This window comes from Blautia sp. HCP3S3_C4 (assembly GCF_052064095.1).
GTDB lineage: Bacteria > Bacillota > Clostridia > Lachnospirales > Lachnospiraceae > Blautia_A.
In genome coordinates this window covers 1-57,671 of the sequence record NZ_JBQHWF010000009.1, presented here as the reverse complement: position 1 = coordinate 57,671, position 57,671 = coordinate 1, and the positions used below count along the sequence as shown (strand labels likewise).

The 57,671-nt window shown below is 42.7% G+C and carries 53 protein-coding genes, 1 tRNA gene and 1 other RNA gene (1 of these 55 running past the window's edge); 45 read left to right on the top strand and 10 right to left on the bottom strand.

Annotated features, from left to right (window positions below; translation table 11 throughout):
- The 14 genes from yicI to ACTNC6_RS09570 form a co-directional block, all read left to right on the top strand.
- Positions 1 to 1,089: the 3' portion of an alpha-xylosidase gene (gene yicI / locus ACTNC6_RS09635; protein WP_441043957.1), read on the top strand. It extends 1,266 nt beyond the left edge of the window; the window shows 1,089 of its 2,355 coding nt (coding positions 1,267-2,355); its start codon lies beyond the left edge, outside the window; the stop codon is at positions 1,087 to 1,089.
- 2 nt (positions 1,090 to 1,091) lie between these two features.
- Positions 1,092 to 3,056 (top strand): glycoside hydrolase family 127 protein, encoded by a 1,965-nt coding sequence (locus tag ACTNC6_RS09630; protein WP_173742655.1) that lies wholly within the window; start codon positions 1,092 to 1,094, stop codon positions 3,054 to 3,056.
- Between the two features lie 215 nt (positions 3,057 to 3,271).
- Entirely contained in the window at positions 3,272 to 3,787 is a 516-nt protein-coding gene (locus ACTNC6_RS09625) for a prepilin peptidase (protein WP_441043956.1), read from the top strand.
- A complete protein-coding gene (locus ACTNC6_RS09620) occupies positions 3,784 to 4,794 on the top strand; it encodes a hypothetical protein (RefSeq protein ID WP_173742653.1) in 1,011 nt (336 codons plus the stop codon). The genes ACTNC6_RS09625 and ACTNC6_RS09620 overlap by 4 nt, the downstream gene beginning before the upstream one ends.
- Positions 4,791 to 5,981, top strand: a complete 1,191-nt coding sequence (locus ACTNC6_RS09615) for a CpaF family protein (RefSeq protein ID WP_441043955.1) — start codon at positions 4,791 to 4,793, stop codon at positions 5,979 to 5,981. The genes ACTNC6_RS09620 and ACTNC6_RS09615 overlap by 4 nt, the downstream gene beginning before the upstream one ends.
- The gene (locus ACTNC6_RS09610; protein ID WP_173742651.1) at positions 5,978 to 6,751 is read left to right on the top strand and encodes a type II secretion system F family protein; all 774 of its coding nucleotides are present in this window, start codon (positions 5,978 to 5,980) and stop codon (positions 6,749 to 6,751) included. The genes ACTNC6_RS09615 and ACTNC6_RS09610 overlap by 4 nt, the downstream gene beginning before the upstream one ends.
- The gene (locus ACTNC6_RS09605) at positions 6,751 to 7,791 is read left to right on the top strand and encodes a type II secretion system F family protein (protein ID WP_441043954.1); all 1,041 of its coding nucleotides are present in this window, start codon (positions 6,751 to 6,753) and stop codon (positions 7,789 to 7,791) included. The genes ACTNC6_RS09610 and ACTNC6_RS09605 overlap by 1 nt, the downstream gene beginning before the upstream one ends.
- Positions 7,792 to 7,838: 47 nt before the next feature.
- Positions 7,839 to 8,018, top strand: coding sequence for a Flp1 family type IVb pilin (locus ACTNC6_RS09600; protein WP_019160529.1), 180 nt, complete (start codon positions 7,839 to 7,841; stop codon positions 8,016 to 8,018).
- Positions 8,019 to 8,048: 30 nt separating this feature from the next.
- Positions 8,049 to 9,530, top strand: a complete 1,482-nt coding sequence (locus tag ACTNC6_RS09595) for a DUF5702 domain-containing protein (RefSeq protein ID WP_441043953.1) — start codon at positions 8,049 to 8,051, stop codon at positions 9,528 to 9,530.
- A gap of 268 nt (positions 9,531 to 9,798) precedes the next feature.
- Complete coding sequence (locus tag ACTNC6_RS09590) at positions 9,799 to 10,362, top strand: hypothetical protein (protein WP_441043952.1); 564 nt, start codon at positions 9,799 to 9,801, stop codon at positions 10,360 to 10,362.
- A gap of 87 nt (positions 10,363 to 10,449) precedes the next feature.
- Positions 10,450 to 10,866, top strand: coding sequence for a prepilin peptidase (locus ACTNC6_RS09585; protein WP_173742647.1), 417 nt, complete (start codon positions 10,450 to 10,452; stop codon positions 10,864 to 10,866).
- A 4-nt stretch (positions 10,867 to 10,870) separates the two neighbouring features.
- Positions 10,871 to 11,305: a TadE family protein gene (locus ACTNC6_RS09580; protein ID WP_441035876.1), complete on the top strand. Its 435-nt coding sequence runs from the start codon at positions 10,871 to 10,873 to the stop codon at positions 11,303 to 11,305.
- A gap of 1 nt (position 11,306) precedes the next feature.
- Positions 11,307 to 12,668, top strand: a complete 1,362-nt coding sequence (locus ACTNC6_RS09575; RefSeq protein WP_441035878.1) for a DUF6382 domain-containing protein — start codon at positions 11,307 to 11,309, stop codon at positions 12,666 to 12,668.
- A gap of 81 nt (positions 12,669 to 12,749) precedes the next feature.
- On the top strand, positions 12,750 to 13,406 hold the full coding sequence (locus ACTNC6_RS09570) for a rhomboid family intramembrane serine protease (protein WP_441043951.1): 657 nt from the start codon (positions 12,750 to 12,752) through the stop codon (positions 13,404 to 13,406).
- On the opposite strand, the gene ACTNC6_RS09565 is transcribed toward ACTNC6_RS09570, so the two are convergent.
- On the bottom strand, positions 13,398 to 14,078 hold the full coding sequence (locus ACTNC6_RS09565; protein ID WP_441035879.1) for a sensor histidine kinase: 681 nt from the start codon (positions 14,076 to 14,078) through the stop codon (positions 13,398 to 13,400). The genes ACTNC6_RS09570 and ACTNC6_RS09565 overlap by 9 nt on opposite strands.
- 113 nt (positions 14,079 to 14,191) lie before the next feature.
- Between ACTNC6_RS09565 and ACTNC6_RS09560 the strand changes: the two genes are divergently transcribed.
- Both ACTNC6_RS09560 and ACTNC6_RS09555 read left to right on the top strand, forming a co-directional pair.
- Complete coding sequence (locus ACTNC6_RS09560; RefSeq protein ID WP_441043950.1) at positions 14,192 to 14,605, top strand: HIT family protein; 414 nt, start codon at positions 14,192 to 14,194, stop codon at positions 14,603 to 14,605.
- Position 14,606: 1 nt separating this feature from the next.
- Entirely contained in the window at positions 14,607 to 15,122 is a 516-nt protein-coding gene (locus tag ACTNC6_RS09555; protein ID WP_441035882.1) for an RNA polymerase sigma factor, read from the top strand.
- Positions 15,123 to 15,142: 20 nt separating this feature from the next.
- Here ACTNC6_RS09555 and ACTNC6_RS09550 read toward each other — a convergent pair whose 3' ends face one another.
- Positions 15,143 to 16,204, bottom strand: a complete 1,062-nt coding sequence (locus ACTNC6_RS09550; RefSeq protein WP_441043949.1) for an undecaprenyldiphospho-muramoylpentapeptide beta-N-acetylglucosaminyltransferase — start codon at positions 16,202 to 16,204, stop codon at positions 15,143 to 15,145.
- Positions 16,205 to 16,330: 126 nt separating this feature from the next.
- Here ACTNC6_RS09550 and ACTNC6_RS09545 point away from each other — a divergent pair, with 126 nt between their 5' ends.
- Positions 16,331 to 16,732, top strand: coding sequence for a hypothetical protein (locus ACTNC6_RS09545; protein ID WP_019160540.1), 402 nt, complete (start codon positions 16,331 to 16,333; stop codon positions 16,730 to 16,732).
- A gap of 372 nt (positions 16,733 to 17,104) precedes the next feature.
- Positions 17,105 to 18,712: an MBL fold metallo-hydrolase RNA specificity domain-containing protein gene (locus ACTNC6_RS09540; RefSeq protein WP_441036731.1), complete on the top strand. Its 1,608-nt coding sequence runs from the start codon at positions 17,105 to 17,107 to the stop codon at positions 18,710 to 18,712.
- Positions 18,713 to 18,766: 54 nt separating this feature from the next.
- Here the strand turns inward: ACTNC6_RS09540 and ACTNC6_RS09535 are convergent, their stop codons facing one another.
- Positions 18,767 to 19,012, bottom strand: a complete 246-nt coding sequence (locus ACTNC6_RS09535) for a TIGR03905 family TSCPD domain-containing protein (protein ID WP_173742638.1) — start codon at positions 19,010 to 19,012, stop codon at positions 18,767 to 18,769.
- A 222-nt stretch (positions 19,013 to 19,234) separates the two neighbouring features.
- Between ACTNC6_RS09535 and ACTNC6_RS09530 the strand changes: the two genes are divergently transcribed.
- The 8 genes from ACTNC6_RS09530 (at position 19,235) to ACTNC6_RS09495 (ending at position 31,457) form a co-directional block, all read left to right on the top strand.
- Complete coding sequence (locus tag ACTNC6_RS09530; protein WP_173742637.1) at positions 19,235 to 19,933, top strand: 5'-methylthioadenosine/adenosylhomocysteine nucleosidase; 699 nt, start codon at positions 19,235 to 19,237, stop codon at positions 19,931 to 19,933.
- Between the two features lie 66 nt (positions 19,934 to 19,999).
- A complete protein-coding gene (locus ACTNC6_RS09525) occupies positions 20,000 to 20,377 on the top strand; it encodes a hypothetical protein (RefSeq protein ID WP_441043948.1) in 378 nt (125 codons plus the stop codon).
- Positions 20,378 to 20,446: 69 nt separating this feature from the next.
- Positions 20,447 to 21,625, top strand: coding sequence for a class I SAM-dependent methyltransferase (locus ACTNC6_RS09520; RefSeq protein ID WP_441043994.1), 1,179 nt, complete (start codon positions 20,447 to 20,449; stop codon positions 21,623 to 21,625).
- A complete protein-coding gene (locus ACTNC6_RS09515; RefSeq protein WP_441043947.1) occupies positions 21,622 to 24,081 on the top strand; it encodes a hypothetical protein in 2,460 nt (819 codons plus the stop codon). Before ACTNC6_RS09520 ends, ACTNC6_RS09515 begins: the two co-directional genes overlap by 4 nt.
- 41 nt (positions 24,082 to 24,122) lie before the next feature.
- The gene (galT, locus tag ACTNC6_RS09510; protein ID WP_173742634.1) at positions 24,123 to 25,613 is read left to right on the top strand and encodes a UDP-glucose--hexose-1-phosphate uridylyltransferase; all 1,491 of its coding nucleotides are present in this window, start codon (positions 24,123 to 24,125) and stop codon (positions 25,611 to 25,613) included.
- A 62-nt stretch (positions 25,614 to 25,675) separates the two neighbouring features.
- Complete coding sequence (locus tag ACTNC6_RS09505; protein WP_441043946.1) at positions 25,676 to 28,120, top strand: InlB B-repeat-containing protein; 2,445 nt, start codon at positions 25,676 to 25,678, stop codon at positions 28,118 to 28,120.
- A 143-nt stretch (positions 28,121 to 28,263) separates the two neighbouring features.
- Positions 28,264 to 29,655 (top strand): asparagine--tRNA ligase, encoded by a 1,392-nt coding sequence (gene asnS / locus ACTNC6_RS09500; RefSeq protein WP_441036728.1) that lies wholly within the window; start codon positions 28,264 to 28,266, stop codon positions 29,653 to 29,655.
- Positions 29,656 to 29,702: 47 nt separating this feature from the next.
- Entirely contained in the window at positions 29,703 to 31,457 is a 1,755-nt protein-coding gene (locus ACTNC6_RS09495) for a metallophosphoesterase family protein (protein WP_441036727.1), read from the top strand.
- 200 nt (positions 31,458 to 31,657) lie between these two features.
- Here the strand turns inward: ACTNC6_RS09495 and ACTNC6_RS09490 are convergent, their stop codons facing one another.
- From ACTNC6_RS09490 to murC, 4 genes are all read right to left on the bottom strand, one after another.
- On the bottom strand, positions 31,658 to 32,842 hold the full coding sequence (locus tag ACTNC6_RS09490; protein WP_441036726.1) for a ribose-phosphate pyrophosphokinase: 1,185 nt from the start codon (positions 32,840 to 32,842) through the stop codon (positions 31,658 to 31,660).
- A 4-nt stretch (positions 32,843 to 32,846) separates the two neighbouring features.
- Complete coding sequence (locus ACTNC6_RS09485; RefSeq protein WP_441036725.1) at positions 32,847 to 33,830, bottom strand: ATP-binding protein; 984 nt, start codon at positions 33,828 to 33,830, stop codon at positions 32,847 to 32,849.
- Between the two features lie 42 nt (positions 33,831 to 33,872).
- Positions 33,873 to 34,922, bottom strand: coding sequence for a DnaD domain protein (locus ACTNC6_RS09480; RefSeq protein ID WP_173742628.1), 1,050 nt, complete (start codon positions 34,920 to 34,922; stop codon positions 33,873 to 33,875).
- 473 nt (positions 34,923 to 35,395) lie between these two features.
- On the bottom strand, positions 35,396 to 36,775 hold the full coding sequence (gene murC / locus ACTNC6_RS09475; RefSeq protein ID WP_173742627.1) for a UDP-N-acetylmuramate--L-alanine ligase: 1,380 nt from the start codon (positions 36,773 to 36,775) through the stop codon (positions 35,396 to 35,398).
- A 297-nt stretch (positions 36,776 to 37,072) separates the two neighbouring features.
- Here murC and ACTNC6_RS09470 point away from each other — a divergent pair, with 297 nt between their 5' ends.
- From ACTNC6_RS09470 to ACTNC6_RS09450, 5 genes are all read left to right on the top strand, one after another.
- Positions 37,073 to 38,350, top strand: coding sequence for a glucose-1-phosphate adenylyltransferase (locus ACTNC6_RS09470; RefSeq protein WP_173742626.1), 1,278 nt, complete (start codon positions 37,073 to 37,075; stop codon positions 38,348 to 38,350).
- On the top strand, positions 38,347 to 39,465 hold the full coding sequence (gene glgD / locus ACTNC6_RS09465; RefSeq protein WP_173742625.1) for a glucose-1-phosphate adenylyltransferase subunit GlgD: 1,119 nt from the start codon (positions 38,347 to 38,349) through the stop codon (positions 39,463 to 39,465). The genes ACTNC6_RS09470 and glgD overlap by 4 nt, the downstream gene beginning before the upstream one ends.
- Before the next feature lie 108 nt (positions 39,466 to 39,573).
- Entirely contained in the window at positions 39,574 to 39,867 is a 294-nt protein-coding gene (spoVG, locus tag ACTNC6_RS09460; protein ID WP_019160558.1) for a septation regulator SpoVG, read from the top strand.
- A gap of 173 nt (positions 39,868 to 40,040) precedes the next feature.
- Positions 40,041 to 41,321 (top strand): PcsB-like coiled-coil domain-containing protein, encoded by a 1,281-nt coding sequence (locus ACTNC6_RS09455; RefSeq protein WP_441036723.1) that lies wholly within the window; start codon positions 40,041 to 40,043, stop codon positions 41,319 to 41,321.
- Between the two features lie 13 nt (positions 41,322 to 41,334).
- On the top strand, positions 41,335 to 42,030 hold the full coding sequence (locus ACTNC6_RS09450; protein WP_173742622.1) for an anaerobic ribonucleoside-triphosphate reductase activating protein: 696 nt from the start codon (positions 41,335 to 41,337) through the stop codon (positions 42,028 to 42,030).
- On the opposite strand, the gene ACTNC6_RS09445 is transcribed toward ACTNC6_RS09450, so the two are convergent.
- Positions 42,004 to 42,894, bottom strand: coding sequence for a DUF6128 domain-containing protein (locus tag ACTNC6_RS09445; RefSeq protein WP_441043945.1), 891 nt, complete (start codon positions 42,892 to 42,894; stop codon positions 42,004 to 42,006). The genes ACTNC6_RS09450 and ACTNC6_RS09445 overlap by 27 nt on opposite strands.
- A 139-nt stretch (positions 42,895 to 43,033) precedes the next feature.
- Here ACTNC6_RS09445 and ACTNC6_RS09440 point away from each other — a divergent pair.
- The 3 genes from ACTNC6_RS09440 (at position 43,034) to ACTNC6_RS09430 (ending at position 45,041) form a co-directional block, all read left to right on the top strand.
- Positions 43,034 to 43,107: transfer RNA gene (locus ACTNC6_RS09440), tRNA-Pro, on the top strand.
- A gap of 82 nt (positions 43,108 to 43,189) precedes the next feature.
- Entirely contained in the window at positions 43,190 to 43,696 is a 507-nt protein-coding gene (gene tadA, locus ACTNC6_RS09435) for a tRNA adenosine(34) deaminase TadA (protein WP_441036721.1), read from the top strand.
- Positions 43,677 to 45,041: an MATE family efflux transporter gene (locus tag ACTNC6_RS09430; protein ID WP_441036720.1), complete on the top strand. Its 1,365-nt coding sequence runs from the start codon at positions 43,677 to 43,679 to the stop codon at positions 45,039 to 45,041. The genes tadA and ACTNC6_RS09430 overlap by 20 nt, the downstream gene beginning before the upstream one ends.
- Before the next feature lie 81 nt (positions 45,042 to 45,122).
- Here the strand turns inward: ACTNC6_RS09430 and ffs are convergent.
- Positions 45,123 to 45,377: signal recognition particle sRNA large type (ffs, locus tag ACTNC6_RS09425), an RNA gene on the bottom strand.
- A gap of 251 nt (positions 45,378 to 45,628) precedes the next feature.
- Here ffs and ACTNC6_RS09420 point away from each other — a divergent pair.
- The 8 genes from ACTNC6_RS09420 (at position 45,629) to ACTNC6_RS09385 (ending at position 53,227) form a co-directional block, all read left to right on the top strand.
- Positions 45,629 to 46,711, top strand: a complete 1,083-nt coding sequence (locus tag ACTNC6_RS09420; RefSeq protein WP_441043944.1) for a 6-phosphofructokinase — start codon at positions 45,629 to 45,631, stop codon at positions 46,709 to 46,711.
- A 48-nt stretch (positions 46,712 to 46,759) separates the two neighbouring features.
- The gene (dnaX, locus tag ACTNC6_RS09415) at positions 46,760 to 48,370 is read left to right on the top strand and encodes a DNA polymerase III subunit gamma/tau (protein WP_441043943.1); all 1,611 of its coding nucleotides are present in this window, start codon (positions 46,760 to 46,762) and stop codon (positions 48,368 to 48,370) included.
- Between the two features lie 35 nt (positions 48,371 to 48,405).
- A complete protein-coding gene (locus ACTNC6_RS09410; RefSeq protein ID WP_026076869.1) occupies positions 48,406 to 48,762 on the top strand; it encodes a YbaB/EbfC family nucleoid-associated protein in 357 nt (118 codons plus the stop codon).
- Positions 48,762 to 49,361 (top strand): recombination mediator RecR, encoded by a 600-nt coding sequence (gene recR, locus ACTNC6_RS09405; RefSeq protein ID WP_173742617.1) that lies wholly within the window; start codon positions 48,762 to 48,764, stop codon positions 49,359 to 49,361. Before ACTNC6_RS09410 ends, recR begins: the two co-directional genes overlap by 1 nt.
- Positions 49,362 to 49,379: 18 nt before the next feature.
- Positions 49,380 to 50,492: a LacI family DNA-binding transcriptional regulator gene (locus ACTNC6_RS09400; protein ID WP_173742616.1), complete on the top strand. Its 1,113-nt coding sequence runs from the start codon at positions 49,380 to 49,382 to the stop codon at positions 50,490 to 50,492.
- 300 nt (positions 50,493 to 50,792) lie between these two features.
- Complete coding sequence (gene fsa / locus ACTNC6_RS09395) at positions 50,793 to 51,446, top strand: fructose-6-phosphate aldolase (protein WP_019160569.1); 654 nt, start codon at positions 50,793 to 50,795, stop codon at positions 51,444 to 51,446.
- Positions 51,447 to 51,461: 15 nt separating this feature from the next.
- Positions 51,462 to 52,301, top strand: a complete 840-nt coding sequence (locus tag ACTNC6_RS09390; RefSeq protein WP_019160570.1) for a transketolase — start codon at positions 51,462 to 51,464, stop codon at positions 52,299 to 52,301.
- The gene (locus ACTNC6_RS09385) at positions 52,289 to 53,227 is read left to right on the top strand and encodes a transketolase family protein (RefSeq protein ID WP_019160571.1); all 939 of its coding nucleotides are present in this window, start codon (positions 52,289 to 52,291) and stop codon (positions 53,225 to 53,227) included. The genes ACTNC6_RS09390 and ACTNC6_RS09385 overlap by 13 nt, the downstream gene beginning before the upstream one ends.
- Here the strand turns inward: ACTNC6_RS09385 and yyaC are convergent.
- Entirely contained in the window at positions 53,200 to 53,745 is a 546-nt protein-coding gene (gene yyaC / locus ACTNC6_RS09380; RefSeq protein ID WP_173742615.1) for a spore protease YyaC, read from the bottom strand. The two genes, ACTNC6_RS09385 and yyaC, sit on opposite strands and share 28 nt — an antisense overlap.
- 220 nt (positions 53,746 to 53,965) lie before the next feature.
- On the opposite strand from yyaC, the gene ACTNC6_RS09375 reads away from it, so the two are divergent.
- From ACTNC6_RS09375 to ACTNC6_RS09365, 3 genes are all read left to right on the top strand, one after another.
- Positions 53,966 to 55,222, top strand: coding sequence for a LysM peptidoglycan-binding domain-containing protein (locus tag ACTNC6_RS09375; RefSeq protein ID WP_441043942.1), 1,257 nt, complete (start codon positions 53,966 to 53,968; stop codon positions 55,220 to 55,222).
- A 118-nt stretch (positions 55,223 to 55,340) separates the two neighbouring features.
- The gene (locus ACTNC6_RS09370) at positions 55,341 to 56,579 is read left to right on the top strand and encodes a DUF5711 family protein (protein ID WP_433845593.1); all 1,239 of its coding nucleotides are present in this window, start codon (positions 55,341 to 55,343) and stop codon (positions 56,577 to 56,579) included.
- A 10-nt stretch (positions 56,580 to 56,589) separates the two neighbouring features.
- Positions 56,590 to 57,297 carry a CvpA family protein gene (locus ACTNC6_RS09365; RefSeq protein WP_441043941.1) on the top strand — a complete coding sequence of 236 codons (708 nt, stop codon included), beginning with the start codon at positions 56,590 to 56,592 and terminating at the stop codon, positions 57,295 to 57,297.
- The last annotated feature ends 374 nt before the right edge of the window (positions 57,298 to 57,671 follow it).

Here is a 57,671-nt window from a genome sequence, read left to right as displayed (position 1 = left end):
GTTGACTGCTTCAAGACAGACTTTGGTGAGAGAATCCCTGTAGATGTGAAATATTATGATGGATCTGACCCTGTTTCCATGCATAACTATTATACATACCTTTATAATAAGGCTGTATTCAGTCTTCTGAAAGAAGTAAAGGGAGAAGGAGAAGCTATCCTTTTTGCAAGAAGTGCTACAGCAGGCGGACAGCAGTTCCCGGTTCACTGGGGCGGTGACTGCTCTGCAACCTATGCTTCCATGGCTGAGAGCTTAAGAGGCGGTTTGTCCTTTACCTTATCAGGATTCTCTTTCTGGAGTCATGATATGGGCGGATTTGAAATGACAGCGGCCCCGGATGTGTACAAACGCTGGCTGCAGTTTGGTCTCCTTTCCACACACAGCCGTCTCCACGGATCCAAGAGCTATCGTGTACCGTGGCTGTTTGATGAGGAAGCTGTAGATGTTTGCCGTAAGTTTACCAAACTGAAATTGAGATTACTTCCATATCTGTATTCTATGGCTGTGAAATCACACAGAACCGGTATTCCGTCCATGAGAGCAATGATCATGGAGTTCACAGATGATCCTGCTGTGAAATATCTGGATATGCAGTATATGTTAGGTGACAGTATTCTGGTAGCTCCGATCTTCAATAAAGAGAGCCATGTAGAATATTATCTGCCTAAGGGAAAATGGACTCATCTGTTAAGCGGAGAAGTAAAGGAAGGAGGCAGATGGTATGAAGAAACTTATGACTTCTTCTCACTGCCTGTATTCGTAAGAGAGAACACTCTGCTTTCTATAGGTGCAGTAGACACTACTGTTGATTATGAACTGGAAAAAGATGTACAGATTCAGGTTTACGAACTGAACGGAACTGGTTCCTGTGAAGTAGTAACAAATAAAGGTGAGACAGCATTTGTGGTAAATGCAGCAAGAGAAGAAAACAAACTGATTCTGGAAACAACCAAAGAGAATCCGGGAATGACATATCTTCTCAGAAATATTCATGATGTTTCTGCAGTTACAGGTGGCAGTGTAGTGAAGGATACAGAAGATGGAATGATTCTGGCACCGGAAGGATGCAAGATGGAGGTTACAATCTAGGCATGAATAAAAACAGATTGCTTCAGAAGGAGGAGTGCGTAATCCGCAACTCCTTCTGGAACCGTTATATTGATTTGGTAAAAAATATGGTAATTCCCTATCAGTGGGATATTTTAAATGACCGAAGAGAGGATGCTGAGCCCAGCCATGCCATTGACAATCTGAGAATTGCCGGTGGCAAAATGAAAGGGCATTTTTATGGACAGGTATTTCAGGACAGTGATGTATATAAATGGCTGGAAGCAGTAGGCAATATCCTGATGCTGGAGAGGGATCCTGAGCTGGAGGAAAAAGCAGACGCTGTCATTGATCTGATCGCAGAAGCCCAGGAAGAGGACGGTTATCTGGATACTTATTTTTCCATTGAGGAACCGGATAAAAAATGGACGAATGTACTGGAATGCCATGAGCTCTATTGTGCCGGACATTTTATTGAAAGTGCAGTATCCTATTACAGGGCAACAGGAAAGGAGAAAATCCTTCAGATTGCTTATAAACTGGCGGATTATCTGGACAGAGTTTTTGGCCCTGAGGAAGGTAAGCTTCATGGCTATCCGGGACATCAGGAAATAGAGATTGCCTTGTTAAAGCTCTATGATCTGTCCGGGAATGAGAAATATTTAAATCTGGCAGGATATTTTATCAATACCAGAGGAACCAATCACTTCTTTGAGGAAGAATTTGAAAAGAGAGACCATGTCAGCTTCTGGGAGAAAGCCAGAACACCGGAACCAAACAGGTATTATAATCAGTATCCGTATAATTATTACAATCAGTTCCAGAGTCCGGTACGTCTGCAGAAAAAGGCAGTGGGACATGCAGTACGCGCTGTGTATATGTATACTGCCATGGCAGATCTGGCCGGAAAGACAGGAGATAAAGAACTGTTTGCAGCCTGCCGGACAATCTGGGATAATATTGTGAAAAAGCAGATGTATATCACGGGAGGAATTGGTGCCACTAATTCAGGAGAAGCCTTTACCAATGATTATGATCTTCCTAATGACACTAATTATTCAGAAACCTGTGCTTCTATTGGCCTGATCTTTTTTGCTCAGAGAATGCTGATGTCAGAGACTGACTCTGTTTATGGAGATGTGATAGAACAGGCACTTTACAATACAGTGCTTGGGGGAATGAATTATGAGGGCAATCGTTTCTTTTATGTAAATCCGCTGGAATCTGTGCCTGAGGTATGCAGAGACAATACCCAGCGCCATCATGTGAAGCCGGAACGGCAGAAATGGTTTGCATGTGCATGCTGTCCTCCTAATATTGCACGCCTTATCGGAGGATTATGGGATTATATTTATACAGCTTCAGAAGATCGGGTGAATGTACATCTTTATATAGCAGGAGATGGGAAAATCCAGGTTGGCGAAAGTATACTGAACATTACTCAGAATACTTCTTATCCGGAAAACGGAAAGATTAATTTCACAGTACAAAGTGATTCAGACCGTGAAATCGGACTGGCATTCCGTATTCCGGGATGGGCAGAACATTATACTCTGCGGCTGGATGGCAAAGAGATTACTCCGGATCAGGTGGAAAATGGGTATGCATTGATTTCACGCTGCTGGAAAAAAGCTGCTTATATTGAATTGGAATTTGACATGCAGCCACGTTTCATCTGTGCAAACAGAAGAATTCATTATGATCTGGGCAGAGCTGCGATCATGCGGGGACCTTTAGTCTACTGTCTGGAAGAGGCAGACAACGGAAAATATCTGGCAGAGCTGACAGTGGATACAGACGCAGGACTTACAGAAGAGAAAAAATCTGAGTTGGGAGGCTATGTGGCATTGAAGGCCAGAGGCAGCAGAACACAGGTACCTGATACGGATAAGCTTTACACTACCTACTGTGCTTCCAGAGAAAGTACAGAGCTTGTTGCAGTGCCTTATTATCTCTGGAATAACAGAGGAACAGGGGAGATGCAGGTCTGGATAAAAACAGGTTTATAATTTTTTAATTATTTTTATGAAAAAAGGGCTGGACAAATCAAAAGTCCGGCCCTATAATAAAACTCACCAGAGATCTTCTGGTAATCATATCCGCCGGTTCGGCGGGAAATTCCTATTTTTAATTTAAAATACAAAAGAGAAAACGGGCATAGATCATCTTATGTCTTTAAAGGGAAAATAGCGCATATTTACAGGATATGTGAAAAAGTGAGGTGATGCTGAATGATTTTAGTTACCTTTTTCCCGTAGTGATTGCCGGTACCGCAATGATCATGGATTTTCGGACGGCAAAGGTTGATAATGGATGGATCCTGTTCTCTATGTTTGTGGGATTTGTTCTTTGCATCCGGGAAAGAGGAGTTTCGGGAATCCGTTTTTTCCTTATGGGAAGCGGAGCTCCGTTGTTTCTGGCCGTTCTGTTTGTTTTTGGAATGCTGGGAGCTGGTGATATCAAACTTTTCTGTGCGCTGGGAAGCGTGATGGGTTTTTCTGAAATTCTGAAGTGTATCTGTATTTCTTTTATGATCGGAGCCTGCATTTCATTGGCTATTCTGATTTCTGAGCACAATTTCTGTGAAAGAATCCGATATTTTATAAGCTATCTTGAGAATACTGTAAAAAATAAGCAAATTCTTTCCTATGGAAAAAAAGATATTTCACTTCCTGAGAATTTTCATTTTACGGTTCCCATATTTCTAAGTGTTTTGTTGTATGCAGGAGGAATCTATTGAAGAAGAATATATTCGCAGTCTGTGACCTGGAGGTAGACTATGCCCTGAATTTCATGGACTATCTGAATCAGAAGAAGAATATTCCTTTTGAGATTCAGGCTTTTACAGCAGTAGAGAACCTGATCTCCTATGGAAAAAAAACACATATAGAGTTGCTGTTGATTTCCGGACGGGCTATGTGCCGGGAGGTTCGGGAATTAGATATCGGGAAAATCATTATACTTTCGGAGGGAGTACATCCTCCGGAGCTTGATCAATATCCCAGTGTATATAAATATCAGTCTTCTTCAGATGTGATACGTGAAGTGATGGAATGCTATGGAGCAGAAAAGAAAACAACACCTCAGTATAGGGTTTTAAAAAAGACCACAGAAATACTGGGAGTGTTTTCACCTCTGGGACGCTGCCTGAAAACCTCCTTTGCACTGACGCTTGGACAGATACTGGCAAAAGATAAGGCAGTTCTATATCTGAATATGGAAGAATATTCAGGGTTTGAAGAGCTGCTGGGAAAAGGATTTGCTCATAATCTGAGCGATCTTCTTTATTATGTCAGACAGGATAATCAGAATCTGCTTCACAAGATGAACAGTATGGTACAGACCATAGGCAATCTGGATTACATTCCCCCTGTGCAGATGCCGGCAGACATCAGGGGAACAGCCTGGCAGGACTGGGAGCAGCTGATTCAGATGATCACCACGGAAAGCTCTTACGAGGTGGTCGTACTGGATATGGGAAGTGGAATTGATGATAATTTTCAGCTTCTTGACCTGTGTAGAAGGATTTATATGCCTGTACTGTCTGATGCTGTCTCAATGTGCAAGATCGCGCAGTTTGAGAATCTGGTACGTATCTGGGACTTTCCGCAGATCCTGGAAAAGACAGTGAAAATAAAACCGCCCTTTCATATGGCTACAGCACCCTCTCCCAACTATATTGAACAGCTGATGTGGAGTGAGCTGGGAGATTATGTCAGGGAGATATTGAGAAAGGAAAGAGAATGAGCAGAGAAATATTTGGAAGGCTGCGGCAGATGCTGATGGAGCAGCTGGATCTTTCCAGAGAACTGTCAGATAAGGAAATCCTGGATGTGATCGATGAACTGATCCTGAATCAGACAGAAGGCATGAGGCTTGCATTAAAGGAGAAGGTGCGGCTGCGGCAGGAGCTGTTTTATTCTGTCCGCAAGCTGGATGTATTGCAGGAACTGGTGGAAGATGAAACTGTGACAGAGATTATGGTAAACGGCCCGGATACGATTTTTGTGGAGCGGGCAGGAAAACTGATGAAATGGCACAAAAGTTTTACTTCTAGAGAAAAACTGGAGGATGTAATCCAACAGATTGTTGGTAAGTGTAACAGAGTAGTAAATGAATCCATGCCTATTGTGGATGCCAGACTGGAGAATGGTTCCAGAGTTAATGCGGTCATCTATCCGGTGGCATTAGACGGACCAATTCTGACAATCCGGCGTTTTCCGGAGCATCCTATTACCATGGAGAAGCTGACCAGTCTGGGCAGTATTACTCCGGAATGTGCCGGATTTCTGCAAAAGCTGGTGCAGGCAAGATATTCCATGGTTATCGGCGGAGGTACAGGAAGCGGTAAAACTACTTTTCTGGCAGCTTTGTCGGAATATATTCCCCGAGATGAAAGAATCATTACCATAGAAGATAATGCAGAGCTTCGTATCAGGGGAATTGACAATCTGGTGCGTCTGGAAGCCAAAATGGCCAATATGGCAGGGGCAGCGTCCGTAACTATCCGTGATCTGATCCGGTCGGCATTGAGAATGCGCCCGGACAGGATCATTGTGGGCGAGGTGAGGGGAGGAGAGGCAATGGATATGCTTCAGGCTCTGAATACAGGGCATGAGGGCTCCCTTTCTACTGCCCATGCCAATAGCAGCCGCGATATGCTTTCAAGGCTGGAGACAATGGTTCTGATGGGTGTGGATCTTCCTCTGGAGGCAATTCGCAGACAAATTGCCTCAGGGGTAGATATCCTTATACATCTGGGAAGAATGCGGGATAGATCGAGAAAGCTGCTGGAAGTAACAGAGGTATGTGGCTTTGAAAAAGGAGAAATCCAGACAAGGCCGTTGTACCAGTGGCAGGAGGGAAAAGGGCTGGTAAAAACAGCAGATCTTCTGCATATGGAAAAATTGGAAAGAGCGGGGATTGAACTATGAAAGGGAAAAGAAAAGAACAAAGCTATGCAAAGAAGGATTATGATCATTACCATTTTTCATTGAAAGAGAGTGTGAAATATCTGGGACAGGCAGCTGCTTTATGTATGGCAGTAGATTATCTGTTTTACAGAAATGTATGGTTGCTTGTACTTATGGTACCAGTGAGTCTGTTTTATCTGAAATGGCAGCAGAGCCGATTGATCCGGGAGAGACGGAAAAGGCTGAATTATCAGTTTAAAGATGCACTGACATCTTTAAGTGTGGCAGTTCATGCCGGATATTCTGTGGAAAGTGCGGTGAAAGCCTGTACCCGTGATCTGGAACGGCTTTATGGAAGAGGTGCAGATGTGGTAGAAGAGTTTCGCTATATTGAAAGCCAGCAGCATGTCAGTGTACCTCTGGAGGAATTGTTTCTGGATTTTGGAGAGCGGAGCCAGGTAGAAGATATTGAGAATTTTGCATCTGTTTTTTACACAGCCAAGCGCACAGGCGGAGATATGAATCAGGTACTGCAAAAGGTGTCCAGGATGCTGGGAGATAAGATTGATGTAAAAAAAGAAATAGAAGCTACGCTGGCTGCAAAGAAATCGGAACAGATGATTATGAGCCTGATGCCTGCGGGAATCATTGTATATCTTCAGATGACTTCCCCTGGTTTTTTAAGTGTTCTTTATGGAAATCCCTTTGGAATTGCCGCTATGAGTATCTGCCTTGCTATTTATGCTGCTGCATATTGGATGGGCAGAAAAATCGTGGATATTGAGGTGTAATGACAGAGATGTGGGTACATATTGTTATATTTGTTATTATTCTGCTTCTGCTGCTGGGGTGGAGAATGAAGTGGATTCCTTCTTCCGGAATTGGCGGAAAAGAAGGAATCAGGCTATTCGCAATGGTAGCCGTTACAGGCAATCTTCTGGGGATGATGCTTACAGCCGGAAGCGGTGAACAGGTGTATTCACGGGGATATCGACTGGAAAAGGAGGATACGGGTTCATATGAGAAGAAGTTTGTGGTATCCGTGGATGGAGAAAAGACAGATACCCTGTATGTACAGATACCGGAGAAAGAGGTACAGGAACAGGAAGAACAGGAACAGACTCAGAAGCTGACGGCAAAGGAGCAGGAACAGAAGGACATCATGGAAGAAATTGCCCGTTATAATGAAGAAAAGGGAGATCCTGATTATTATTACCTGCCAGAGCAGTGGAACGGGAAAAAGCTTCAGTGGATAAGCCCTGCTGATACGTCCGGAAAAATGCTGACAGGAATATTTCTGATCGCTGCTATGATAGTGCTTGTAATGAAAGGCAGAGAAGAACAGGTTCAGCTCCAGAAAAGACAGGAAGAGCTTCTGATGGATTATCCGGGGCTGATCATGAAATTTACATTGCTGGTACAGGCGGGAATGACGGTCAGAAAAGCATTTCAGAAAATCGCCCTGGATTACGGAAGAAAGAAAAAATCTATAAAAAGGGCAGCTTATGAGGAAATCTGTGTAGTCTGTTATGAGATGGAAAGCGGTGTCTCCGAAGGAGAAGCTTATCGAAGATTTGGAGAAAGATGTGGACAGGTAAAATATAAAACTCTGGCTACGCTGCTGATCCAGAATCTGCAGAAAGGAAGCCGTCAGATGGCAGATATGCTGGAACGGGAGTCTGTGGAAGCCTGGGAGGAACGTAAACGAAAGGCCAGGGTGCTGGGAGAGGCAGCTGCAACTAAGCTGTTGTTTCCTATGATGCTGATGTTGATTGTAGTAATGGCAATCGTGATGATTCCGGCATTTCTTTCTTTTTATGGAGGTGCGTAGGAATCAGAGGGTGATGCCTGCAGAAAAGACGGAGGAAGAGTAGAGAAATGAAGAAACTGAAAGAATGGGTATGGGATTTTGTTAAGGAAGAGGATGCTGTGGGTGTAGTAGAGATTATACTCATACTGGTGGTGCTGATCGGCCTTGTAATTATATTTAAAGAGCAGATCACAAATTTGGTGAATAGTCTTCTTTCCAAGATAGCGAAACAAAGTAATTCTATCTGATGTACAGCAAGGAGGAGGTGCATTTTCTGTATGAGAAAAAAAGGAAGCGTTACCGTTTTTCTGACATTGATCCTCAGTCTGTTGTTGTCACTGATATGTGCAAGTATTGAGTCAGTACGCATGGCATCAGCCAGAACCCAGATCCTTAATGGTATGGATATTGGATTATATTCATTGTTTGGACAATATGATAAAGAGCTGCTGACAGATTATGATCTGTTTGCCCTGGATGGTTCCAGAGGAGGTGGGCAGCTGGATCTGGCTGCTGTCTGCGATGAACTGGAAGCTTATATGAATCCTGTATTGAAGCAGAACAGTCAGAAGCTTACGCTATGTCAAAGCGGATTGACAGGATATCGGCTGCTGACAGATCAGAAGGGAGAAGCATTTTATCAGCAGATTGTAGGGTATATGCAGGAAACACTGGGAAGTCAGGGGATACAGCTCCTCCTTGGCAGAATGTCAGAAAGACAGGAAAAAACAGCTCAGGCAGATCAGTCTGCAAATCAGGCACAATCAAAAGGGTCTATTGATCGATATGATTCAGAGATGAATCAGGCATCTGAAAAAAGTCAGCAGGCGGCTGAAGAAGCAGCCAGAAATCAGGAGCAGGGAGGGGAAGAGTTTGGAAGCGGAGATACACAGATCGTTCCACAGGCTCCACCTGCAAAAAATCCCATCACTATTATGAAAAGAATTATGAAAAGGGGAGTACTGGAATTAGTACTGCCAGGTGGAAATGGGCTGTCAACAAAGGAGATTGAGAAAGGAACTCTTGTTTCCGGGCGAGGTCTGCAGCAGGGTATGGAGATGCCGGATGGAATGACGGTTGAAAACAGTTATACTTCAGAAGTCCTTTTTCAGCAGTATCTTATGGAGCATCTGGGAAGCTATGCAGAGCCTTCTTCAGCCGGACTGGCATATCAGATGGAATATGTTTTCGGAGGGAAAGACAGTGACGAGGACAATCTGAAAGCAGTAGCATCTAAATTATTATTTATCCGGGAAGGAGTGAATTTTGCATGTTTAATGGCGGATAATGTGAAAAGATCAGAGGCTCAGGCGCTGGCAACAGCCATTGCGTCAGGATTTCTGGTTCCGCCGGCAGCTGTAATTATTGAGGCAGCTCTGATTTTGTGCTGGGCTTTTGCGGAAAGCGTACTAGATGTCAGGGAATTGTTTGCAGGGGGGAGGATCCCGCTGGTAAAATCCTCTGGGGACTGGCAGATTTCATTGGAAAACCTTCCTGATCTTATGGAAGGACTGGATTCTATGCGGAGAAATGACGAGAAGGGAATGTCTTATAAAGATTATCTGCAGGTGCTGGTTTTGACAGTATCCAAAGAAAAAAAGGTAATGCGTGCTATGGATATGATCGAGAATACAATCCGGGAGAAAGGAAGAAAGAATTTCTGTATGGATTCCTGCATTGTGGCACTGGAAGCGTTTGCTGATGTGAAGGAAAATAAAAAGAAAGATTTTCAGGTGATACGTCAATATTGCTATGAATAGTGAAAAGAGGTGCAAAAAGGTGCTTTTACAGAAAGAAAAGAAGAAAAGAAGAAATAAACTAAGTATAAGAAATGTTCTGAAAAAAGAAATAATCTATGAAAGGAGAAACCGCTCTCTAAGTTTTCGTACAAATCTGTTCTTTTTCCCCCCGAAAAAAAGATGTGAGCTTTCTGTAAAGGCATCTTTTTGCATCTCTGGCTGGCGTAGGGCCAGTCTGGCAGTTGAGACTGCATTTGTATTACCGTTGTTTTTTATGGGAATATTGACCATGATCTGCTTTATGGATATTTATAAGGTACAGACGGAGCATCTTAGTCAGTTATGTACAAAGGCGAAACAGGCCGGAATGTATGCGTACCTTACAGGAGAAAGCAGCGCGGAGGATATTACTCTGCCGGATATTTACAGCTATGAGCCTTTTGGCGGTCTGGTTCCCCTGCCAAAAGTTGTGATTTACAATCATGTAAAAGTGCATGCCTGGACAGGGAGAACTTTTGAAGGGGACAGTGGAAATGAAAGTACACCGGAAAAGATGGTTTATATTACAGAATCCGGAAGTGTATATCATAAGGATCCCGGTTGTAGTTATCTGAATGTTTCGTTAAAACAGATTCCCGGTACTTCTGTTTTGGCTGCAAATAATCAGTATGGAGAACACTATACTGCCTGTGAGACCTGCAGTAGAAACCAAAAGCCTGCAGGTGTGGTTTTTGTTACAGAGCAGGGAAATCATTATCATAACCTGGAGACATGCAGTGGCTTAAAACGCACAGTCAGGATGGTGAAGGAAACGGAAACTTCAGGGATGAAATGCTGCAGCAGATGCGGATGAAACTGACAGACTGCAGAGACAGAGTTGAGGAAGACATAAGTCATATCTAAGAGAATAGTTATAAATGATGGGAGATGAGGCGTAATTGTGAGAGAGTTTTGCGTGCTGGTCTTTTTGGGCCTGAATTCCTGGCTGGATATTAAAAAAAGAGAAATATCACTGGTACTGGCTGCCATGTTGGCGACAGCGGGAATGATTTGGACTGTGTACAGGGGAATTGTTTCTATAGAACGGCTTCTGCCCATAATGACAGGTGTTTCTTTTCTTGGAATAAGTGTCATTACCAGAGGGTCTATGGGAATGGGGGACGGATGGATCTTGCTTGCTCTGGGCACAGTCCTGATGCCAGAAGAATTTTTTTCCATGCTGTTTGCAGCTATGTTGATCAGCGCGGCATGGGCAGGTATTCTGCTGTGGTTATTTCGTAAAAAAGGAAATACGGAAATTCCGTTTGTACCTTTTCTGATGCTGGGATATCTGGGAAAATTGTTTTTGTGGAGGTAGGAATATGGTGGAAAAGATAAAAAAGGGAAGTTTTACAGTGGAAACTGCATGCGTTATGCCCTTAATTCTGCTGGTACTTTTTGGTACGATTTATCTGAGTTTTTTTGTCCATAACAGAGCATGGCTTACAGCGGCTGCCTATGAATCTGCATTGAGCGGGAGCATGGAAGGAAATAAGAAAAACGGACAGGTATATGAGACTGCCAAAATGTGTAGCGAGAAATTGGGAAGTACCGGATTTTTCGGAGCGGAAAACCTGACAACTCAGACCAATGTGGGAAAGGAAGTACAGGTTACCTATGATCTGGATACAATATCTGTTTATGGAGGACTGAACTGGCATATGAGAACAGAGGGCAAAGCCGAAATCATAGATCCTGTAAGTCATATCCGTAAGATCAGAGCTGCAAAAGCAGTACTTGAAGGAACGGGGGAGTAGGGTGAAAGCAGAATATAAAAGAGATATGAATCATAACTATCTGATTCTATATGGTGAGAAAGATATTAATACGGATTCTTATCAGGTTCGTATGCTGGTGGGGAACATTATACCTTCTCTTCTGAAATGCAGGATTCAGGGGGTGGATGGGAAATTTATGATGTATTTTGATATTACCTCAAAACAGGCGGTCAGCACCTTATATGAAGAGAAAAAAATGGGAATTGAAGATCTTCGGCTGATTTTTGGAGGCTTTGTCAAAGTTATGGAGGAAGCTGCGGAGTACCTGATCAATCCTGCACAGCTGGTTCTGAAGCCGCAGTATATTTTTGCAGACTATGAAAAAAAGGAACTTTTTTTCTGTCTGATGCCGGGATACGACAAAGATATTAAGGAACAGTTTCAGCTGTTGATTGAATATATACTGCCGAAGATTGACCATGAAGATGGTGAGGCTGTGGTCCTTGGGTATGGTGTTTACAGAAGAACTATGGAAAACAGTTTTCATTTGGAGCATATTAAAGAAGAATTATATCGTAAACAGAATAATAAAGAAGAAATAAAGACAGAAACAGAAAAAGATTCCCGGGAAATATCTGTACAGGAAACCGGGGAAGAAAACCTTATGCAGTCATCTGGAATGTCGGAGAATTTCTGGCGGGAAGACAAGGCAGAAAAAACAGACAGCCATAAATTATTTGGAAAAAAAGTGGCAGTATTTGTTTTGATATTGCTGGCTCTGGCAGGTGTTACCATGGCGATTTCCGGGGGATATCTTCCTCATCAGGATATAAGTGTTCTTTTGGGTATTGTGCTGGCAGGAATGGGTGGGATTATGCTGGCTGTAGTGATAATCCGAAAGGCAAAAGATGTTTATAAACAACCACAGAAGGAGAGCAGGGAAAAGTCACAGTTATCGGAAAAGTTTGTTCGGCCGCCGGTAAACGAAATATTGCAGGAGGGTTCAGATGATACTATAAAAATGATGATGGAGAAAAAAAGTCTACACAAGGAAAAGGAGGAGGATTTTGGTGAGACGGTGGTACTGTCTGCAGGAGTTGTTTCGGGACCGGCAAGTCTGGTGAGCAGAGAACCCGGAGAACTGGCTCCTATCTATCTGCAGGAGGAACTGACAGTGATAGGAAAACTGGAAAACGCCTGTGATGCAGTGATCGATCTGCCTACAGTAAGCCGGATTCATGCCAAAATAAGGAAAAGAGAGGAAGAATATTATTTATCTGACATGAACTCCAGAAACGGGACGATTGTGAACGGAAGACTTCTGCTTCCTGAGGAAGAATATCGGCTGCAGGAAGAGGATGAGGTAGATTTTGCCCAGGCAAGATATATATTTTTGAAATAAGATTGAAAAATCAGGATTTTTTGATACAATTTATATGATGAGGGAAGGGATGTAAGATATCTAATCCCTGATCTGATATTTATGAATTGCTGTGACAGCAGGATAAAACAGGATGAAAAGAGGTCAGGTGTGGAAGAATTAAAAAAAGAACCGGTGACAGTATTTCTGATCCTTGTTAATGTACTGGTTTTTCTGGTTGTAGAATTTACTGGTGGAACAGAAAACACCGGACATATGCTTCAGTGTGGGGCTGCGTATACACCTGCAGTGATTAATGGAGAATTCTACAGATTGTTTACCAGTATGTTTCTTCATTTTGGACCGAGACATCTGGGGAATAATATGCTGGTATTATTTGTACTGGGTGGGCGTATGGAGCGTACGGCCGGTGGGATTAAATATCTGTTGATCTATCTTCTGGGTGGAATCGGAGGGAATATCCTTAGTATGTTCCTGGAAATGGGTACCGGAGAGTTTGGTATTTCGGCAGGAGCTTCCGGCGCTGTTTTTGCAGTGATGGGAGCCATGGTCTATGTGGTGATCCGAGGCAGAGGAAGGCTAGAGGATCTTTCCCTCAGGCAGATCCTTATTATGACTGGATTCTCTCTTTACTTTGGATTTGCCAGTGAGGGAGTGGATAATGCGGCTCATGTGGGTGGTATGATCTGTGGCTTTCTCTTATGCATGCTTTTGTATCATCCGGGAAAAAATCTTCGGAATAGTGAGGATTTATTTTAGAAAAATCCTAAAGACAGAGCCCTGGCCTGGGGCGCTGTCTACGGTCAGACTTCCGTGATGTGCAGTGATGATTTCCTTTGTTACTGCCAGGCCGAGACCAGTGCCGGATGGCTTGTAGGTGACAAAGGGTGTAAAGATTTTCTGTATCTGTTCCCTGGTCATCCCGCATCCGTTATCTGCCACAGAGATACAGATACAATCATCAACTCTTGTCAGGCGGACAGTAATTCTGCCCCTTGGTGCTGCTATGGCTTCGCAGGCATTCCGGAAGAGATTCAGCAGAGCCTGACGCATTTTTATACGATCAATCAGTACAGGGGAGGAGATGGGCTCCAGATGAGTTTCCAGAGTGATACCCAGATAATCCAGTGTATGTTTTTCACAGGCGATGATTGTACTGAGGAATTCTGTGATATTTACCGGGGTAAGGGAGACCGTTCCTGAATGACTGAAATCTGACAGCTCATTTAATAGCTCTTTTATGTAATCCAGATTGTCCATGAGATCATCCCATTGTTCAAACCGGCATACTTCCGGATGGGAAGAGGCCATGAGCTGAAGTTCACTGCTTATGAGGGCTATGGGATTACGGATTTCATGTCCAAGCCTGGAAAGTGTGAACTGAAAATTCTGCTTTAATTTTGCTGACTCTTGTATAGTTTCTGTCTGCATATATGATCACCTCAGAAAAAAGTGTATCATTGCAGACCAAAGCTTCGCAATCTGTTTCGCAGTGGAAAATTCGTACAAAATCGACACAGAAAAATAGAAAGAAGGAATTAAAAATGGATAATTGTATTTTCTGTAAAATCGCCGGTGGAGAAATTCCGGCAGCAACTCTTTATGAGGATGAGAATTTCAGAGTGATTCTGGATCTGGGCCCTGCAAGCAAGGGACATGCACTGATCCTGCCAAAGGCTCATGCCGCAAATATTTATGAGATTTCAGACGAACTGGCAGCAAAAGCAATGATCCTGGCAAAAAAAATGGCACGTGTCATAACTGGTGCATTACATTGTGATGGCTTTAATATTGTGCAGAATAATGGAGAATGTGCAGGACAGACAGTGTTCCATTTTCATATGCATCTGATTCCGAGATATAATGGAGATTCTGTAGGAATTACATGGACACCGGGAACTCTTACTGATGAGGCAAAAGAGGAAATTCTGGAGAAGGTAAAGGCACAGTTCAGCTGATATGGATGACGCGGAATTTTGGGAATTTTATGCCAGATACCGTGGTATTGCATTGCGTGCGGCGAAGACGATCTTGAAAAACGAAGCTGAGGCAGAGGATGTCTGTCAGGATATATTTGAAACCTTATACCACATGGAGCAAGATAAAGTTAACAGGCAAACCATGGGTGCGATGATCAGGGAAATGTCTGTAAACAGAGCTAAAGATTATTGTAAAAAAGGATACAGGCAGCATGAGTATGCCAGTTCTGAGCTGCTGGAAAATAACGAAGCGATATCAGGCTGTGATAATGTGGAAGAGAGCATAGAGGCTTTAAGTACAAAAGACGGTTTACATTTTATTTTCCGGAAGCTTCGAAAGAAAAATAAACGAAATTATGAAATATATGTAAGGGTGAAAATCTATCATATTCCATCACGCATCGTCGCAGAGCAGTTTCACACTACTGAAAATAATGTGAATAATATTGTTCTGCGAACGAAGCGATGGCTGTTAAAAGAATATCAGAAGTTATAGTATTGCTGTGAACTGCAGTCTTATGATAATTCCTGGATCAGATTAGTGATTTTTTCAATAGAATCAATGGTGTTGCTGCCGGACATTGCGTCAATATAAGACTGGCGGTTATGGTAAAGCTCTCTGATTGCGTTGAGAAGAGATTTGTCTGTAATTTCTTCTTCTTCCAGAACCATGCTGAAGCCCTGACGCTGGAAGGAACGGGCATTGAGAATCTGGTCTCCGCGGCTTGCCTTTGCAGAGAGCGGGATCAGAAGATTAGGTTTATTCAGGGCTTTGATTTCACAGATGGCATTGGCACCGGCACGGGAGATGACAACATCGGCCAGAGCAAACAGATCAGCCAGTTCCTGCCTGATATATTCATATTGTACATAACCTTCTGTATTGACAAGACTTTCGTCCAGTTTGCCCTTGCCGCACAAATGGATTACCTGGAAATCCTTCAAAAGTTCAGGAAGGATAAGACGGATGTTCTGGTTAACGGATGCTGCACCCAGACTGCCGCCGATAACCATCAGAACTGGTTTATCGGAACTGAAACCGCAGAATTTTCGTCCGGCCTCTTTGTCGCCGTTTAACAGTTCTGCGCGGATAGGAGTACCTGTGAGGACTGCCTTGTCAGCAGGGAGGCTTTGCACGGTTTCAGGGAAGTTACAGCATACTTTTGCGGCAGAAGGAATACATATTTTATTTGCCAGTCCGGGTGTCATGTCTGATTCGTGGATAATGGCCGGAATATGGCATTTGCGGGCTGCAATTACAACCGGTACGGTTACGAATCCTCCCTTGGAAAAAACCACATCCGGTTTTAACTGTTTTAATAATTTTTTGGCCTCACCAAATCCTTTTATAACGCGGAAAGGATCAGTAAAATTTTTAACATCAAAGTAACGTCTTAATTTGCCGGAAGAGATTCCGTAATATGGAATGTGCATGTCTTCAATCAGCTTTTTCTCGATACCTTCATAGGAACCGATATAGGAAATTTCATATCCCAGTTCTTTCAGTCGTGGAATGAGTGCAATATTTGGAGTAACATGTCCGGCAGTGCCACCGCCGGTGAGTACGATATGTTTCATAAAAAGCCTCCTGATAATTTCTGAATACAATAGTCAGCCTGAAGGCAGGCTGTATCTCTCTTACTAATATGAACCTATGGGGAGAAAATGTCAAGAAAAAGCACAGAAGGGATAAGGGAGTATAAAATGAGAAAAAAAATAAGTGATGAAGAAGCAGACAAACTGTTGGAAGAGCAATATATCCGGGAAGCGAAAGAGATGGAAGCAGGATTATTACGGTCTGCTGGTATAGACCCTGAGGAGGAATCAGAACCGGAAGCTGAGGAGAAAATCAAGGCCGGATATGATCACCTGATGGCAAGCCTGAAGAGAAAAGGTCAGTACAGAGAAAGATATTCTGAAGATGCGATCATAAATTTTGAAGATTGGAACAGGAAAATGGAAGCCCTGCGTTTGGAGACAGAAAAACGAAAAAGAACCCATTTGCTGGTAAAAAGAGGTGGGGTTCTGGCAGCAGGGTTTATGATGGCTTTTCTTACAGGAATGACTTTACTGGCAAATATAAAAAATTTTTTTACGATTGTGTGATATTTAGGTGGTTTGATTCGTATAATATATGTAGTGGCATTTTACAGTGGTAAAGTTCCGGCTTGTTTTTATGAAAAACTTTGTTTTATGCGGAAACGTCACTTAGAGAAAACGTTTGCAGGCAGAATGAAATCAATGGCCGGATATCTGCAAAAATCTATTACCGTTCTGTCCCAAAGTGTCTGCTGCGTGAGAATTTATTAAAATACCAGCAATGTTTTATAAAAATCCGCGGCAGACATAGAAAATCGGGAACTGATATTTTCAGTTCCCATTTTTTATGTTGAAAATATTCAGAAAAAATCTGTTAATCATTTTTGTTGTAGTGTATAATATATCAATAAAGAAGAAAAGTCCGAAAGGAGGGTTTTTATGAAGATTACTTTTATTGGTGCAACCCATGAAGTAACAGGCTCCTGCTATTATCTGGAGGCTGCGGGGCGGAAATTTCTGGTAGATTGTGGAATGGAACAGGGAGAGGATTATTATGAAAATGTTCCTGTTCCCGTAGCACCTGGAGAACTGGATTTTGTTCTTCTTACTCATGCGCATATGGATCATTCGGGAAATTTGCCGGCCCTTTATGCAAAAGGGTTTCAGGGACCTGTATATGCTACGGAAGCTACCAGCCATCTGTGTGATATTATGCTTCGTGACAGTGCCCATATTCAGATGTTTGAGGCAGAGTGGAGAAACCGAAAGGGAAAAAGACAGGGGAAACCGGAATATATACCTGCGTATACCATGGAAGATGCAATGGGAGTGATCCGGAATTTTGTAGGACGTCCCTACAACAAGGCTTTCAGTCCGGCAGAGGGAATTTCTGTACGTTTTATTGATGCAGGACATTTACTGGGTTCTGCCAGTATTGAGCTGACAGTGACAGAGAATGGAAAGGAAGAAAAAATAGTTTTTTCCGGAGATATCGGAAATATAAACCAGCCGTTGATTAAGGATCCGGAGTATCTGGATATGGCAGATTACGTAGTTATGGAGTCTACTTATGGAGACAGAAGCCACGGAGAGAAACCGGACTATGTAGGGCTTCTTGCGAAAGTGATCCAGGAAACCTTTGACAGAGGTGGAAATCTGGTGATTCCTTCTTTTGCAGTGGGGCGAACACAGGAAATGCTGTATTTTATCCGTCAGATCAAGGCTGAAGGAAGGATACATGGTCACGATGGTTTTGAGGTATATGTGGACAGTCCTCTGGCAAATGAAGCCACAACCATTTTCTCAGAGCATAAGTATGATTGTTTTGATGAAGAGGCAATGGAGCTGATCAATAAAGGAATTAATCCTATCAGCTTCCCGGGATTGAAAATTTCTGTGACAAGTGATGATTCCCGAGCAATCAATTTTGATGATGAACCTAAGGTGATCATTTCAGCCAGCGGCATGTGTGATGCCGGCCGCATTAAGCATCATTTGAAACATAATCTGTGGAATGAAAAATGTACAGTGATGTTTGTTGGGTATCAGGCCATAGGAACACTGGGAAGAGCCCTGCTTGAAGGAGCAAAGGATGTAAAGCTTTTTGGAGAGTCTATCCATGTGGCGGCACGCATCTGTAATATGCCGGGAATCAGCGGACATGCGGATGTGAATGGCCTGATGGAATGGGCAAAGGCATTTAAGGAAAAACCAAAGAAGGTATTTGTTACTCATGGAAATGATGAAGTGACAGAAATTTTTGCAAAACGTCTGCATGAAGAATTGGGTTATGATACGATGGCACCTTTTAGCGGAACCATCTATGACCTGACAGAGAATACCTGTGTTTATGAGGCCACAGGTGTGAAGATAGAAAAGGTTTCTGCTTCCCCGAAAGCATCCAAGGCTGCCCGTGCCTTTGAAAAGCTTCTTTCTCTTGGCTATCGGCTCCTGGCTGTTATTAAGAAAAATGAGGGAATTCCCAATAAGGACCTGGAACGTTTTTCCAGAGATATCCAGTCGTTGTGTGACAAATGGGACAGATGAAAAGCAGGCAGGAAAGAGAGAATTCTCCGACCTGCCTGTGTTTTATTCCTTGAGTTACTGGTTTAAAGCTTGTTTTAATGCCTGGGAAAGCTGATCCGGGCAGGAAGTGTTTTTAAAACCGCATTGGATTCCTTCCAGACGGTTGATTACTTCGTTGGCATCCATGCCCTCTACTAAAGCGGCAATTCCTTTGGTATTACCGTTACATCCACCTTCGAACTGAACGTTGTGAACCTTATGATCTTCATCTACATCAAAATAAATTGCCTGTGAACAGACACCCTTAGTTTTGTATGTCATGATTTTTCCTCCTGTGAAAAATAGTGCTTTCTGCTGTCCTTTATCTGCCTGGCAGAAAAAGTTATATTTATAACCTTGAATATTATAGCAGAATATAAAAAAAGTTTCCATATAAATTAAACTTTTGTTATAATAGGAAATGCAATGTGTAAACAGGTACTTTATATTTGTTTGTCCTGAACCGGACAGGCGTAAAAATAAAAAAGAAGAGGTGTTTTGATTATGAAATGTATCGGTATTATAGGCGCAATGGAGCAGGAAGTATCAAGAATCAAGGAAATGATGAAAGAGGTAAAAATTACAACAAAGGCATCCATGGATTTTTATGAGGGAATTCTGGAAGGAAAGAAAGTTGTAGTTGTACGCTCTGGAATTGGTAAAGTGAATGCTGGAATGTGTACACAGATTCTGGCAGATATTTATGGAGCAGAAGCTGTGATCAATACAGGAATTGCAGGAAGTCTGAATAATGATGTTAATATTGGAGATATTGTACTTTCCACAGATGTGCTGCATCATGATATGGATGCAGTGGGATTTGGCTATAAAAAAGGCCAGATTCCGCAGATGAAGGAATTTTCCTTCCCTGCAGATGAGAAACTGCGCAAGCTGGCAATGGAGGTGTGCAGGGAAGTAAATCCTGAGATCAATGTATTTGAAGGGAGAATATGCTCAGGAGACCAGTTTATCTCTGATAAAGGAGTAAAGGATGCCATTGTTTCTGAATTTGGCGGATTTGCAGTGGAAATGGAGGGTGCTGCTATTGGACAGGCCGCTTATCTCAATGGAATTCCCTTCCTGGTAGTCCGTGCTATTTCTGACAAGGCAGATGGAAGCGCTCATATGGACTATGCAGAATTTGAAATGGCAGCCATTGAGCACAGTGTAAAGCTTACAGTCAGAATGATTCAGGAACTGTAACAGGCACTTTACGGAAAATATTACATATACTGAAATAGATCATCAGAAGAAATGCAGGATCTTGATATGTATTATGATGAATATTTTCCGTTTTATGCTGCATATGCCAATCCAATGTTGTATCAGGGGGAAAGAATGCAGGAAGAGGAATTTGAACTGATGAAATCCTATTATCCCCGGATTGTACAGGAAATTCAGGAAAGGGTGGAGGAAGAATGCCACCTGTTGGATTATGAGGGAAGCAGGATATATGATGAATATCCGGATAAGTATATGTTTTATCATCTGTGCAGCAAGATTAAAGAGAGTATGAAACCGGAGATAAAAGCCCAGGCAGAGCAGAGCTGTTTTCTGGATGAACTGGTACATGTGCTTTTGGGGCAGGAAATCTGCAGGAGACGCTGCAGGAGAAAACGCTGCAGAGGAACCTTTTATCACTGGTGAGGACATTGCATTGTATGCATGTTCTGTCAGACAGTAACTTAAAGATTTATTGATATAGATAAAGAAATGATGAAGAATTTAAGAGAATATTTAGAAGAACAAATTAATGAAGATCTGATACAGGCTGTTTTAAGTGGAAGTCGGAGTGCTTCAGGTCCCTCTAGGGTGAAAATCCGACCGGTAAAGCTGAAAAATCAAATCTGTTATCAGGCTTCTGCTACTGAGGGTACGAAGATTTTTCATAAAAATTATACTCAAGGGCAGCTGATCGAATATCTGGAAAAAGAGATCACAGATCATTTTGGACAGTTTCAGGCCAGGGGAAGACGGTTGGATGGAACGGTTCTGGTGAGTAAAAAGGGGAAAATGACTGTAAAAACAAAAAAACATCCGGTAAGTGAACCTGTGCAGATTCAGGCTCATAACCGGGTGAAGCAGTACATCCTGAAGGAGGGTGTTCCGGTGCCCTTTCTGGAAGATCTGGGTGTAATGAATGAGAAAGGCAAGATTATTACTTCAAAATATGACAAATTCCGACAGATTAACTGGTTTCTGGAGTTTATTGAGGATATATTGCCCCAGCTTGCCAGGGACAGAGAAATTACAATTCTGGATTTTGGCTGCGGAAAAAGCTACCTGACCTTTGCCATGTATTATTATCTCCGGCAAATAAAGGGGTATGACGTAAATATCATTGGTCTGGATCTGAAAACAGATGTGATTGAAAAATGTAATAAGCTGGCAGAAAAATATGGATATGAGAAGCTGCATTTTTACCAGGGGGATATTGCTGAATATGAGGGCGTATCTTCTGTAGATATGGTGGTAACTCTTCATGCCTGTGACACGGCTACAGATTATGCACTGGCTAAGGCAGTACAGTGGGGAGCAGGAGTGATCCTCTCTGTGCCGTGCTGCCAGCATGAGGTGAACAGACAGATAAAAAATGAAATGCTGGAACCGGTTTTGCGGTACGGTATTTTGAAAGAGAGAATATCAGCGCTGATTACAGACGGGGTACGTGCCAATCTCCTGGAGAGCAGAGGTTATGAAACACAGCTTCTGGAGTTTATAGATATGGAGCATACGCCTAAAAACCTGCTGATCAGAGCTGTGAAAACCCAAAAGTCTGCAGGGAATCAAAAAGTTTCTGCAAAGAACAAAACAGAGAGAATGATGAAAGAACTGGAGATTCATCCAACTCTGGACAGGCTCTTGGAAATAATTGAGGAAGGGGAGATGATATGAAACAGGTGATTGCCAGAATATTGATCCTGTTCTGTATTTTTCTCGCCGGAGTGTCGGGAACAGCTCTGCTGCTGAATGGAACGGCTACAGATGATCGTTCGGACTTTAATGAGGCTGCTTTTCCTGAAGTTATGGTAGATCTGGATGGTACGCTGGCAAACAGGATGTATGGATATGCCCAGCCTATGCAGGCGGATTTTACCAGAGACAGTGTAACACCACTGGATACTTCTAAGAAGCTGACTTTTGTGGTAAATCCATATGGGGCAGAGGTTCAGAGCTTTTCTTATGAAATTCGTACATCGGATGGAAGCAAGGTTCTGGAGAATAAAAAGATCAAAGCGCTGGAGTCGGATGGTCAGAACCTTCGGGCTTCCGTAGAAATCGGAAGTGACCTGAGAATGAACCAGGAGTATTCTATGCAGATTACTCTGGTGACAGGCGGACGCGAAATATATTATTATACCAGAATAGTGGCAAGAGCTCAGGTGCATGCAGGAGAATATGTAGCTTTTGTAAAGTATTTCTACGAGACCAGTATGGATAAAAATGCGGCAGATGATCTGGCCAGCTATCTGGAACCGGATACAACAGGTGTAGCTACCAATTATTCCAATATCAGTATTAATTCTACGTTGGGAGAGGTGAGCTGGGGAACCCTGAAGCCGCAGATATATAAAGAAGGAATCCCTGTTATCAAGGATATTAATGAGATCACTGCAAGTATTTCCATAGATTATCAGTTTACTTCTCAGAATGAAAATGAGATTACAGAAGTATATGATGTAGAGGAATTTTACAGAATGAGATACATGGATTCCAGAATCCGGCTGTTGGATTTTCAGAGGTCAGCGAATCAGATATTTGATCCGGAAACAGCGGTGTTCTCAGAAGATGGTGTGATTCTGGGAGTGCGAAATAAGGATGTAGAGTATTTGTCAAATGACAGTGGTACAGTAGTTGCTTTTACACAGCAGGGAGACCTGTGGTCCTATGCTCCGGGTAGCAGTAAAGTAAATCGGGTATTCAGTTTCCGGAAGTTGGAGGATGGGGATTTCAGAGATTCCAGAAATCAACACAATATCAAGATTGTGAGAGTCAGTGATGAGGGGGATATAGATTTTGTTCTTTATGGATATATGAACCGGGGAGTTCATGAAGGCTATGAAGGTCTGGTCGTATATCATTTTAACAGTGATAAGAATGTGGTGGAGGAAAAGGCATTTATTCCTATATCCGAATCCTATGAGTTTTTGAAAAGAGATCTGGGAAAATTATCATATGTAAATGAGCAAAATGAGCTTTTCCTTCTTTTTGCCCAGAATCTGTATAAGGTGGATATAGAAGGTAATTCCTACGAGATTCTGGAAGAAGGCATTAAATATGATAATTTTGTAGCTTCTGATAATAATGATCATGCTGCATGGCTGGTCACAGAGGGAGATTCAAAAGGCTGTATCCGGGAAATTGATTTTGATACGAAAAAGACCCGTACGATTACCTGCGAGGAAGGACAGAGACTTAGGACAGCAGGGTTTATCAATGAAGATCTGGTTTATGGAATTCTGCAGAAGTCCGATATTCTTACGGATTCCAACGGACATAGATCAGAGGGAATTCAAACTCTGCGTATTGAGGATTTTGATGGAAATGTGAAGAAGGAATATTATAGGGATGGTCTGTATATTACCAATATTTCTGTGGGAAATACATTGATAGAATTTGAGCTTTCAGCAAAATCCGGGGATACCTATACTGTGCAGAAAAAAGATACGATTATGAATAACGGAAAGGCAGCAGCCAATAATGTTAAGATTGAGCTCATTTCTGCATCACGCACAGGGGTGCGGGTAAAGCTGGTGCTCAGTGAAACTGCTCAGACAGAAAATCCTCTTGCATTCTATGCAAAGATCAGTAATACAAAAGAAGAGTTTATCAGTCTGGATAAGCAGATCCCTCAGGAATCAACTTACTATGTATATGCCAGAGGCGGGCTTGACAGTACCTGGACAGATCCGGCAAAAGCTGTACAGAGAGCTGATGAACAGGGAGGGGTTGTTCTGAACCGTGCTCAGCAGTATGTATGGGAGAGAGGTAACAAAAAAACAAAGATACAGCTGGATACCATGGAAATCCCTGATATAGTACTGGAGGGGACTCTGGATAAAAAAATACTGAAAAAGAAATTGAGAAAGACTGGTACAGTGATCGATCTTTCAGGGTGCAGTCTTGACAGTGTGTTGTATGAGGTAAGTGCCCAGAGGCCTGTGATTGCCAAGACAGGAGATAACACCAGTGTGGTGATTGTAGGATATGATGAGTACAATACGTATCTGTATGATCCTGTAAAAAAGGAGACGTATCCGTATGGTATGAATGATAGTACAGATCTGTTCCAGAAAGCGGGAAATATATTTATCACATATATTGAAGCGGTGCAGGCAGTGCAGGAATAAAGAAAAAGAATGAAATGTAAAAGATAAAGGAGAAAAAGGATATGTTATATGAAAATATTAAGAAGCTGGTTCAGTATGGAATAGAGACAGGGCTGACACCTGCATGTGAAAAAAATTATGCCACAAATCTTCTGCTGGATGTATTTAAGGAAGACGAATATACAGAGCCGGAGGAAGAATATGGTAATATTGATCTGGAGGAAGTGCTGAAAGCACTTCTGGATGAAGCGGTGAAGAGAGGACTGATTGAGGACAGTGTGGTTTATCGTGATCTGTTTGATACCAGACTGATGAACTGTCTGATGCCGCGTCCGGGACAGGTTCAGAAGGAATTCTGGGATAAATATTCCAGGAATCCTGTAGAAGCTACGGATTATTTTTACAAGCTTAGCCAGGACAGTGATTATATCCGGCGTTATCGGGTAAAAAAAGACCAGAAATGGACAGTGGACAGCGAGTATGGAAAAATTGATATTACAATTAACCTTTCCAAACCGGAAAAGGATCCAAAAGCCATTGCAGCAGCAAAACTGGTGAAATCAAGCAGTTATCCAAAATGTCTTCTTTGCCCTGAAAATGAAGGGTATGCAGGTAGAGTAAACCATCCGGCAAGGGAAAACCACAGAATTATTCCCATTACTGTAAATGACAGTCCATGGGGATTCCAATATTCTCCTTATGTATATTATAATGAGCACTGTATCGTATTTAACTGCAGTCATGTTCCTATGAAGATAGAGAGAAATACCTTTATCAAATTATTTGATTTTGTAAAATTGTTTCCTCATTATTTTCTGGGTTCCAATGCGGATCTGCCAATTGTAGGAGGCTCCATTCTCAGTCATGATCATTTCCAGGGAGGACATTATACCTTTGCAATGGCAAAGGCACCTATTGAGAAAACAGTTACCATTCCGGGATATGAGGATGTGGAGGCTGGAATTGTAAAATGGCCTCTTTCCGTACTGAGAATTCGTCATAAGGATGAGAAACGTCTGGTGGATCTGGCTACACATGTTCTGGAAGTGTGGAGAGGATATACAGATGAGGCTGCATTTATTTTTGCAGAGACAGAGGGAGAACCGCATAATACCATTACACCTATCGCACGTAAGGTAGGTGATACCTTTGAACTGGATCTGACACTGAGAAATAATATTACCACAGAAGAGCATCCTCTGGGAGTATATCATCCTCATGCTCAGTATCATCATATTAAAAAGGAAAACATTGGTCTTATTGAGGTAATGGGTCTGGCAGTACTTCCTGCAAGACTGAAGGAGGAACTGGAGCTTCTGGGAGAATATATTCTGGAAGGAAAGGATGTTTCTTCTAATGAAAAGATAGAAAAGCATGCAGACTGGGTGGCAGAATTTCTGCCAAAATATGAATATCTGGATAAAGAAAATATCCAGGATGTGCTTCGCAAAGAAGTGGGAAATGTTTTTGTTCATGTTCTTGAGGATGCAGGAGTTTATAAATGCACGCCAGAGGGCAGAACAGCGTTTATGAAATTTATTGACAGACTCTAAGCATTGTTGCAGGATGTCCTGTGGCGTGCCTGAGGGTTTTGTAAAATGGAGGTAATAAAAGTATGGACAGACGAAAACACAAAGGAGGAAAACGGCTGGCCTGCCTTTTTCTGGCAGCGGCAGTGATAACAGCAGGAATTCCGGTACAGGCAGTGGAGTTTGAGGCTCCCTGCGCAGATGCAGGGCTGTTTAGCTCTGGCGAGGATGATGCTTACACAGGATATGTGGGGGAAAACAGTGATAGGGGTGAGACTGCAGTGCAGGCCACACCTATACCTGTTTCAACAGTGATTCCTGAGGTATCACCTTCACCGGCCCCTGAGGTGTCGCCTTCTGTAACTCCGGAAGTATCTCCGACAGTAACCCCTGAGGTGTCTCCGAGCATAACGCCAATAGTGACGCCAACTCCAACAGTGATGCCGACACCAACAGTGACACCAACACCTACTCCGGTACCCTTTGATCCTGCGAAAGAAGTGCAGATTCGTTTTATGGATGGTGATGGCATTGAGTGCGAAAATCTCAGGACAGTGGTAAAGTGGGATGACTCTGTACTGCTTCCCCATGTGCCGGATTCTGCAGCACCTGATAAGTGGAAGCTGGAGCAAAATGAGATGCTTGCTGATGGCATCACCTTTAATGGCGGTGAAAAGCTGACTTTAAAAAAGACAGAAAGCTGGCCAAAGTTTCTCAAAGATGGTGTGCTGACTTTTTATATGCCCAGGAAGTGTAAAGTGGTTCTTTATAACAATTCCGGAACAGCGTCCTTTTCCAAACTGACATTGACAGCCTATGAGACCAATTCCGTGATGTTGCCGGATCCAGGAGGCACAAAGTATGTGAATTATGGCTGGACAGATGAACAGGGAGGCACAGAGGTAAAATATGAACTGAATTCTCAATATACAGTAAATAAGGATCAGTTCCTGTATATTATCCGCCGCACGGCTTTGCAGGTGACTTTCCGTTCACAAAGCGGAGCAAGTAATAACACATTTGCAAGGTTGAATCAGACCATTGGAAAAGGGCTGACGATACAGCTTCCCAAGGTGCCGGCCAGAAAGGGATATCAGGCTCTGGGCTGGGCTCTCAGCAAAAATGCATCTAAAGCGGCTTATGCGCAAGGTAAAGTGATTACTGTAAAGAAGAATCTTAACTTTTATGCAGTTTATAAAAAGATGCCATATAAAGTAACCTTTAATAATAACAGTGGGACCAGTACCAGCAAAACCTATACTTCCCTGGATCTGTATGCAGCAAAAAACCAGAAAATCACTCTTCCGGAGGTTCCTAAGGCAAAGGGATATATCAATCTGGGCTGGACTACCACAAAGGGAGGGAAAAATCCGGTATATGCAGCAGGCAGTCAGGTAAAGGTTACAAAAAATACTACTTATTATGCAGTACGCAGAAAGAGTAAATATTATACCGTACAGTTCTTCCTGGGAAATGGGAAAACAAATGCCTCTTACCAGAAGCTGAATATGAAGGTTGAAGAGGGAACCACCATCACTTTCCCATTGGTGCCGGCCAGAACCGGATATGTGAATAAAGGCTGGTCCACAAAGAAGAATGCAGATAAAGCTACCAGCAGAACCACTTATACGGTGAAGAAGAATCTTAAATTGTATGCTGTTCAGAAAAAGGCAGTGAAGATTGCCTTTTATACAAACAGCGGAGTGGTATCCTCCACGGTAACTCTTGGAAAGGGAGATACTTATACTCTGCCTGGTGTGAAGGATGCAGCCGGGTATACATTTATGGGATGGTCACCCAGGCAGGGACAGAACACAAGTCCTGAATATGAGGCAGAGCAGGAGATTGTAGTGGATGATAATATGAATCTGTATGCTGTGGTATTCAGGAATTCTTCAGAGAAAAACCTGCCGGCGGAGGAACTGCCTCAGGTAAATCCCTATCAGTACAAGCAGGTGGTATTTGTGGGAGATTCCCGGACGGAATTTATGAGTAATGTGCTGAAGAACATGCCGGCGAATGTGACTGAGAATGTGAAATTTGTGTGCAAGAGAGGTGAAGGATACGAGTGGCTGATCAGCACCGGTTATCAGGAACTGTATCGTCTGGTAGAGCATGATACCAATAGTATTTTACAGAAAAAAACAGCTGTGATCTTTAATTTCGGTGTAAATGATCTGAAAAAATACAAGAAATATGCGTCATATTATAATCTCATTGAGCCAATCCTTACGAGTAAGGGATGTGAGCTGTATTTTATGTCAGTTAACCCTATAAACAGAAAAATGCTTTCTAATGCAGACAGGGCGGACAGAAGTGAAGCTGAACTCAGAAGGATGAATGATTATCTTAGAGAAAATCTGTCTTCAGCCTATACCTATATTGATATGTACAGCTATCTGAAGAGTACAGGATATAGTTTTTCAAGTGATCATTATGGTGCTGGGACGATAGATGACGGACTTCATTATACAGCGGCTACTTATAAGAGAATTTATGCCAGATGTCTGGATTCTCTGAAAAGACGATAAATGATTATGGAAAATATCAGATTACTCCTTGCGTGAAATCAGGGAATAGTCTATACTAAAAGGCGAGACGGCTGTGGGAATTAACAGCGTTTCGTCTTTTTAGCAATATTCGTTTGATAATGGGAGAAAGAGGAAATATTGAGATGAAATTAACAACAGTAAAAGAAATTTATAAAAACAGAGAACAGTATCTGGATAAAGAGGTTACCGTAGGCGGCTGGGTCAGAAGCGTACGTGATTCCAAGACATTTGGATTTATTGTGCTTCATGACGGTACTTTTTTTGAGACCCTTCAGGTTGTTTATCACGATACTATGGAGAATTTTTCAGAAATCTGTAAACTGAATGTAGGTGCTGCCATCATTGTAAAGGGTACTCTTGTAGCTACACCACAGGCTAAGCAGCCCTTTGAGATCCAGGCGTCAGAGGTTGTTGTAGAGGGAACCTCAGCACCTGATTATCCGCTGCAGAAGAAACGTCATAGTCTGGAATATCTGAGAACGATTACACATCTTCGTTCACGTACCAATACTTTCCAGGCAGTATTTCGCGTTCGTTCTCTCTGTGCCTATGCAATTCATAAATTCTTCCAGGAACAGGGCTTTGTATATGTGCATACTCCTCTGATTACAGGAAGTGACTGCGAGGGAGCGGGAGAAATGTTCCAGGTTACTACACTGGATATGAATAATGTGCCAAAGGATGATAAAGGAGCAATTGATTATACTCAGGATTTCTTTGGAAAAGAGACCAATCTGACAGTAAGCGGACAGTTAAACTGCGAAACTTTTGCTCAGGCATTCCGCAATGTTTATACCTTTGGTCCTACTTTCCGTGCTGAGAATTCCAATACTACCCGCCATGCAGCAGAGTTCTGGATGATAGAGCCGGAATGTGCTTTTGCTGATCTGAATGACAATATGGATCTGGCAGAGGCTATGTTGAAATATGTGATCCGTTATGTTCTGGAGAATGCCCCGGAGGAAATGAATTTCTTTAATTCCTTCGTAGATAAGGGACTTCTGGACAGATTAAATCATGTGGTAAATTCTGAGTTTGGTCATGTTACCTACACAGAGGCAGTAGAGATTTTGGAGAAGAATAACGATAAATTTGATTATAAGGTATTCTGGGGTTGTGACCTGCAGACTGAGCATGAGAGATATCTTACAGAGGAAATTTTCAAAAAACCAGTATTTGTCACAGACTATCCGAAGGAAATCAAGGCCTTCTATATGAAAATGAATGAGGATAATAAAACAGTTGCAGCTATGGACTGTCTGGTACCGGGAATTGGAGAGATCATCGGAGGAAGCCAGAGAGAGGATGATCTGGAGAAGCTTGAAAAGCGTATGGATGAACTGGGTCTGAAAAAGGAAGATTATGATTTCTATCTGGATCTCCGTAAATATGGTACTACCCGTCATGCAGGTTTTGGACTGGGATTTGAGCGCTGCGTAATGTACCTTACCGGCATGGGAAATATTCGTGACGTAATCCCATTCCCAAGAACTGTTAAGAATTGCGACCTGTAAGTATAGGCTGATTGTTTTATTCGTTTGATTTAGAAAGAGAGATTGGCATGAGATTTATCCATCTTGCAGATGTACATTTAGGTGCAGTCCCTGACAGAGGCTGTTCCTGGAGCAGCAGGCGAGAGGAAGAAATCTGGGAAACTTTCCGCCGGGTTATTGCGGGCATCCGCGAGAATCCGGTGGATTTGTTATTTATAGCAGGAGATTTGTTCCATCGTCAGCCGCTGCTGCGTGAGTTAAAAGAAGTAAATAATTTGTTTTCTTCTATACCGGATACCCGGGTTTATCTGATGGCGGGAAACCATGATTATCTGAAAGAAAACTGTTTTTACAGAGGATTTCAGTGGTCGTCCAACGTGTTTTTTTTTGAAAAAGAAGAGCTAACCTGTGTGAAGGATGAGAAATTGGATGTCTATATTTATGGGCTCAGCTATGAACACCAGGAAATAGAGGAACCCCTTTATGATTCTGCCAGTCCACGGGCAGAGGAAGGAATCCATATTCTGCTGGCTCATGGGGGAGATGCAAAGCATATTCCTGTAAATATGGGGGCAGTATCCGGTGCAGGCTTTGATTATATTGCATTGGGGCATCTCCATGAGCCTCAGATCTTGATTCCGGACAAAGCTGCTTATGCAGGGGCACTGGAACCTGTGGACAGGGAAGATATGGGACCCCATGGCTATATGGAGGGAGAACTGGAGAATGGAAGCCTGAAAACCAGGTTTGTTCCCTTTGCCTGCCGCTCTTATGAGCAGATCACGCTGATGCTGCGTGAGGACTCTACACAGGCATCTGCGGAAAATATGCTGAAGGCAGATTTGTCTCAAAAGGGCAGAATGAATATTTATAAAATTTTTATCAGAGGAAACCGGACTCCCGGTTTTTGGCTTCTGCCGGAAAAGCTGAAAACCTTTGGAATTATTTCAGAAGTTGTAGATGAGTCCAGACCATCTTATGACCTGGAGATGATGGAAAAGCAATATAGCGGGACTCTGATCGGAGATTATATCAGATATTTTCCTGAAAATAACAGAACAGAAACAGAGGAGAAAGCCTTATATTATGGAATTCAGGCATTGATGGAGACTGGCAGGTTTTCCGGGATGAAGGGAGAGCCTGAAAAGGAAGCCGGATATTCGCTGGATCTGGAGCGTTCCATGCAGATGTTGAAAATGTCCAGAAAGGGATTTTTGGTTCAGCAGGAGAGAAGGTGCAGGGATGAGGAAGGGGAGCTGCAAAAGCTTTTGACAAATGTGGAGCATGTCCAGAGAGAGATGAATACTCTGAAGGGTAATCTGGATCAGATTGAGGAAAAAGAGAATTCTCTTCATATGCGGCCTGGAGATGAGACAGGAGTGGCTATTCTGGACAGAAAGACGGAAAGGGCCAGGAAAAAGAGAGATTTTTATACTGCAGGGATGATCCTGTCTGCTGTTCTGGGAATTATTCTGCTTGTGGCAGCTACTGTGTTTACGGACAGTGCTGTTCTTGAATTGGGCATTCTTGTGATTGCGGCTTTAGGCGTATGTGTCTTTGGAACCGGAAGGATGAAAGGGGCCAGAGAACTGCAGAAGAGAGGACGCATGAAGGCAAAATGGCTGTCCAGACAGCAGGAGCTGAAAAAGAACAGGGAAGAACTGCAGCGGGAGTATTGTGAAAGGGAAGTTTCCCTTGGAAATCTGCAGGAGGAATATAGAGAGTATGAGGACAGAATTTGTCTGACTGCGAGGGAAGAAATAGATATTAAGGCATTGAATCTGGCTATGGGAGTTATTAAAAAGTATTCGGAGGGACGCTAAAAGCGGCGGTTCCTCTGGGGCTCATGGTTTTGAGAGCTAATAACTTTAAGGTTTGGAAAATCGGCTAGCTGCATAAAAAAATCCGCAAAATCCGCCCATATGGGCGAGTTTTACGGATTTTTTTGGCTGTGTTTTGGCAGAGGCTTTATTGGGGACGCAGATTGCTTCGCTTCTGCTGGAAGGGAACACGCTATACTAACTCATTTAGTATAGCGAGACATGTAGTTGGTTACGCAGCGGTTGATTCGGTCCACAGGGTTAAGGAGCTGGCTGATGGACTGGTCGTGGTTGAGGGTGTCGATGATCAGGGCAATGTATTTGCTCATGTCGCAGGTGATATAGTAGTCTTTGGCAAGAAGCTCAGGGGACTGGTAAATCAGGTTAGTGGTGAGCAGCTTGTCGAAGACGCCATCTTTGTGGGCTTTGTCGAATTTTTCCAGGCCATCGGTGAAGAGACCGAAGGTGGAACAGATATAGATTCGACCTGCACCTCTTTCTTTGAGGAGAGAGGAAATTTTAAGTACTGTATCTCCGGAGGAAATCATATCATCGATGAGAATCATGTCTTTGCCTTTAAGGTTTGGTCCAAGGAATTCGTAGGCTGCGATTGGATGGCGGCCATTCACTCGTTTGGAATAATCAAGACGTTTGTAGTACATTCCCATATCTACCCCCAGGATATTGGCCAGATAGATAGCACGGTTCATGCTTCCTTCGTCAGGGCTGATGATCATGAAGTGGTCATTGTCAATGTGAAGGCCATCTTCATGGTTTAAGAGAGCTTTGATAAACTGGTAGGAAGGCTGGATGGTTTCAAATCCGTGCATAGGGGTTGCGTTCTGGACACGGGCATCGTGGGCATCAAATGTGATGATGTTTTCTACACCCATGCTTACCAGCTCCTGAAGTGCAGTTGCACAGTCCAGGGATTCTCGGCCGTTGCGGATGTTCTGGCGGCTTTCATACAGGTATGGCATGATTACATTTATTCGGCGGGCCTTTCCGCTGACTGCGCCGATCACACGTTTTAAGTCCTGGAAATGGTCATCCGGAGACATAAGATTGGTAAATGGTCCGATATTGTAAGTGATGCTGTAATTGCATACGTCTACCATGATATAGATATCATCGCCGCGGACGGATTCCAGGATAGTACATTTGGCCTCTCCGGAACCGAAACGTGCTGTCTGAACAGGGAGGAGATAAGAATCTCTCTGATAACCCTCGAAAGCAAAGGAGCCCAGTTCATCGTGGGAACGTTCCTTACGCCACTGAATCAGCCAGTCATTGACTTTTTCTCCCAGATCTTTACAGCTGATCAGTGGGATCAGACCCAGTCTTCCCACCGGAAGTGTAGTTAAATCCTTTGTATTTGTCTGTGACATGATTTTATTTTCCTCCTAAGAATATTTTCTGTATCCGAATATCTTTGGCTTCCAGCTTTACCATACGATAATTGCTGGCTATCCGGGAAAAGGTTCTCTCGGAATAGGTGTCCGAGAAATTTTCAAGTTTTAGATTTGTAGAAATAATTGTTGATTTTCTGCGCATGATTCGTTCGTTTATGCACAAAAACAACTGAGAAGATACGAAACTGTTAGTCAGTTCGGTTCCCAGATCATCGATGATCAGCAGATCACTGTCAAGTATAAATTCTGCACCCTCGTTTTTTTCCCTGGAGAATTTGGAATCTGCAAGGAGATCAAAAAGATCAAAGGCAGAGAAGTACATGACACAGTGGGCTGTATCCAGTAATTCCTGTGCGATGCAGTGGGAGAGAAAGGTTTTGCCCACGCCGGTATCTCCGTAGAGAAAAAGATTTTCGAAACAAGTGTCAAATGTCCTTACGAAATTTCTGGCGGTATCGAAAGCCTTTTTGGCGGTTTCTCTTTCAGTCAGTCCCGTAGCTTCGTTTCTCATTGTATCAGAATAGTAGTCAAAAGAAAAGTGCTCAAAGTTTTCTTTTTTGAGAATTTCTTTTAAATTGGACTGTGTGTAGAGTAATTCTATCTCAGCCTTCTTGAAGCAGATACATTTTTTATCTCCTACATAACCCGTATCCTGACACAGGGGGCAGGTGTAGGGAAGCTCCAGATAATCTTCAGGATAAGAATTGCATACAAGTAAGGCAGTCCGCTCCTGAGACAGGAGAGAGATTGCTGCTTTCAGGTCCTCGGTACCGGAGGCCTGTCCGCTTAGCAAGGCTCTGGCCTTTTGTGTACTTAAAGTAGCCACTTCTTCATCGATTTCTCTGATTCGGGGGATTTTGGCATAGATTTCCTGTTTATGTTCTTCCAGAAGACGACGGTTCCTGGATTGGGCCTTGCTGTATTCCCTCATAATCTTATCGTACTGATAGTTCTGTAAAGGCATGAACTGCCTCCTTTTCTGTATATCTTTAGGTGATATGGTTCTTTACTGGTTCAGTAATTTCTTTTCATATTCGTTGAAGTCGTATTTTCGCTGATGAAAATTATTGAATCGGTTCTGACTGGCAGGTTTAGCAGATGAGTCTCTTTTGTTAGATGCTTTTTCTGCTTTTTCCAGTTTACGCTGCTGACGCTGGGCATCCAGCTGGCGGATATCGGAAAGATTTTTGACACTTTTATCCTTCCAGCCAGAGAGGATCTTGTCTGCATAGGGGAAGCTGGGCTGACCGGTTGCCAGAACCGTACGGCTGCAGGCTTCCTGGACAATGTCAAGTGTGAAGCCATAATCCTTCAGCCAGGTGTCCATGAGAGAAATTTCATTTTCTACAGGATTTCGGCCGCTGATCCCCATAGCTTTCAGGATGATGTAATATTCCCGGTTATACTGGGAATTTGTTTCTTTAGCCATGGTAACAGTGGAGATTCCTTCTTTGGCCCATGCAAGCGCCACAGTTTCTATGTATCGAATACTCTTATGTCCTCTGCTGACACTGTATTCAATCAGATATTCTATGAGATCCGGGGAAAAATGAAGCTCATCATAGAAGAACATGATCTTTTTAACTTCAGTGGGAGTCAGAGTTTTGCCCAGGTATTGTTCTGTAATATAGAGTAACTGAACAATCTCATCGTTCTGTTTCAATTCTTTCACACGGTCAGGGGTCAGAGAGGAAACAGAAGCCGGTGCAGAATCAGGGGTGGGTTCAGGTGCAGGCAGGATGGAATTTTTATTCTGCTTTTTTGGTTCGGTCAGGGTAATACAGGAAATTTCGCCGCTGTCCTGACAATTTAAAATCAGGAGTTTTTCTTTTTCCCAGTATTTCAGGGCGCGGAGGATATCTCTCTCTGTACAGAAAAAATGATCTGCCATCTGTTCCAGGCTGAACGGAGTGGTTCCGTCAGACAGCAGACGGAGAAGATGGATGTATACTTTTACAAATTCCCCGTTGGCTCTGGGCATATAGTTGTCTATAAAATCATTGGTTAGGACTGTGACTTCCCGGGGGGAAGCAGTCTGTAATGTGATGGATGTCATGAATCTGCTCGCTTTCCTGTTTTATGGTCATATTGATTTTTGACCCTAATATCATCTGAATTATAGCACAACCTTTATTTTTGTGCCAGAGGAAAGATTGGTGAAGTGGCGCTGCTGAGAATGAAGAGAGTAGTAATGTGGATAATGTGGAAAAGCAAAAATGTAAATGATTATTGGAAACTTGAAAAACAACGATTTTGGGCGAAGAACATAGAATTTATGTTAAGAAAACTGTCGAATTATGTTAAATGATTTATACACATATAAATCCACAATAATGGGAGACATAAAATGTGTATAACCATGTGGATAATGTGGATAAGTGCAAAAAAGAGGAAAAAAACACAGGCAGAGAATGTGGAACAATTTGTTTATAACTTTGGGATAAATACACCGCCAATTGAAAAAGTGATTCTGAATTTGGAGTAAAAAAGAGACCGCCGGATATGAAATCCTGACGGTCTCCTGATTTTTTATTTACCTAAAAGCTGTTCGCCGATAGTTACCACGTCACCGGCTCCCATAGTGATAAGCAGATCGCCTTCCTGGCAGTTGGAGAGAAGAAAATTCTCGATCTCATCAAAAGTCGGGAAGTATTCACAGGGAGTGCCAAGTTCCTGGATTCTCTTCTGAAGATCTGCGGAAGAAATACCCAGATCATCGGTTTCTCTTGCTGCATAAATATCGGCTACAACTACATGGTCAGCCAGAGTAAGTGCCTTGGCAAATTCCGGCAGAAGTGCTTTGGTACGGGTATATGTATGAGGCTGGAATACGCACCATACTTTATTGTGAGGATAGTTGTGGGCTGCGTTTAAGGTAGCTTCGATTTCTGTAGGGTGATGTGCATAATCATCAATAATAGTAACACCTGCCACCTGGCCTTTATACTGGAAACGGCGGTCAGTACCGGTAAAGCTTCCAAGACCCTTGATAATCACATCTTCGGAAAGTCCCAGAAGATGTCCCAGGGCAATTGCTGCCAATGCATTAGATACATTATGGATACCCGGTACCTTCAAATAATAACTTCCTACTTTTACACCATGACGAAGAACAGAGAAAGAAGCGTGACCATATTTATCATAGGTAATATCCCCTGCCTGATAATCTGCATCCTGTTCCAGACCATAGGTGATCACATTGCAGGGAAGGTCGCGGATGATCTCTTCGTATCTGGGCGTGTCTGCATTAATGATCAGAGTTCCGTCAGCAGGAAGAAGCTGGGCAAAACGGCGGAAGGAATGACGGATATCATCAATATCCTTAAAAAAGTCCAGATGATCGGCATCTATGTTCAGGATAATACTGATTTTTGGAAAAAAGCTCAGGAAGCTGTTGGTATATTCGCAGGCTTCTGTGACAAAGGTTTCAGATTCGCCTACACGGATATTGCCTCCGATGGCAGGGAGAATGCCACCCACACTGATGGTAGGATCGCAGTTTCCCTCCAGGAGAATGTGGGATACCATGGAAGTGGTGGTTGTTTTACCGTGAGTTCCGGAAATGGCAATGGGAGTTTCGTAATTGCGCATGATCTGTCCCAGAAGTTCTGCACGGGTAAGCATTGGCAGTCCCTTTTGTACTGCGCAGGCATATTCCGGATTATCCGGATGAACGGCAGCAGTGTAAACTACCAGTTCTACCTGATCACTGATATTGGAAGCGCGTTGACCGTAGTAAATAGTAGCACCTTTTTTCTCCAGTGCCTGGGTCAGAGGGCTGGACTTGGAATCGGAACCTGAGATAATGAAATTCTCTTCGAGAAGAATCTCAGCCAGACCGCTCATACTGATTCCGCCGATGCCAATGAAATGGATATGCAGCGGTTTATGAAAATCTATCTGATACATAATATGGTTCTCCTTATTTTGGTTTGGGCTTATTATACTCCCGGAAAGGAAAAATGAAAAGTCTTTCAGTTATATCTTTTTTGTGATGGTAAGGATATAGCAAAAAAATACAAAAAAACAGATAAATATATAGAAAAAATGCATAATAAATATAAGAAAAACCGAAGCGTGTCAAAAAAAGGCGTATACAATAGCTCTAAAAATAGTAAAAAACAGAAAGAAAAATTGTAAAAAATGTTCACTAACTATAGGAAGTGTGGTATAATGAGAAAATCATAACATACAAGAGGTGATTGCATGATAAAGAAAGAAATGATAGCCATGCTTTTAGCTGGCGGCCAGGGCAGCAGGCTGGGCGTACTGACAGAGAAAGTAGCAAAACCTGCAGTTGCTTTTGGCGGAAAGTATCGTATCATAGACTTTCCTTTAAGTAACTGCATTAACTCGGGTATCGATACAGTAGGCGTATTAACACAGTATCAGCCGTTGAGGCTTAATACACATATAGGTATTGGTATTCCGTGGGATCTTGACAGAAACGAGGGTGGTGTAACTGTACTTCCCCCATATGAAAAAAGTACAAGCAGTGAGTGGTACACAGGAACGGCCAATGCGATCTTTCAGAATATGGATTACATGGAACAGTATAATCCGGACTATGTCCTGATCTTGTCCGGTGACCATATTTATAAGATGGATTATGAGGTGATGCTTGATTTTCACAAGGCAAATAAAGCAGATGTGACAATCGCCTGTATGCCTGTACCTATGGAGGAAGCAAGCCGTTTCGGTATTATGGTGACTGATGATATGGGAAGGATCACCGAGTTTGAGGAGAAGCCGGAGAATCCAAGCAGTAATCTTGCGTCCATGGGTATTTATATTTTCAGCTGGCCTGCACTGAAGGAGGCACTGGTCTCTCTGAAGGACCAGAATGGCTGTGATTTTGGAAAGCATATTCTTCCCTATTGTAAGGAAAAAGGTGAGAGACTTTTTGCTTATGAATATAACGGATATTGGAAGGATGTAGGGACTCTTGGATCATATTGGGAAGCCAATATGGAACTGATCGATATTATTCCGGAATTTAATCTTTATGAAGAGTTCTGGAAGATTTATACAAAAGGGGATATTATTCCGCCTCAGTACATTTCAGCAGAGGCTGTTACAGACAGGTGTCTTATAGGTGAAGGTTCTGAGATCTATGGTGAAGTACATAATTCTGTGATTGGCCCTAATGTTGTTATTGGAAAGGGTAGTGTGATCCGTGACTCCATTATTATGCGCAATTCCGTGGTGGGAGAGAACGTACAGATGGACAAAGCGATTATTGCAGAAGATGTTATTATAGGTAATCATGTTGTCCTGGGCTGTGGAGAGGAAGCCCCCAATGTGGCAAAGCCGGCAGTTTATGCTTTTGGAATTGCCACTGTAGGTGAACGCAGTGTGGTTCCGGACAATGTGAAAATTGGTAAAAATACTGCTATATCAGGCGTGACTACCCCGGAGGATTATCCGAATGGAGAACTGGCAGGCGGACAGGTGATCACAGCAAAGGATGGTGACGGGAAATGAGAGCAATAGGTATTATTTTAGCGGGTGGCAATAATAACCGCATGAGAGAATTATCAAATAAGAGGGCAATTGCAGCTATGCCCATTGCCGGAAGCTATCGAAGTATTGATTTTGCGTTGAGCAATATGGCGAGCTCTCATATTCAGAAAGTGGCAGTGTTGACACAGTACAATGCCCGATCTCTGAATGAGCATCTGAGTTCTTCCAAATGGTGGGATTTTGGCAGAAAACAGGGAGGACTTTTTGTATTCACACCTACGATTACCAAGGAAAACAGCCTCTGGTATCAGGGCACTGCAGATGCAATCTATCAGAATCTCCAATTCCTGAAAAGCAGCCATGAGCCCTATGTGGTAATTGCGTCCGGTGATTGTGTCTATAAGATGGATTACAATAAAGTGTTGGAATATCATATTGCAAAGAGGGCAGATGTTACAGTGGTATGCACTACTTGTGAGGATCCGGCGGAGATTGAGCGGTTTGGTGTACTCCGTATGAATGAGGACTGCAGGATCGAGGAATTTGAAGAGAAGCCCATGGTGTCTTCTTATAATACAATTTCAACAGGAATCTATGTGATCCGCCGCAGACAGCTGATTGAGCTGATCGAGAGAGCTGCTTTGGAGGGACGCCATGATTTTGTAAAGGATATTCTTATCCGTTACAAAAATCTGAAGAGAATCTATGGATATAAGATTGATTCTTATTGGAGTAATATTTCTACAGCAGAAGCTTATTATAAAACAAATATGGACTTTCTGAAGCCGGAAATCCGTAATTATTTCTTTAAACAGGAGCCAACTGTGAAGACAAAGATTGATGACCTGCCTCCGGCAAAATATAATCCGGGTGCCCAGGTGAAGAACAGTCTGGTGGCCAGTGGATGTATTATCAATGGTACAGTTGAGAATTCTGTTCTTTTTAAAGATGTCTTTGTGGGAAATAATTGTGTGATCAAGAATTCTGTTATTCTGAATAATGTATATCTGGGAGACAATACACATATTGAAAACTGTATTGTGGAAAGCAGAGACACGATCCGTGCCAACTCCTATTACTGTGGTGAGGGAGAAGTAAAAATCGTTGTAGAGAAAAACGATCGTTATGTATTGTAAATCAGATTTAACCGAATCAAGTAGCGAAGCGGATGATTTTATCCGATTGACTAATGAAAGAAAAACCGTCAGAAATGTCTGGCAGATTGAAAGGAGCAAGTAAACATTATGAATATCACTGATGTGCGTGTGAGGAAGGTGGCAAAAGAAGGAAAGATGAAGGCCGTTGTGTCTATTACCATAGATGATGAGTTTGTGGTACATGATATTAAGGTGATTGAGGGCGAAAAAGGCCTGTTTATTGCTATGCCAAGCCGAAAGGCAGCAGATGGAGAATACAGGGATATTGCCCATCCGATTAATTCCGGAACCCGTGACCGGATTCAGACTATCATTCTGAGCAAATATCAGGAAGCTATACTGGCTGAGCCGGAAGAGGAAGCTGTTGCTGCAGAGGAATAAATAAAAGAATAATTGCTTTGGAAAGACTGTTGTGAGGAGATGAAATATCAATCACAGCAGTCTTTTTATACGGTAAATATTACATATTTATTACAAAAATTAAGGAAAAGTGTTGATTTTTTTACGGTTTATGTTATACTTACCTTCAGAAAAACTTGAAAGGTGATTTGTTTATGAAAAAAAAGATTATTTCATTGCTGTTGGCAGGGCTGTTTGTTCTTTCTAATATAACAGTTACATATGCCACAGAAGGTGAAATTGCAGATATGCAGGCACAGAAACAGCAGGCAGAGGCAGGACTTGCCCAGGCTCAGGCTGATATCAGTGCAATGGAAGGCAAGAAACAGGAGCTGGAGGATTATCTTTCAGATTTGAATGTGCAGTATGAGGAGCTTACCAATGTGATCTCTGATCTGAGCGTTCAGGCAGGTGAAAAAGAAAACCAGTTAAAAGATATTCAGAAGAAATTAAAGAAAGCCCAGAAAGCTTCTGATAAGCAGTATGAAGATATGAAGCTGCGTATTCAGTATATGTATGAAAATGGAGGAACTACAGCACTGCAGACATTGCTTTCTTCCAAAGATCTGGCAGAATTTCTCAATACTGCAGAGAGTGTTTCAAAGATTTCCCAGTATGACAGAAATATGCTTGAGAAATATGAGAATCTTCAGGAGACTATTAAGGAGCAGAAAACGGCAGCCCAGGAAGAGAAAACAGCCATTGACAGTCTTCTTGCGGAGCGTTCCGCTAAACAGCAGGAAGTGCAGGAGCTGGCTGCAAGCACCAGTGATAATATTTCTTCTTATATCGCACAGATCAGTGCCAGTCAGGAGGAGGCAGCAGCACTGACAGCTCAGATCAACAGTGCAGACAATAGTATTGCACAGCTGATCCAGCAGGCAGAGGCGGAAAAAGCAGCCCAGGAAAGAGCTGAGGCAGAAGCGGCAGCTGCGGAGGAAGCTTCCGGTGAGGAGGATACCACTGAAGAAGATGCTGCAGAAGATACAGTGGGTTATGAGGAAGATACCACAGAGGAAAACTATACAGAGGAGAACGATGAAAGCCAGGAATCCGGAGAGGATACTTCAGATGCAGAGGAGTCTTCAGAAAGCACAGAGGACAGCTCAGATGCTTCAGAGGATCAGTCTTCTTCAGAAAGTACGAATTCCGGACAGGGTAAGTATCTTGGGAATTTCACTCTGACAGCCTATTGTAATTGTGCGCAGTGCTGCGGTACAGCAGGTAATCTGACAGCCAGCGGAACTGTTCCCGCAGCCGGACGTACTGTTGCTATGGCAGGAGTTCCTTTTGGCACTCAGCTTCTGATCAATGGAAATGTGTATACAGTAGAGGATCTGGGAACTCCCTACGGACATGTAGATATCTTCTTTGATAATCATTCAGATGCTTTAAGCTTTGGACTTCAGTCTGCAGAGGTTTACCAGCTGAACTAAGGAGACGGATATCATGAGAATCTGCGGATTTAATAAAACAACTTTGCTGGATTATCCGGGAAAGGTAGCCAGTACCATATTTTTGGGAGGATGTAATTTTCGATGTCCCTTTTGCCAGAACAGTGTACTGGTGTTGCATCCGGAGGAACAGCCGGATTATGCCAGAGAGGATATCCTGGCTTTTCTGAAAAAACGGAAAGGGATTCTGGACGGAGTATGTATTTCGGGAGGAGAGCCCACATTGGCTGCAGACCTGGAAGAATTTTTGAGACAAATCAAAGATCTGGGATATCTGATCAAACTGGACACCAATGGTACCAGACCGGAGGTGGTAAAGCATCTGGCAGAATCAAAGCTCATTGATAAGGTTGCTGTTGATATTAAAGCCGGGCCGGATCATTATTCCAGATTAGCCGGGGTTTCAGCTCCGGCAATGGACAAAGTCAGAGAAACAGTGGATTTTTTGCTTCATGGACAATTAGATTATGAGTTTCGGACCACTGTGGTAAAAGAGCTTCATACTGAGGAGGACTTCCGGGAAATCGGACAGTGGCTCAGGGGCGCAAAGGAATATTATCTCCAGGCATATAAGGACTCTGACGGAGTCCTTAAGCCTGGATTTGAAAGTTATACCCTGGCGGAATTGCAGGCCTTTCAGAAGATTTTAAAAGAGACGATATCCTTAGTGGAAATCCGGGGGATAGACTGAGCGATACCAATATCCGCCTTTGGAATGAGGAAGCTGGATCTGACTGCTTTCCCGGAAATAAGAGAAGCCAAATATGCCTGCCATAAAGCTTTCCTGTTGATTGTAGCATCCGGGGACACCTAGGATATATTGTTCCTGGCAGGTAATGCCCAGCAGCAGATGCCCGAAATTATAAAATCCGTATTGTATGAAACGGTTATTCCGGAGGGAGTTATGCTGCGATGGAAAATGCCGCAGGTCGTTTAACTGGATTTTCCAGGCATTGGTAAGCCAGCCGTCTGTAAAGGGTACGAAAGAATCCTGAAGTGAATAGGGAAAGGATACAGTGGATTCCTGAGGAACAGCCCATTGGGAGGAAACCGTCTGTTCTGTGCTTTGCTGGGTCAGAACTACCGGGGACTCAGGTAGTTCTTCGGACTGTTCTTCAGACTGTTCGGCTGTCGCAACGTTCGGTTCGGACTGATGATCAGTTTTTATTTCTCGGAAATCTTCTGGACGGATAGGCAGGTCATCCCATTGGGTGCCTAGAAAGCTTCCGGATTCTGTGAGGAAAAGCATTCCGTTTAACTGATCCAGAGATATTCCGGAAGCGTTCATGCTGGCAGAATCTGTTTCAATGAAACCCTCAATAGCATCTGGCCTGGTATTCAGGATTTCCAGAAGGATGCCATTCATCAGGCCATCCTTGCGGACAAAACCGTAAATTTTACACGGCAGGTCTGCCGGGAGTCCCGGGCAATGCAGATGCAGCTCTATTCTACATTGCTGTTCCCGCTCTTCGACTTTGATAAATCCGCAGTTGTTTTCTTTTTTTCCTTTCAGATATTCATATACATATGCAACAAAACGCCGATATCCGGACATGAAAAAACCTCCATGCTCATTGATTCAGTAATGTATATGTAATTCATGAGAAAATATTCGAAAAAAACAAAAAAATAAAAAACTTGAAAAAACTTGTTGACAAAAGAATAAAATACTAATATAATAGTTTTTGCATTAGCGAAGCGTGGCTCAGTTTGGTAGAGCGCTGCGTTCGGGACGCAGAGGTCGTGGGTTCGAATCCCGTCGCTTCGACTGCATAGAAGAAAGCTTGAAGACATTATGTGTTCAGGCTTTTTTTGCGCTCGAAATCATTGACAAAACAGGGGGTGAGCAGGTGACGGAACAGGAAAAATTTATGAAAGAAGCCATACGTCAGGCAAAAAAGGCAGAGGCATTGGACGAAGTTCCCATTGGTTGTGTGATTGTTTATGAGGGGAAAATCATAGCCAGAGGATATAACAGGAGGAATACGGACAAGAATACTTTGTCTCATGCGGAATTGAATGCAATCCGCAAGGCCAGCAGAAAGCTGGGAGACTGGCGGCTGGAAGGATGTACTATGTATGTAACTCTGGAACCCTGCCAAATGTGTTCAGGGGCCTTGGTGCAATCCAGGATCGACGAAGTGGTGATTGGTTGTATGAATGCCAAGGCGGGCTGTGCTGGTTCTGTGATGAATCTTTTGCAGATTGATGGATTTAACCATCAGGTAAAGATTACCCAGGGCGTTTTGCAGGAAGAGTGTTCAACTATGTTGTCTGATTTTTTCAAAAAACTCAGGGAACGGAAAAAAGCAGAAAAAGAAAGGAGCAGGAGAGAAAATGAAAAACAGTATTCATGATATGACATCGGGAAATCCGGTAAGCCTTATTATTAAATTTATGATTCCCATGTGTCTGGGTAATCTTTTTCAACAGTTTTACAATATTGCAGACTCCATTGTTGCCGGTAAATTTATTGGTGTAAATGCACTGGCTGCTATTGGAAGTACAGGCTCTTTGATGTTTTTTGTAACCGGCTGGCTGAATGGTCTGAGCAGCGGGTTTGCCATTATTGTGGCTCAGATGTTCGGGGCGAAAAAGTATGACAGAATGCGTCATTATGTGGCAATGTCTGTTTATCTGATGGTTCTTTTTTCTTTGACAATGACTGTTGGTTTTGGAATTGCCAATAAGCCCATCCTTCGCCTGATGAATAGCCCGGATGAAGTATTTGGGGATGTAAGTGCATATATGAGGATTATTTATGCGGGCCTGCTTGTTACAGGAGCCTATAATACACTGGCTGCTTTTCTGCGGGCATTGGGGGATTCAAAATCTCCGCTGTATTTCCTGATCATTTCCGCAGTGATCAATATTATTCTGGATATTGTGTTTATAGTATATCTGGGAATGGGAGTAGAGGGCTGTGGATATGCGACAGTGATTGCCCAGGGGATATCCGCTGTTTGCTGCCTTATATATATTATTAAACGTTTTCCCCTTCTTCATTTGCAGAAGCCGGATTTTGAAATTGCATGGACAAGCTTTGGAAAGCTTATGAAACTGGGAGTTCCTATGGGACTGCAGTTTTCCATTACAGCAATTGGAACGATTATTGTGCAGGGTGCCATCAATATATATGGTCCGGTGTATATGGCTGGCTTTTCTGCTGCAGGTAAGATTCAGAACCTTTTTTGTACTGTATTTACTTCTTTTGGTGCGACGGTTGCCACTTATGTGGGACAGAATCGTGGTGCCGGAAAGATAGACAGGGTAAAACAAGGGGTAAAATGCACGCAGATTATGATTCTGGCCTGGAGTGTTATGGGAATGATCCTGTTGTTTTTCTTTGGCAGGTATCTGACTTATCTGTTTGTAGATCCGTCAGAGGAGGCTGTTGTGCAGGCTTCGGTTACTTACTTCAGAACAGTATTCTGGGCATATCCATTTCTTGGAAGTATTTTCCTGTACAGAAATACATTGCAGGGAATGGGATACGGCCTGGTACCTATGCTGGGTGGTGTGTTTGAACTGGTAGCCAGAGCCGGTATTGTAGTAGTTGTGGCAGGTCATGCTTCTTATGCAGGGGTATGCCTGGCGGATCCGGCAGCATGGCTGGCTGCTCTGATCCCTATAGTACCTTATTATTTTTATGTTATGAAAAAATATAAAAATGTACAGTCTGTAAAAGCTGTGGAGATGTAGAAAAAACAGCATCCGGAATTCTGAATGCAAAATTCCGGATGCTGTTTTTATATAAAGATGATTATATTCTTTTTTTGCGCGCCGCACCTCGGAATGGTCTCACAGACGTTACCTCTACAGTTAACTCAGTCCAGGCACCCTCACGGCACACAAGAGCTTCTGCTTAGTGCTGCTGCATTCCTGCCCTGACACGGTTCACAGATTCCTGTTGCGTAAGACCCAAACGTCAACGCCACTTATAGAGGGCAGCTCCACAAGATACAAGCCTCAGATTGGCATCACCCCTGCTGTAGCGGATTGCAGGTACAGGGCACCGCTATCTCCCCGGCTGCGCGGAATTTATTATATAGTCTGGAGAACATTTTGTCAATACATTCAGGGCAAGTTACAGAAAATTCTGGAACGCTATTGTGTGAAAAAGGGAAATATTATATAATATTGAAAGTATATGCGGTCTACTGTTTCTGTGATCATACAGGAATTTAACCGAATCAGCTGCAAAGCAGTTATTGGGTTATGGGCAAGTAGCAAACAGGATGATTTTATCCACTTGACCAGTAGGGATGCAAGAAATGGAGGATACTATCATGATTAAAAGAATTGGTATGCTTACCAGCGGTGGCGACTGCCAGGCTTTAAATGCAACTATGCGAGGCGTTGTTAAGGGATTGTCCAATAGTGTGGATGAACTGGAAGTCTATGGATTTGATGATGGATATAAGGGACTGATCTATGGAAAGTACCGTATGCTTACATCAAAAGATTTTTCCGGCATACTGACTCAGGGAGGTACTATTCTGGGTACTTCCAGACAGCCGTTTAAGATGATGCGTGTTCCGGATGAAAAGGGACTGGATAAAGTTGAGGCTATGAAGCAGACGTATTATAAGCTTTGCCTTGATTGCCTGGTTATCCTGGGAGGTAATGGTACGCAGAAGACAGCCAATCTTCTTCGTGAGGAAGGGCTGAATATTATTCATCTTCCGAAGACCATTGATAATGACATTTATGGCACAGATATGACTTTTGGTTTCCAGAGTGCAGTTAACATTGCGACCAATGCCATTGACTGTATCCATACCACAGCTTCTTCTCATGGCCGTGTGTTTATTGTAGAGATCATGGGACATAAGGTTGGAAGCCTTACTCTTCATGCAGGTGTGGCCGGTGGTGCAGATATCATTCTGATCCCTGAGATTCCTTATGATATCAAGAAGGTTACCGAAGCAATCCAGAAACGTGCGAAAGCAGGCAAGCGTTTTACTATTCTTGCAGTTGCTGAGGGTGCGATTTCCAAAGAAGATGCAGAACTTCCGAAAAAGAAATACAAAGAAAAACTGGAAGTAAGAGCAAAGAAATACCCATCTGTATCCTATGAAATCGCAGATCAGATTTTCCAGGAGATTGGAAGCGAAGTGCGTGTTACTGTTCCGGGACATACACAGCGAGGCGGAGAGCCCTGCCCTTATGACCGTGTTCTTTCCACCAGAATCGGTGCAGGAGCAGCCCAGGCTATTGTGGATGGAGCTTACGGTGTGATGATCGGTGTGGTTAACGGCAAGATCAAACGTATTCCGTTGGAGGAATGTGCAGGCAAGCTGAAAATGGTTTCTCCGAAAGATCAGCTGGTACTTGCTGCCAAGCAGATCGGTATCAGCTTTGGAGACTGATTCTGACTGTATGGTTTATCAGAAATGTTATAGAACAGGAGTGAATTCATGAGTTATACTGCCCTTTACAGGAAATTCAGACCAGATAATTTTTCGGATGTTAAGGGTCAGGATCATATAGTAACTACCCTGACAAACCAGATTAAACATAACCGTATTGGTCATGCCTATCTGTTCTGCGGGACCAGAGGTACAGGTAAAACCACAGTAGCTAAGATCCTGGCAAAGGCAGTGAACTGTGAGCATCCTGTGGATGGAAGTCCCTGCAACCAGTGCGCTATGTGCAAGGCAATCCAGGCGGGAACTGCCATGAATGTGATAGAGATCGATGCTGCCTCCAATAATGGTGTGGATAATATCCGTGAGATCAGGGAGGAGGTATCCTACCGTCCCACAGAGGGAAAATATAAAGTCTACATCATTGATGAGGTTCATATGCTTTCCACAGGAGCGTTCAACGCTCTGCTGAAAACACTGGAGGAGCCGCCCTCTTATGTGATCTTTATTCTGGCAACAACAGAGGCGCACAAGATTCCTATTACGATCCTGTCCAGGTGTCAGCGATATGATTTTCACAGGATTACCATAGATACCATTGCATCCAGATTGGAAGAACTTCTGAATATTGAGGGAGTAGAGGCAGAAGAGAAGGCAGTCCGGTATGTTGCCAAGGCCGGAGATGGCTCTATGCGAGATGCTCTCAGTCTGTTGGATCAGTGTATTGCCTTTTATCTGGGACAGACCCTGACCTATGATAAGGTTCTGGAAGTCCTGGGAGCCGTGGACACAGAGGTATTCAGCAAACTCCTTCGGCGAGTGATCCAGGGGGATGTGACCGGTTCTATCCATATTCTGGAGGAGCTGATTGTAGGCGGCAGAGAATTAGGACAGTTTGTAGGGGATTTTACATGGTATATGCGAAATCTGCTTCTTGTAAAAACTTCCGAGGAACCAGAGGAGGCTATAGATGTTTCTTCTGAAAATATGAAGCTTCTGAAAGAAGAGAGTACAATGCTGGATGTGGAAACACTGATGCGTTATATCCGTATTTTTTCAGATCTGTCAAACCAGATCCGTTATGCTGCCCAGAAAAGAGTTCTGGTGGAGATTGCCTTGATCAAGCTATGTCGTCCTGCAATGGAGACAAACCTTGATTCGGTGCTTGATCGCCTGAGAGTATTGGAACAGCGTATGGATGAGAGACCGGTACAGCAGGTGATCGTTCAGAGCAGTGGGGAAAAAAGATCAGATATAGCAGGAGCGATCCCTGAAAACCATCAGGCTGCACCTGCTAAGGCAGCTCCGGAGGATCTGCAGAAAATCGTAGCCGGATGGAGAACAATTGTGGGACAGACTACAGGAATGTTTAAGCAGATGCTGCAGAAATCTGTGCCGAAGTACAACGGAGAGACAGGAGAATCTGTTCTGTATGTAGAGTTTCAGGATTTTCTGGGACAGACTTATGTGGATAATCCGGAAGCAGTGAAAGAATTGCAGGATATTATTGCAGCACAGACAGGAAAATCCGTAGAGATCCAGATGCTGGTGGCCAATAAGCATCAGCATACTAACCTGGCACAGGTAAGCGTAGATCAGGCGATTCGCGAGAATATCCATATGGATATAGTTACAGAAGAGGATCCTGATGAATTAGAATAAAAATGAAAGTGAATGAAATTGAGGAGGATACCGCCATGGCAAAACGTGGAGGATTTCCGGGCATGGGTATGCCGGGAAATATGAATAATTTAATGAAGCAGGCGCAGAAAATGCAGCGCCAGATGGAAGAGAACCAGAAAGCGCTGGAAGAAAAGGAATTTACAGCTGCTGCAGGCGGCGGAGCTGTAGAAGTGACTATTTCCGGTAAAAGAGAAGTGATAAAGGTAAAACTGCAGGAAGAGGTTGTAGATCCTGACGATATTGAAATGCTGGAGGATCTGATCGTGGCAGCGACCAATGAAGCTCTTCGCAAGGTGGAAGAGGAATCCACAGCAGTGATGTCCAAACTTACAGGAGGACTGGGCGGACTTGGAGGAGGTCTTCCATTCTGATGGAATATTACAGCAGTCATATCAACAGGCTGATCGAGCAGCTTTCTCATTTGCCGGGAATTGGAGCGAAATCAGCCCAACGGCTGGCTTTTCATATTATGAATATGCCCAGAGATCAGGTTGAACAGCTTACTGCATCCATTGTAAATGCCAGAGAGAATGTGCAGTATTGTAAATGCTGTTATACGCTGACAGATAAAGAAATTTGTCCTATTTGTGCAAATCCCAAACGTGATCACTCTGTGATCATGGTTGTGGAGAATACCAGAGACCTGGCAGCTTATGAGAAAACGGGGAAGTTTGAAGGCGTTTACCATGTGCTTCACGGAGCTATTTCTCCTATGCTGGGAATAGGGCCGGATGATATCAAGCTCAAGGAACTGATGCAGCGCCTTACCAGAGATGAGGTCAAAGAGGTGATCATTGCCACGAACTCCAGCCTGGAAGGTGAAACCACAGCTATGTACATCAGTAAACTGATTAAACCTACCGGAATCAGAGTGAGCCGGATTGCCAGCGGAGTACCTGTAGGCGGAGACCTGGAGTATATTGATGAAGTGACGTTGCTTCGTGCCCTGGAAGGAAGAGTGGAACTTTGATGCAAAGGAGGGAGCCCTTTGGCAAAGAAAAAAGCAACATCTTCTGATGTGGCTAAAAAGGCTGGTGTGTCTCAGGCTACGGTATCTATGGTACTGAATAAAAAGTATAATGTTTCTTTTTCCAGGGAAACCGTAGAGAAAGTGGAGATGGCAGCCAGAGAATTGGGATATCAGCTTCCTGGCCGCAGAAACAAAAAAGAAAGTAAAAAGGACAGGCTGATCGTTGTATTTTGCCCTACCATTACCAATCCTTATTATGTATTGCTGTTACAGGGGATTGAGACAGTGGCGGATAAACAGGGGTATGGAGTTTTTATCTGTAATACCCAGAGAGACCCCAGGCTGGAGGAAAAATATCTGCGGATGATGCAGACACTGCAGCCTCAGGGAATTATCTACAGCTGCAATCCAAATCCGGATTTTCAGTTGCAGGTAGAGGAAATGGCACAGACAATTCCCCTTGTTATTATCAGTAACAAAGAGAAAACTACTACTGTAGATGCCATTAATCAGGATAATACCGTAGTGGGCAGACTTATGGCAAGACATTTGCTGGATCTGGGACACAGGGATGTGGCATTTATTACACCGCCACTGACAAAGAGACAATGGCAGAGAACCAAACGGGTGAATGGCTTTGTAAAAGAATATGAAAAAGAGGGGCTGAAGGATCATGTGATCATTAAGGCAGCAGATGAGTCCATAGATTCGCAGATCCCCAGAATGGATTCTGAATATTCTATGGGCTATGAGCTTACCATGGAACTTTTGCAGGAGGGGCGCCAGTTTACTGCTATTGCAGGACAGAATGATATGATGGCCATCGGTGCACTGGATGCACTGCATGAGGCAAAGGTGCATGTTCCCAGAGATGTGTCGGTGATTGGATGTGACAATATTTTTTATTCCGGGATCCGCAGGATCTCATTGACTACCATTGATCATTTTGTAGCACTTAAGGGACAGGATGCCTGCGATATCATAATCCGCAAAATTGATGCGAAGGAGCAGTTTCTTACAGACACAGCTCCTATCAGCCTGTATAATATTGAGTATACTCCTAAACTAATGGCAAGACGCACTACAGGTTATGCTCATGTCAGAAATAACCCTTTGGAAAAAAATAATTAAATATGTTTTCAAAAAATTATTATTAATAATGTAAAGGGCTGGTGTAAGAACTGATAAAAACTATTTCAAACATCTGCGCAGAATATCCCAGTCTGACATATAGAATTATCAGTTGAACAGAAATAATGCATAGGAACAGGTAGAAATTATTATTTATAAAAACATACATTATTAATACAAAAATTATTAATAAAATTTTATGGGGATTGACCTTTTCCGGAAGCTTGTTATAATGAAGTTATCAACAGAGAAATTCTGGATATCAACGTAATCAAGCAAAAAAACAGGAGGGTTTTTAAGATGAAATTTTTTATTGACACAGCAAAAGTAGAGGATATTAAAGCAGCTAATGATATGGGTGTGATCTGTGGCGTTACTACAAATCCATCTCTGATCGCAAAAGAAGGAAGAGATTTCAAAGAAGTAATTAAAGAGATTACATCTATTGTGGACGGACCGATCAGCGGTGAAGTAAAAGCTACAACAACAGACGCTGAAGGTATGATCAAAGAAGGACGTGCTATTGCAGCAATCCATCCGAACATGGTAGTTAAGATCCCTATGACAGTAGAAGGCCTGAAAGCAGTTAAAGTTCTTCATTCAGAAGGAATCAAAACAAACGTTACTCTGATCTTTTCAGCTAACCAGGCACTTCTGGCAGCAAGAGCAGGCGCTACCTATGTATCTCCGTTCCTTGGAAGACTTGATGACATTTCTACAAGAGGTGTAGATCTGATCCGTGAGATCGCTGAGATCTTCGAAGTAGCAGGAATTGAGACAGAAATCATCGCTGCAAGCGTAAGAAATCCAATCCATGTAACAGACTGCGCACTTGCAGGTGCTGACATTGCAACTGTTCCATACAATGTAATTGTCCAGATGACAAAACATCCTCTGACAGATGCTGGTATTGTGAAATTCCAGAACGACTATAAAGCCGTATTTGGTGAATAAGGAGAATTTATAATAATGGAAAAATTAGAACTTCAGAAAATTGCAAACGAAGTCCGCAAGGATATCGTTACAGCAGTACATGCTGCAAAAGCAGGACATCCGGGTGGATCTCTGTCTGCAGCAGATGTATTCACATACTTATATTTTGAAGAAATGAATATTGATCCTAAGGATCCTAAGAAAGCTGACCGTGACCGTTTTGTACTTTCCAAAGGCCACACAGCACCAGGATACTATTCTGCACTTGCAGAAAGAGGATTTTTCCCAAAAGAAGACCTGAAGACTCTTCGCCATCTGGGATCTTATTTACAGGGACATCCGGATATGAAGCATATCCCGGGTGTTGATATGTCCAGTGGTTCTCTTGGACAGGGAATTTCTGCAGCAGTAGGTATGGCACTTTCTGCTAAATTAAGCAACGAAAGCTATCGTGTATACACCTTATTAGGTGACGGTGAGATCCAGGAAGGCCAGGTATGGGAAGCTGCTATGTTCGCAGGCCACAGAAAACTGGACAACCTTGTAGTGATCGTAGATAACAATGGACTTCAGATCGATGGTAAGATTGACGATGTATGTTCTCCATACCCGATCGATAAGAAATTTGAAGCATTTAACTTCCATGTGATCAACGTTGCAGACGGAAATGATATGGATCAGTTAAAGGCAGCTTTTGATGAAGCTAAGGCTACCAAAGGAATGCCTACAGCAATCATTATGAAAACTGTTAAAGGAAAAGGCGTTTCCTTCATGGAAAACCAGGCCGGATGGCATGGCAAAGCTCCAAATGATGAGCAGTATGCACAGGCAATGGCAGACTTAGAAAAGGTAGGTGAAGCATTATGTCAGAAGTAAAGAAGATCGCAACAAGAGCAAGCTACGGTGCTGCGCTGGTTGAATTAGGTAAGAAACATGAGAACCTGGTTGTTCTGGACGCTGACCTTGCTGCAGCTACTCAGACAGGTATGTTCAAAAAAGAATTCCCGGAACGTCATATTGACTGCGGTATTGCTGAGTGCAATATGATGGGTATTGCTGCTGGTCTGGCTACAACAGGAAAAGTTCCTTTTGCCAGCACATTTGCAATGTTCGCAGCAGGACGTGCTTTTGAGCAGGTTCGTAATTCTATTGCTTATCCGAAGATCAATGTAAAGATCGGTGCTACTCACGGTGGAATCTCTGTAGGTGAAGATGGTGCTACCCATCAGTGCTGCGAGGATTTTGCTCTTATGAGAGTGATTCCTGGAATGGTTGTTGCCTGCCCTTCTGATGATATTGAAGCAAAAGCTATGGTAGAAGCAGCTTATGAGCATGTTGGACCTGTATATATGAGATTTGGACGTCTGGCAGCTCCTGTTATCAATGACAGACCAGATTATAAATTTGAATTAGGTAAAGGTATTGTTCTTCGTGAGGGAAAAGACCTTACCATTATTGCAAACGGTCTTTGTGTAGCTCCTGCCCTTGAAGCAGCAGAGAAGCTTGCAGCAGACGGTGTAGATGCAAAAGTGATCAACATCCACACAATCAAACCTCTGGATGAGGAACTTGTAGTTGCAGCTGCCAAAGAAACAGGTAAAGTTGTGACTGTAGAAGAACATTCTGTAATCGGCGGACTGGGCGGAGCTGTATGCGAATGCCTGTCTGAAAAAGCACCTGTGCCTGTAAAGCGTATCGGTGTAAATGATGTATTCGGAGAATCCGGCCCAGCAACAGCTCTTCTTGAGAAATATGGTCTGGATGCAGAAGGCATCTACAAACAGATCAAAGAATTTGTATAATTTAAGATTCCCTGTGTAATGGTATCTGCCAGTGAGATCACTGTAGATAGCCGGGTTGTCTGAAGCGTCAGTTGCTCTAGCATACCTGCAATGTTTACGATTCCTGTGATATGGATATCACCTACAGGAGGAAGTTCTTTTTGGACTCCGGCACCTGGGTAAAGTGCACCATCTGCGATGGTCACGTATCCCAGGTGCTTTTTTTGGCCCAGAGAGGCATCAATGGCAATGACAAGGCCCTGGGGATGATGGGTATGGATAAAGTCGGATGCCTTTTCCAGGTTCAGAGCATGCACAGGATGACACAGAGTTCCGTAGACATAAACTCCGTGTATTTCCTTCTGGCTCAGTTGATGACCAATATAAGGGCCCAGACAGTCGCCGGTTACACGGTCACTGCCGATACAGAGAAAGATCAGTTCAGACCATGGACCCGGATGATGGAGAATGCATTTTCTTAGAAGAAAGGCAATTTCGCTAGAGGATTCTTTTTCTTGTGAGTTTACATAAAACACCATAAAATTTCTCCTGTTTACTTGGGCTTTATTATTGTTTTTGACTTATATGTCTGTGAACAGAGAAATCAAGAAAGTCTCTGTCTGATTTATCATATCCTTAATGAATGCTATTTATGCATGATGCAAAATCTGTCGGTAAGTTTTTGGAGATTGCTCTTACAATCTGATAAAATCCGCAGTTTTTGTATGCTATTCTGATAGCCGAAGGGGTGATTTGGAAATGATAGAAGTAATTTATAAGGAGGAAAATCCAGATATACAAGAGGGGGAGGAAGGATTTTGCCTGCCCAGAAATATAAGGCAGATAGGAGTGGCAGGAGAAAAATACAAAATCTATATGGAGGATTATGTATATACATTTCTGATAAGGCTGGCCAGGACAGAAGAAAACCAGGAGGTACAGAAGGGAAGGGTTGCTGTACTTACAGGAGAAATAAAATGGAAGACAGGAACAGCATATCTGTTTGTCAGAGGAGCTGTTATGGCAGAAGATATGGAAGCTGCTGTGGATCATCTGGACTTTTCGATGCAGGTCTGGAAGCAGATTCACGAAGACCAAAAGAAATATTTTGAAGATCAGGAGATTGTTGGCTGGTTCTTTTCTCAGCCACGGATATCTATGGAGGCAACAGAGCTTCTGGAAAAAGTACATCTGAAGCATTTCGGAGGAGAAAAAGTATTGATGCTTATGGAACCTCAGGAAAGTGAAGATGCTTTTTTTCGTTATGAGAACAATACCATGATACGATTGGAAGGTTATTATCTGTATTATGAGAAAAATACCTGTATGCAAAATTATATGGTGGAGAAAAACGAGAAGCTTCAGTCGGATTTGACAGAAAAATATGAAGATAAGGCTGTGAAGGATTTCAGAAAGATCATTACGGAAAAAACACAGGAGGAAAAAGAAAAAAATACAGTTTCGGTTTTTTCCTATGCAGTGCCTGTGTGTCTGGCAATTGCTGTGCTGACGGTGGGAATGAATTTTTACAGGAATTTTCAGAATCCGGGATATCCTAAGGAGCAAAGTAAAACTGCGTCCTCTGTAATTATAGAAGAAATTACGCCATCACCAACCCCGAAGATAGAAAAGAAATCAGCAGATAACGAGAGGATAAAAAAGAAAACCATAGAGAGTAAGGGAAATGAAAAAAAGAAAGTTTCTGTACAACAGACTCCCAAACCAGCTAATCAGACAGGAGAAATCGATCAGTCTGATAAAACAGAGCAGATTTACAGAGAAGAGGCAGATACGAGAAAAGCACAGAAAAGAATGCGGGAGGAGCTGCAAAAGGAAAATGAAACAGCTGCTTCAGAATCTGTCCATGAATCTTATGTGATACAGCCGGGAGATACTCTTTTTCAGATCAGTCTGGAACGTTATGGTGATGCAAAGGAAATAAGCCGGATTTGTGCTTTGAATGGTATAAAAGAAGATGAAATCATTTATCCGGGACAAGTAATTGTATTACCTTAGATATATGTGTTATAATAAATTCTGGATTGTGGCAGCTGCAGATTGCAGAATGATCAATGATGATAGGTAAATGCGGAGTATGTCCGTTCGACTAAAATACTGCAAGGTAAGGATAAAAATGACAAATACAATAAAAAAAATGATGAGAAAACATAAAAAGAAAAAACTGGCTGCCGAAAAAGCAAGGCTTGCCAGAGAACAGGGAAGCACAGGTCGGGAGCATGGTGAAAATTCGCATAACGGCCACAAAAGAAGTATTGTGAAAAAAACTGTGCTCATAGCAGCGGTGATCGTGGCGGCTGTGACAGCTGTGACCATTTATGTGGAGAAACGAAGTTACCATAATTATAAGATAGTTAAATCCAGTGAACAGGAGGATGTGGTATCTACCAGCTATGTGGAAATGGATGGAGATATTTTGCGGTATAGCCCGGACGGAGTATCTCTGGTTTCAGATAGTATGGATACAATCTGGAGTGAAACATATCAGATGCAGAACCCTGTGGCTGATGTGAAAGGAAATCGTGCAGTAATAGCAGATAAAGATGGGACTACCCTGGAGATTTACGATAAATCCGGCAAAACGGGGAGCGTTACTACGTCCTACAGTATTATAAAAGCCAGAGTATCCCAAAGCGGTCTGGTTGCTGCGATTCTGGATGGAGGCGATGACACCTGGATTGATTTCTATAGTACAGACGGAAGCCTGATCGCAGAAAACCAGACAAAAGTAGATGATCCTGGTTATCCGCTGGATGTTGCCATTTCAGATGATGGGGTTATCATGATGGTTACTTACCAGTTTGTGGATGGGAATGATACGACCAGCTATGTGGCTTTTTATAATTTTGGGGATGTAGGACAGAATGAAGATGACCGTATTGTCAGTGGCTATAAATATGAAGGTGTGGTGATTCCCCAGATCCAATATCTGGAAAAGGGGCGCGCTGTAGCGCTTAAAGATAATGGATTTACTCTTTACCAGGGAAGCCAGATTCCCAAAGAAGGTAAAACGGTGGAAGTGGAAAAGGAAATTGTCAGCACCTTTTTCGATGATGATATGATAGGGCTTGTATTTAAGAATGACAATAAGGATAAGCAGTATACGATGGAAGTGTATTCTACAGATGGTAATCTGAAATTCAAACAGAATTTTAATATTCCGTATACTACAATTAAACTGAGCGGTGGGAATATTCTGATGTATAACAGTTCACAGATATGTGTAATGAACAGCAGAGGAGTTCAGAAATACATGGGATCAGTAGACGGCACCATTAAGGATTTCTTTAAGATTGGGTGGAACAGATATCTGCTCGTTCTGGACAGTGGTGTAGATGTGATCAAGCTGGGATAGGAGGAATAATATGAATATAACCTGGCCCGGTATTATTGCAATTGCAATTTTGATTCTGTCTTGTCTGCACGGTTACAGACGCGGATTGATCCGTGAAGTAGTTTCACTGATATGCGTAGTCCTGTCTATTGTTCTGGTATGGTTTATTAATCCATATGTGAACAGCTATATCCGCGAAAACACATCTATATATGAAACTATACAGCAAAACTGCAGCAAATTTGCAGAAGAAAAGGGGATAAAAGCTCAGACTGTGACAGAAGAAAGCCAGGAGAACGCCATATCTGATCTGGATTTTCCGGATCTGTTGTCCGGCGGGCTGACAGAGAATAATAATTCATCAGTTTATCAATATCTTTCGGTGAATACATTTTCAGATTATGTTGTTGGATACCTGGCACAAATTGTAGTAAATGGAATTTCCTTTTTGATCTCGTTTATACTGGCAACTTTGTTCATAAGATGTATTACCTGGGCTACAAATCTGATCGCCGGGCTTCCTGTAATCTGTGGGGTAAATAAAATTGCAGGGGGATTGCTGGGAGGCGTGAAATTTGTAATTATGGTCTGGATTTTGTTTTTAGTAGTTACCGTTTTGTGCAATACGAAACTGGGAGATACAGCCCTGAAGCTTATCATGCAGGATCCTTTGTTAAATTATTTGTATGATAAAGACGTTCTGATTAAAATCTTTATGAATATATTTTATGCAAAATAAATAAATAAAAAATAAATGTAAATAAATGTAAAAATGTGCTTGACGCAGACGAAAAACAATGGTATGATAAATCCGCTTCTGAATGAGGCGGATTTCTATTTTCTCAGAAACAAAATTGAAACTAAAAAAAGTTAAAAAAATTGTTGACAGAGATAAATGGATGTGATATTATATCAGAGTTGCTGATGCGAACTGTTGAAAAAGAACTTGAAAAAATAAATAAAAAAGTTCTTGACAATATAAAAATCAGCTGATATAATAAAAAAGCTGTCGCAAGACAGACAACCTTGATAACTAAACAGTGAAACACATACGATTCTCGAAAATTCTTTACACATGAGCATCGAAAGATGCGAATGCGGTTCGGTTCGTAA

Coding starts and splice junctions, on each gene's coding strand:
- ACTNC6_RS09630 (WP_173742655.1), top strand. CDS start 1,092: ATGAATAAAAACAGATTGCTTCAGAAGGAGGAGTGCGTAATCCGCAAC.
- ACTNC6_RS09625 (WP_441043956.1), top strand. CDS start 3,272: ATGCTGAATGATTTTAGTTACCTTTTTCCCGTAGTGATTGCCGGTACC.
- ACTNC6_RS09615 (WP_441043955.1), top strand. CDS start 4,791: ATGAGCAGAGAAATATTTGGAAGGCTGCGGCAGATGCTGATGGAGCAG.
- ACTNC6_RS09610 (WP_173742651.1), top strand. CDS start 5,978: ATGAAAGGGAAAAGAAAAGAACAAAGCTATGCAAAGAAGGATTATGAT.
- ACTNC6_RS09605 (WP_441043954.1), top strand. CDS start 6,751: ATGACAGAGATGTGGGTACATATTGTTATATTTGTTATTATTCTGCTT.
- ACTNC6_RS09600 (WP_019160529.1), top strand. CDS start 7,839: ATGAAGAAACTGAAAGAATGGGTATGGGATTTTGTTAAGGAAGAGGAT.
- ACTNC6_RS09595 (WP_441043953.1), top strand. CDS start 8,049: ATGAGAAAAAAAGGAAGCGTTACCGTTTTTCTGACATTGATCCTCAGT.
- ACTNC6_RS09590 (WP_441043952.1), top strand. CDS start 9,799: ATGATCTGCTTTATGGATATTTATAAGGTACAGACGGAGCATCTTAGT.
- ACTNC6_RS09580 (WP_441035876.1), top strand. CDS start 10,871: ATGGTGGAAAAGATAAAAAAGGGAAGTTTTACAGTGGAAACTGCATGC.
- ACTNC6_RS09570 (WP_441043951.1), top strand. CDS start 12,750: ATGAATTGCTGTGACAGCAGGATAAAACAGGATGAAAAGAGGTCAGGT.
- ACTNC6_RS09565 (WP_441035879.1), bottom strand. CDS start 14,078: ATGCAGACAGAAACTATACAAGAGTCAGCAAAATTAAAGCAGAATTTT.
- ACTNC6_RS09560 (WP_441043950.1), top strand. CDS start 14,192: ATGGATAATTGTATTTTCTGTAAAATCGCCGGTGGAGAAATTCCGGCA.
- ACTNC6_RS09555 (WP_441035882.1), top strand. CDS start 14,607: ATGGATGACGCGGAATTTTGGGAATTTTATGCCAGATACCGTGGTATT.
- ACTNC6_RS09550 (WP_441043949.1), bottom strand. CDS start 16,204: ATGAAACATATCGTACTCACCGGCGGTGGCACTGCCGGACATGTTACT.
- ACTNC6_RS09545 (WP_019160540.1), top strand. CDS start 16,331: ATGAGAAAAAAAATAAGTGATGAAGAAGCAGACAAACTGTTGGAAGAG.
- ACTNC6_RS09540 (WP_441036731.1), top strand. CDS start 17,105: ATGAAGATTACTTTTATTGGTGCAACCCATGAAGTAACAGGCTCCTGC.
- ACTNC6_RS09535 (WP_173742638.1), bottom strand. CDS start 19,012: ATGACATACAAAACTAAGGGTGTCTGTTCACAGGCAATTTATTTTGAT.
- ACTNC6_RS09530 (WP_173742637.1), top strand. CDS start 19,235: ATGAAATGTATCGGTATTATAGGCGCAATGGAGCAGGAAGTATCAAGA.
- ACTNC6_RS09525 (WP_441043948.1), top strand. CDS start 20,000: ATGTATTATGATGAATATTTTCCGTTTTATGCTGCATATGCCAATCCA.
- ACTNC6_RS09520 (WP_441043994.1), top strand. CDS start 20,447: ATGAAGAATTTAAGAGAATATTTAGAAGAACAAATTAATGAAGATCTG.
- ACTNC6_RS09515 (WP_441043947.1), top strand. CDS start 21,622: ATGAAACAGGTGATTGCCAGAATATTGATCCTGTTCTGTATTTTTCTC.
- galT (WP_173742634.1), top strand. CDS start 24,123: ATGTTATATGAAAATATTAAGAAGCTGGTTCAGTATGGAATAGAGACA.
- ACTNC6_RS09505 (WP_441043946.1), top strand. CDS start 25,676: ATGGACAGACGAAAACACAAAGGAGGAAAACGGCTGGCCTGCCTTTTT.
- asnS (WP_441036728.1), top strand. CDS start 28,264: ATGAAATTAACAACAGTAAAAGAAATTTATAAAAACAGAGAACAGTAT.
- ACTNC6_RS09495 (WP_441036727.1), top strand. CDS start 29,703: ATGAGATTTATCCATCTTGCAGATGTACATTTAGGTGCAGTCCCTGAC.
- ACTNC6_RS09490 (WP_441036726.1), bottom strand. CDS start 32,842: ATGTCACAGACAAATACAAAGGATTTAACTACACTTCCGGTGGGAAGA.
- ACTNC6_RS09485 (WP_441036725.1), bottom strand. CDS start 33,830: ATGCCTTTACAGAACTATCAGTACGATAAGATTATGAGGGAATACAGC.
- ACTNC6_RS09480 (WP_173742628.1), bottom strand. CDS start 34,922: ATGACATCCATCACATTACAGACTGCTTCCCCCCGGGAAGTCACAGTC.
- murC (WP_173742627.1), bottom strand. CDS start 36,775: ATGTATCAGATAGATTTTCATAAACCGCTGCATATCCATTTCATTGGC.
- ACTNC6_RS09470 (WP_173742626.1), top strand. CDS start 37,073: ATGATAAAGAAAGAAATGATAGCCATGCTTTTAGCTGGCGGCCAGGGC.
- glgD (WP_173742625.1), top strand. CDS start 38,347: ATGAGAGCAATAGGTATTATTTTAGCGGGTGGCAATAATAACCGCATG.
- spoVG (WP_019160558.1), top strand. CDS start 39,574: ATGAATATCACTGATGTGCGTGTGAGGAAGGTGGCAAAAGAAGGAAAG.
- ACTNC6_RS09455 (WP_441036723.1), top strand. CDS start 40,041: ATGAAAAAAAAGATTATTTCATTGCTGTTGGCAGGGCTGTTTGTTCTT.
- ACTNC6_RS09450 (WP_173742622.1), top strand. CDS start 41,335: ATGAGAATCTGCGGATTTAATAAAACAACTTTGCTGGATTATCCGGGA.
- ACTNC6_RS09445 (WP_441043945.1), bottom strand. CDS start 42,894: ATGTCCGGATATCGGCGTTTTGTTGCATATGTATATGAATATCTGAAA.
- ACTNC6_RS09430 (WP_441036720.1), top strand. CDS start 43,677: ATGAAAAACAGTATTCATGATATGACATCGGGAAATCCGGTAAGCCTT.
- ACTNC6_RS09420 (WP_441043944.1), top strand. CDS start 45,629: ATGATTAAAAGAATTGGTATGCTTACCAGCGGTGGCGACTGCCAGGCT.
- dnaX (WP_441043943.1), top strand. CDS start 46,760: ATGAGTTATACTGCCCTTTACAGGAAATTCAGACCAGATAATTTTTCG.
- ACTNC6_RS09410 (WP_026076869.1), top strand. CDS start 48,406: ATGGCAAAACGTGGAGGATTTCCGGGCATGGGTATGCCGGGAAATATG.
- recR (WP_173742617.1), top strand. CDS start 48,762: ATGGAATATTACAGCAGTCATATCAACAGGCTGATCGAGCAGCTTTCT.
- fsa (WP_019160569.1), top strand. CDS start 50,793: ATGAAATTTTTTATTGACACAGCAAAAGTAGAGGATATTAAAGCAGCT.
- ACTNC6_RS09390 (WP_019160570.1), top strand. CDS start 51,462: ATGGAAAAATTAGAACTTCAGAAAATTGCAAACGAAGTCCGCAAGGAT.
- ACTNC6_RS09385 (WP_019160571.1), top strand. CDS start 52,289: ATGTCAGAAGTAAAGAAGATCGCAACAAGAGCAAGCTACGGTGCTGCG.
- yyaC (WP_173742615.1), bottom strand. CDS start 53,745: ATGGTGTTTTATGTAAACTCACAAGAAAAAGAATCCTCTAGCGAAATT.
- ACTNC6_RS09375 (WP_441043942.1), top strand. CDS start 53,966: ATGATAGAAGTAATTTATAAGGAGGAAAATCCAGATATACAAGAGGGG.
- ACTNC6_RS09370 (WP_433845593.1), top strand. CDS start 55,341: ATGACAAATACAATAAAAAAAATGATGAGAAAACATAAAAAGAAAAAA.
- ACTNC6_RS09365 (WP_441043941.1), top strand. CDS start 56,590: ATGAATATAACCTGGCCCGGTATTATTGCAATTGCAATTTTGATTCTG.